38 protein-coding genes, 2 tRNA genes, 3 rRNA genes and 2 pseudogenes (2 of these 45 only partly in view) are annotated in these 57,671 nt (G+C 60.2%); 21 read left to right on the forward strand and 24 right to left on the reverse strand.

Going from position 1 to position 57,671, the window contains the following annotated elements; genetic code table 11:
* The 6 genes and pseudogenes from ACYZT1_RS17315 to ACYZT1_RS17340 form a co-directional block, all read right to left on the reverse strand.
* Nucleotides 1-6,600, reverse strand: the 5' portion of a protein-coding gene (locus tag ACYZT1_RS17315) for an amino acid adenylation domain-containing protein (RefSeq protein WP_462015901.1). Its footprint begins 5,163 nt before the window's first position; 6,600 of the gene's 11,763 nt are visible here — the first part of the coding sequence; the start codon lies at nucleotides 6,598-6,600; the stop codon falls past the left edge of the window.
* Entirely contained in the window at nucleotides 6,600-6,989 is a 390-nt protein-coding gene (locus ACYZT1_RS17320) for a phosphopantetheine-binding protein (RefSeq protein ID WP_462019271.1), read from the reverse strand. The genes ACYZT1_RS17315 and ACYZT1_RS17320 overlap by 1 nt, the downstream gene beginning before the upstream one ends.
* Nucleotides 6,963-8,477: pseudogene (locus ACYZT1_RS17325) on the reverse strand (amino acid adenylation domain-containing protein); the annotation flags it as partial. The pseudogene ACYZT1_RS17325 and the gene ACYZT1_RS17320, both read right to left, overlap by 27 nt.
* 6 nt (nucleotides 8,478-8,483) lie before the next feature.
* Nucleotides 8,484-17,570 (reverse strand): annotated as a pseudogene (locus tag ACYZT1_RS17330) (amino acid adenylation domain-containing protein); the annotation flags it as partial.
* Nucleotides 17,571-17,720: 150 nt separating this feature from the next.
* The gene (locus ACYZT1_RS17335; RefSeq protein WP_462015902.1) at nucleotides 17,721-18,455 is read right to left on the reverse strand and encodes a thioesterase II family protein; all 735 of its coding nucleotides are present in this window, start codon (nucleotides 18,453-18,455) and stop codon (nucleotides 17,721-17,723) included.
* An 89-nt stretch (nucleotides 18,456-18,544) separates the two neighbouring features.
* The gene (locus tag ACYZT1_RS17340) at nucleotides 18,545-19,717 is read right to left on the reverse strand and encodes an MFS transporter (RefSeq protein ID WP_462015903.1); all 1,173 of its coding nucleotides are present in this window, start codon (nucleotides 19,715-19,717) and stop codon (nucleotides 18,545-18,547) included.
* A 167-nt stretch (nucleotides 19,718-19,884) separates the two neighbouring features.
* On the opposite strand from ACYZT1_RS17340, the gene ACYZT1_RS17345 reads away from it, so the two are divergent.
* From ACYZT1_RS17345 to ACYZT1_RS17355, 3 genes are read left to right on the forward strand one after another with little or no spacing between them, the layout of a single operon-like run.
* Complete coding sequence (locus ACYZT1_RS17345) at nucleotides 19,885-20,673, forward strand: SDR family oxidoreductase (protein ID WP_462015904.1); 789 nt, start codon at nucleotides 19,885-19,887, stop codon at nucleotides 20,671-20,673.
* Entirely contained in the window at nucleotides 20,666-22,492 is a 1,827-nt protein-coding gene (locus ACYZT1_RS17350) for a glycoside hydrolase family 15 protein (protein ID WP_462015905.1), read from the forward strand. Before ACYZT1_RS17345 ends, ACYZT1_RS17350 begins: the two co-directional genes overlap by 8 nt.
* Nucleotides 22,493-22,520: 28 nt before the next feature.
* Entirely contained in the window at nucleotides 22,521-23,423 is a 903-nt protein-coding gene (locus ACYZT1_RS17355; protein ID WP_462015906.1) for an alpha/beta fold hydrolase, read from the forward strand.
* Here the strand turns inward: ACYZT1_RS17355 and ACYZT1_RS17360 are convergent.
* Nucleotides 23,392-24,375: a GlxA family transcriptional regulator gene (locus ACYZT1_RS17360; RefSeq protein ID WP_462015907.1), complete on the reverse strand. Its 984-nt coding sequence runs from the start codon at nucleotides 24,373-24,375 to the stop codon at nucleotides 23,392-23,394. The genes ACYZT1_RS17355 and ACYZT1_RS17360 overlap by 32 nt on opposite strands.
* Before the next feature lie 88 nt (nucleotides 24,376-24,463).
* Here ACYZT1_RS17360 and inhA point away from each other — a divergent pair, with 88 nt between their 5' ends.
* Entirely contained in the window at nucleotides 24,464-25,147 is a 684-nt protein-coding gene (gene inhA / locus ACYZT1_RS17365) for an isonitrile hydratase (protein WP_462015908.1), read from the forward strand.
* A gap of 322 nt (nucleotides 25,148-25,469) precedes the next feature.
* On the opposite strand, the gene ACYZT1_RS17370 is transcribed toward inhA, so the two are convergent.
* Nucleotides 25,470-25,961, reverse strand: a complete 492-nt coding sequence (locus ACYZT1_RS17370) for an SRPBCC family protein (RefSeq protein ID WP_462015909.1) — start codon at nucleotides 25,959-25,961, stop codon at nucleotides 25,470-25,472.
* Nucleotides 25,962-26,166: 205 nt separating this feature from the next.
* Between ACYZT1_RS17370 and ACYZT1_RS17375 the strand changes: the two genes are divergently transcribed.
* A complete protein-coding gene (locus ACYZT1_RS17375) occupies nucleotides 26,167-26,568 on the forward strand; it encodes a lysozyme inhibitor LprI family protein (RefSeq protein WP_462015910.1) in 402 nt (133 codons plus the stop codon).
* 195 nt (nucleotides 26,569-26,763) lie between these two features.
* Here the strand turns inward: ACYZT1_RS17375 and rrf are convergent.
* The 5 genes from rrf to ACYZT1_RS17400 all read right to left on the reverse strand — a co-directional run bounded on the left by rrf (nucleotide 26,764) and on the right by ACYZT1_RS17400 (nucleotide 32,010).
* Nucleotides 26,764-26,879: ribosomal RNA gene (gene rrf, locus ACYZT1_RS17380) — 5S ribosomal RNA — on the reverse strand.
* A 180-nt stretch (nucleotides 26,880-27,059) separates the two neighbouring features.
* Nucleotides 27,060-29,951: ribosomal RNA gene (locus ACYZT1_RS17385) — 23S ribosomal RNA — on the reverse strand.
* Nucleotides 29,952-30,187: 236 nt separating this feature from the next.
* Nucleotides 30,188-30,263, reverse strand: a tRNA-Ala gene (locus ACYZT1_RS17390).
* Nucleotides 30,264-30,273: 10 nt separating this feature from the next.
* Nucleotides 30,274-30,350 (reverse strand) — tRNA-Ile (locus tag ACYZT1_RS17395).
* A 123-nt stretch (nucleotides 30,351-30,473) separates the two neighbouring features.
* A 16S ribosomal RNA gene (locus ACYZT1_RS17400) occupies nucleotides 30,474-32,010 on the reverse strand.
* The 16S, 23S and 5S rRNA genes sit together here with 2 tRNA genes alongside, the layout of an rRNA operon.
* A gap of 681 nt (nucleotides 32,011-32,691) precedes the next feature.
* On the opposite strand from ACYZT1_RS17400, the gene rhtA reads away from it, so the two are divergent.
* Together rhtA and ACYZT1_RS17410 are read left to right on the forward strand one after the other, a co-directional pair.
* A complete protein-coding gene (gene rhtA / locus ACYZT1_RS17405) occupies nucleotides 32,692-33,579 on the forward strand; it encodes a threonine/homoserine exporter RhtA (protein ID WP_462015911.1) in 888 nt (295 codons plus the stop codon).
* A gap of 168 nt (nucleotides 33,580-33,747) precedes the next feature.
* Nucleotides 33,748-34,029: a hypothetical protein gene (locus ACYZT1_RS17410; protein WP_462015912.1), complete on the forward strand. Its 282-nt coding sequence runs from the start codon at nucleotides 33,748-33,750 to the stop codon at nucleotides 34,027-34,029.
* A gap of 1 nt (nucleotide 34,030) precedes the next feature.
* Here the strand turns inward: ACYZT1_RS17410 and ACYZT1_RS17415 are convergent, their stop codons facing one another.
* The gene (locus ACYZT1_RS17415; protein ID WP_462015913.1) at nucleotides 34,031-34,594 is read right to left on the reverse strand and encodes a TetR/AcrR family transcriptional regulator; all 564 of its coding nucleotides are present in this window, start codon (nucleotides 34,592-34,594) and stop codon (nucleotides 34,031-34,033) included.
* Nucleotides 34,595-34,685: 91 nt separating this feature from the next.
* Here ACYZT1_RS17415 and ACYZT1_RS17420 point away from each other — a divergent pair, with 91 nt between their 5' ends.
* Both ACYZT1_RS17420 and ACYZT1_RS17425 read left to right on the forward strand, forming a co-directional pair.
* Nucleotides 34,686-35,414: an SDR family oxidoreductase gene (locus ACYZT1_RS17420; protein ID WP_462015914.1), complete on the forward strand. Its 729-nt coding sequence runs from the start codon at nucleotides 34,686-34,688 to the stop codon at nucleotides 35,412-35,414.
* Nucleotides 35,415-35,449: 35 nt separating this feature from the next.
* Entirely contained in the window at nucleotides 35,450-36,040 is a 591-nt protein-coding gene (locus ACYZT1_RS17425; protein WP_462019272.1) for a 2-hydroxychromene-2-carboxylate isomerase, read from the forward strand.
* 58 nt (nucleotides 36,041-36,098) lie between these two features.
* On the opposite strand, the gene ACYZT1_RS17430 is transcribed toward ACYZT1_RS17425, so the two are convergent.
* The 4 genes from ACYZT1_RS17430 to ACYZT1_RS17445 all read right to left on the reverse strand — a co-directional run bounded on the left by ACYZT1_RS17430 (nucleotide 36,099) and on the right by ACYZT1_RS17445 (nucleotide 40,272).
* Entirely contained in the window at nucleotides 36,099-37,907 is a 1,809-nt protein-coding gene (locus tag ACYZT1_RS17430) for a M24 family metallopeptidase (protein WP_462015915.1), read from the reverse strand.
* Between the two features lie 57 nt (nucleotides 37,908-37,964).
* Complete coding sequence (locus tag ACYZT1_RS17435; protein ID WP_462015916.1) at nucleotides 37,965-39,131, reverse strand: aminotransferase class V-fold PLP-dependent enzyme; 1,167 nt, start codon at nucleotides 39,129-39,131, stop codon at nucleotides 37,965-37,967.
* 158 nt (nucleotides 39,132-39,289) lie between these two features.
* On the reverse strand, nucleotides 39,290-39,904 hold the full coding sequence (locus ACYZT1_RS17440; RefSeq protein WP_462015917.1) for a LysE family translocator: 615 nt from the start codon (nucleotides 39,902-39,904) through the stop codon (nucleotides 39,290-39,292).
* A gap of 98 nt (nucleotides 39,905-40,002) precedes the next feature.
* Nucleotides 40,003-40,272 (reverse strand): hypothetical protein, encoded by a 270-nt coding sequence (locus ACYZT1_RS17445; RefSeq protein WP_462015918.1) that lies wholly within the window; start codon nucleotides 40,270-40,272, stop codon nucleotides 40,003-40,005.
* A gap of 228 nt (nucleotides 40,273-40,500) precedes the next feature.
* On the opposite strand from ACYZT1_RS17445, the gene ACYZT1_RS17450 reads away from it, so the two are divergent.
* From ACYZT1_RS17450 to ACYZT1_RS17490, 9 genes are all read left to right on the forward strand, one after another.
* The gene (locus ACYZT1_RS17450; protein ID WP_462015919.1) at nucleotides 40,501-40,959 is read left to right on the forward strand and encodes a VOC family protein; all 459 of its coding nucleotides are present in this window, start codon (nucleotides 40,501-40,503) and stop codon (nucleotides 40,957-40,959) included.
* A gap of 279 nt (nucleotides 40,960-41,238) precedes the next feature.
* Nucleotides 41,239-42,438: a PepSY-associated TM helix domain-containing protein gene (locus ACYZT1_RS17455; RefSeq protein WP_462015920.1), complete on the forward strand. Its 1,200-nt coding sequence runs from the start codon at nucleotides 41,239-41,241 to the stop codon at nucleotides 42,436-42,438.
* Nucleotides 42,435-42,977, forward strand: coding sequence for a thiamine pyrophosphate-binding protein (locus ACYZT1_RS17460; protein ID WP_462015921.1), 543 nt, complete (start codon nucleotides 42,435-42,437; stop codon nucleotides 42,975-42,977). The genes ACYZT1_RS17455 and ACYZT1_RS17460 overlap by 4 nt, the downstream gene beginning before the upstream one ends.
* Complete coding sequence (locus ACYZT1_RS17465) at nucleotides 42,974-43,303, forward strand: hypothetical protein (protein ID WP_462015922.1); 330 nt, start codon at nucleotides 42,974-42,976, stop codon at nucleotides 43,301-43,303. The genes ACYZT1_RS17460 and ACYZT1_RS17465 overlap by 4 nt, the downstream gene beginning before the upstream one ends.
* The gene (locus tag ACYZT1_RS17470; RefSeq protein ID WP_462015923.1) at nucleotides 43,300-43,872 is read left to right on the forward strand and encodes a DUF6162 family protein; all 573 of its coding nucleotides are present in this window, start codon (nucleotides 43,300-43,302) and stop codon (nucleotides 43,870-43,872) included. The genes ACYZT1_RS17465 and ACYZT1_RS17470 overlap by 4 nt, the downstream gene beginning before the upstream one ends.
* A 35-nt stretch (nucleotides 43,873-43,907) precedes the next feature.
* Nucleotides 43,908-44,834: a metal ABC transporter substrate-binding protein gene (locus ACYZT1_RS17475; RefSeq protein ID WP_462015924.1), complete on the forward strand. Its 927-nt coding sequence runs from the start codon at nucleotides 43,908-43,910 to the stop codon at nucleotides 44,832-44,834.
* Nucleotides 44,831-45,574: a metal ABC transporter ATP-binding protein gene (locus ACYZT1_RS17480; protein WP_462015925.1), complete on the forward strand. Its 744-nt coding sequence runs from the start codon at nucleotides 44,831-44,833 to the stop codon at nucleotides 45,572-45,574. Before ACYZT1_RS17475 ends, ACYZT1_RS17480 begins: the two co-directional genes overlap by 4 nt.
* Nucleotides 45,574-46,473, forward strand: a complete 900-nt coding sequence (locus tag ACYZT1_RS17485) for a metal ABC transporter permease (RefSeq protein ID WP_462015926.1) — start codon at nucleotides 45,574-45,576, stop codon at nucleotides 46,471-46,473. The genes ACYZT1_RS17480 and ACYZT1_RS17485 overlap by 1 nt, the downstream gene beginning before the upstream one ends.
* Nucleotides 46,474-47,376, forward strand: a complete 903-nt coding sequence (locus tag ACYZT1_RS17490) for a metal ABC transporter substrate-binding protein (RefSeq protein WP_462015927.1) — start codon at nucleotides 46,474-46,476, stop codon at nucleotides 47,374-47,376.
* 99 nt (nucleotides 47,377-47,475) lie between these two features.
* Here ACYZT1_RS17490 and ACYZT1_RS17495 read toward each other — a convergent pair whose 3' ends face one another.
* From ACYZT1_RS17495 to ACYZT1_RS17510, 4 genes are all read right to left on the reverse strand, one after another.
* Nucleotides 47,476-47,703, reverse strand: coding sequence for an MbtH family protein (locus tag ACYZT1_RS17495; RefSeq protein ID WP_462015928.1), 228 nt, complete (start codon nucleotides 47,701-47,703; stop codon nucleotides 47,476-47,478).
* 80 nt (nucleotides 47,704-47,783) lie between these two features.
* Nucleotides 47,784-49,196, reverse strand: coding sequence for a diaminobutyrate--2-oxoglutarate transaminase (locus ACYZT1_RS17500; protein WP_462015929.1), 1,413 nt, complete (start codon nucleotides 49,194-49,196; stop codon nucleotides 47,784-47,786).
* A 197-nt stretch (nucleotides 49,197-49,393) separates the two neighbouring features.
* Nucleotides 49,394-50,719, reverse strand: coding sequence for an ATP-binding protein (locus tag ACYZT1_RS17505; RefSeq protein WP_462015930.1), 1,326 nt, complete (start codon nucleotides 50,717-50,719; stop codon nucleotides 49,394-49,396).
* On the reverse strand, nucleotides 50,716-51,396 hold the full coding sequence (locus ACYZT1_RS17510; protein ID WP_462015931.1) for a response regulator: 681 nt from the start codon (nucleotides 51,394-51,396) through the stop codon (nucleotides 50,716-50,718). The genes ACYZT1_RS17505 and ACYZT1_RS17510 overlap by 4 nt, the downstream gene beginning before the upstream one ends.
* Before the next feature lie 203 nt (nucleotides 51,397-51,599).
* Here ACYZT1_RS17510 and dsbD point away from each other — a divergent pair, with 203 nt between their 5' ends.
* Genes dsbD through dsbG form a run of 3 tightly spaced genes read left to right on the forward strand, consistent with a single transcriptional unit; the run spans nucleotide 51,600 to nucleotide 54,948 of the window.
* Entirely contained in the window at nucleotides 51,600-53,336 is a 1,737-nt protein-coding gene (dsbD, locus tag ACYZT1_RS17515; RefSeq protein ID WP_462015932.1) for a protein-disulfide reductase DsbD, read from the forward strand.
* On the forward strand, nucleotides 53,336-54,202 hold the full coding sequence (locus ACYZT1_RS17520; protein WP_462015933.1) for a TlpA family protein disulfide reductase: 867 nt from the start codon (nucleotides 53,336-53,338) through the stop codon (nucleotides 54,200-54,202). Before dsbD ends, ACYZT1_RS17520 begins: the two co-directional genes overlap by 1 nt.
* Nucleotides 54,178-54,948 (forward strand): thiol:disulfide interchange protein DsbG, encoded by a 771-nt coding sequence (gene dsbG / locus ACYZT1_RS17525; protein ID WP_462015934.1) that lies wholly within the window; start codon nucleotides 54,178-54,180, stop codon nucleotides 54,946-54,948. Before ACYZT1_RS17520 ends, dsbG begins: the two co-directional genes overlap by 25 nt.
* A 94-nt stretch (nucleotides 54,949-55,042) precedes the next feature.
* Here the strand turns inward: dsbG and ACYZT1_RS17530 are convergent, their stop codons facing one another.
* Nucleotides 55,043-55,855 (reverse strand): alpha/beta fold hydrolase, encoded by an 813-nt coding sequence (locus ACYZT1_RS17530; RefSeq protein WP_462015935.1) that lies wholly within the window; start codon nucleotides 55,853-55,855, stop codon nucleotides 55,043-55,045.
* Nucleotides 55,856-55,975: 120 nt separating this feature from the next.
* A protein-coding gene (locus tag ACYZT1_RS17535) for a non-ribosomal peptide synthetase (protein WP_462015936.1) crosses the window boundary here: on the reverse strand, nucleotides 55,976-57,671 show its 3' portion. 11,285 nt of this gene lie beyond the right edge of the window; 1,696 of the gene's 12,981 nt are visible here — the last part of the coding sequence; its start codon lies off the right edge, out of view — the gene reads right to left on this strand; the stop codon is at nucleotides 55,976-55,978.

Below are 57,671 nucleotides of genomic sequence, written 5' to 3' on the forward strand. Positions count from 1 at the left end.
CATGCCGTACAACTCGCCAATCGACAGGCAATGCATGGCCAGCGGACCGTGGGCCACGCTGACGCCTTTCGGCCGGCCCGTGGAGCCCGAGGTGTAAATCAGATACGCCAGGTTTTCGCCGCAGGTCAGGTTGACCGGGTTAGTGTCCACCATGAGTTCCAGCGGCTCGCGGTCGATTTCCAGTACCGGCAGGCCTTCGGGCAACGGCAGTTTTTCACGTAACCACGATTGGCTGACCATCAGCGAAATGCCGCTGTCTTGCATCAGGTAGCGCAGGCGTTCCGTCGGGTAAGCCGGGTCCAGTGGCACGTAAGCTCCGCCAGCCTTGAGGATCGCCAGCAAGCCAACGATCATGTCCGGCGAACGCTGCATGGCCAGACCAACCCTCACTTCCGGGCCAATGCCCAGCGCGCGAAGACGATGGGCCAGTTGATTGGCGCGGCGGTTGAGCTGGTCGAAGCTCAGTTGCAGATCGTTGAAGATGAGCGCGGTGGCGGCCGGTCGGACGAGCGCCTGGGCCTCGATCAACTGATGCACGCAGAGCGGATTTTCTGCCGCGGTAAACGCCGGATTCCAATCGATCAACTGTTGTGTGCGTTCCGTCGCAGTCAGCAGGTCCAGTTCACTCAATGCAGCCTGTGGCGCGGCGACCATCGCCGCCAGTAACGCGGCCAGATGCTCGCTCATGCGAACGATGGCTTCGTTGCTGAAATGCCCACACTGGTAGCTCCAGCTCAGGCTGAGTTGCCTTTCGGCAGTGGCCGCCAGGGTCAGCGGGAAGTTGGTGCGCTCATGGTTCTGTGGAATCGAAAAGCTCAAACCCGCCGGCGCGCCCTGTTGCAGCGCTTCGGCCAGCGGGAAGTTTTCGAACACCAACAGGCTGTCGAACAGTGGCTCGCCGGCACGCCCGGCCCAGCGCTGAATGTCACTCAATGCGGTGAACTCATGCTCACGCAGTGCCAGGTTCTGCGCCTGTAAACGGGTCAGCCACTGGGCGACGCTTTCCACCGCGTCCGGGCTGCTGATCACCGGCAAGGTGTTGATGAACAGGCCGAGCTGGCTTTCAGCCCCCGGCAAATCTACCGGACGTCCTGCCACGGTCGCGCCGAACGCGACACTGCGTTGGCCGCTATAGCGCTGCAACAGCAGTGCCCAGGCCCCTTGCACCAGCGTGTTGAGCGTGACTTTGTGCCGACGGGCAAATTCGCTGAAGCGCTGGCTGGCAGCGACATCGAAGGTCTGGCGATGGTCGGCAAATTCCGTTGCCGACAGGTTTTTGCGGTCGCCATGGGCCAGGCTCTGCGCCAGCAAAGTCGGGTTGTCGAGGGACGCCAGTTGCTCACGCCAGAAGATCTCGTCCGCCTGGGCATCCTGACGTTGCAGCCAGCCGATGTAATCGGCAAAACGCCCGGTCGGCGCCTGCACCTCTTGCCCGGCATAACGCTGCAAGACTTCGCCCAACAGCAGTGAATTACTCCACCCATCGAGCAACAGGTGATGGTGGGTATAGATCAGTTGCTGACGCTCATCGTCGAGGCGCACCAGAGTCAGGCGCATCAGCGGTGCCCGGGTGGGATCGAGTTGCAGGCGTTCGCTGTCGATCAACTGCGTCAGCGCTGCAGCCTGACCGCTGCGGCTGCGCCAGTCGAGGCAGGTCAACGGCAATTGCAGATGACGATGGACCACTTGCACCGGCGCTTCGAAGCCGTCCGGAAAGTGGAAGCTGCTGCGCAGGATCGGATGAGTGTCGAGCACCGCTTGCCACGCGCGGCCGAGACGCCCGGCATCGAGCCCCCGGACTTCGACACTGAGTTGATTGACGTAGGCGCCGGGCGCCGACTCGTACACGCTGTGGAACAGCAAACCGGCCTGCATCGGCGACAGCGGATACAGGTCTTCGATTTGCGCCGGCGACACCGGCAAGCCATCGAGTTGTGCCTGGCTTAGACGGGCCAACGGGAAGTCCGCCGGGGTCACGCCGCCCGCACTTTCGCCCAGGCAATGGGCGATCAGCGCCAACAACTCGCGTTGATAATCCGCAGCCAGCGCTTCGATTTCACTTAGGTCGAAGCATTCGCGGCTAAAGGTCCAGTCGAGCTTGAGTTCACCGCCATAGACCTGACCGTCCACCGACAGCCAGTTAGGCAACGGTGCGTCCGCCGACTGCGCAGCGCCGCTGGACTGCGTGGCAGGTTTGAACAGTGCGTTTTCGGCGAAGCTCTGATCGAACTGGCCGAGGTAGTTGAACGTCACCCGCGCTTGCGGCAGAGCGGCCAACGCCGATTGGCTCGAGGCATCGCCCATGTAGCGCAGCAGGCCGTAGCCCATGCCTTTGCCTGGGATTTCGCGCAGTTGCTGCTTGATGGCCTTGATTGAACCGCCAAGGTCAACGGTCGGCGTCAGGCGCACCGGGAACAGGCTGGAGAACCAGCCGACGGTGCGGGTCAGGTCGATATCGTCGAACAGTTCTTCGCGGCCGTGCCCCTCGAGCTGAATCAGCACTGAGGCGTCGCCGGTCCAGCGGCTGAGGGTGCGGGCGAGCGCGGTCAGCAGCAGATCGTTGACCTGCGTGCGATAGATCGCTGGCGCCTGTTGCAGTAACTGGCGAGTCTGTTCGCGGTCCAGGCCAATGCTGACGCCCTGTCGCAAGTACCCGGCCTGGCTGGCCTGGGCCTTGGCGGCTGGCAGCGAATCATTCGCCCCGCTCAGCTGCGCCCGCCACCAGCCCAGTTCGGCGGCAGCGGCTTGGGAACGCGCGTAGGCGTCGAGTTTTTCGGCCCAGACCTGGAAGGCGCTGGTTTTTGGCGGCAGGTCTTGTCCCTGGTAAGCCGCCTGCAAATCTTCCAGCAACACCCGCCACGACACACCGTCAACGGCCAGGTGATGGATCACCAGCAGCAAACGCTGGGAACCATCGGCCTGAGCAATCAGCGCCACGCGCAGCAACGGCCCGTCCTGCAGACTGAGGCTGCGCTGCGCTTCGTCGCACACCGACTCCAGCGATTCATTGCTGGCGACCCGGGCGGTCCAGAGCATGTCGATGACATCGCAACTGTCGGCCCCGACGTAGCGTGCCGACCATTGGCCGTCGAGCTGGCTGAAGCGCAAACGCAACGCATCGTGTTGCCTGAGCAGGCGTTGCAACGCCGCTTGCAGACGCGGCAATTCAACGGTTTCACGCGGCGTCAGCAGCACCGCCTGGTTCCAGTGCGCGCGTTGCGGGATCGGCTCGTCGAAGAACCAGCGCTGGATCGGCGTGAGTTTTTGCAGGCCTTCCACCGGCCCCTGCGGTGCCAGCGCAGCGGCCTGTTCCTTGACCACGGCGGCCAGCGCTTGCAAAGTTTGCTGCTGGAACAGATCACGGGGTTGCAGGCTCAGACCGGCACGGCGCGCGCGGCTGACCACCTGGATCGAAATAATCGAGTCGCCGCCCAGTTCGAAGAAATTGTCCTGACGCCCGACTTGCTCCACGCCCAACACGTCCCGCCAGATCTGCGCCAGCACCTGCTCGTGTTCACTGCGCGGTGGTTCGAAGGCGCGCAGGCTGACTTGCGCGGTCGGCGCCGGCAGGCGATTGCGGTCAAGTTTGCCGTTGGGGCTCAGGGGCATTTGCTCGATCAGCACCGTCTGCGCCGGCACCATGTAATCCGGCAGGCTAGCGAGCAGATAGGTTTTCAGGGCTTCACGCCAAACGCCTTGCAGCTCGGCATCGACGCTGACCAATGCACGGTCACGCGGCACGATGTACGCCACCAGTTGCTTGCCGCTCGGGCCATCGAGCGCAATCACCACGGCTTCCTGCACATCGGCATGTTCTTGCAGGCGCGCTTCGATTTCACCCAGCTCGATGCGCAACCCGCGAATCTTCACCTGGTGGTCGATACGTCCGCAGTAGTCGATGGCGCCGTCGGCGCGATAACGCGCCAAATCACCGGTGCGGTACAGACGCTCGCCGCTGCCAAACGGGTCGAGCACGAAACGCTCGGCGGTCAGCGCACCACGACGGTGGTAACCGCGCGCCAGACCAACGCCGCCCAGGTACAACTCGCCCACCGCGCCCAGCGGCAACGGTTGCAGTTCGCTGTCGAGGATGCACGTGCGCAGGTTGGCGATCGGTCGGCCGATCGGCACGCTGTCGCGGCCCTCTTCCACGCACGTCCAGTGGGTCACGTCGATGGCCGCTTCGGTCGGTCCGTAGAGGTTGTACAGATGGGCTTGCGGCAAGCTGCGCAGGGTCTGGCGTTGCAGTTCCACCGGCAGCGCTTCACCACTGCAGATGATCCGTTGCAGTGAGGTACAGGCCAGCGCCTCGTCGGCACCGATAAACGCCGAGAGCATCGACGGCACGAAGTGCAGCGTGGTAATCCCCTGCTCGACGATCAATGCGGCGAGACGTTGCGGATCACGATGCTCGTCGGGCGCGGCGATGACCAGGGTGGCGCCCTTCATCAGCGGCCAGAAAAACTCCCACACCGACACGTCGAAACTGAACGGGGTTTTTTGCAGCACCCGGTCACTTGGCAGCAAGTTGTAGGCTTGCTGCATCCACTCCAGACGATTATGCAGCGCCACATGACGGTTGCCCGCGCCCTTGGGTTTGCCGGTGGAGCCGGAGGTATAGATCACATAGGCGAGGTTTTCTGCGATGGCAAGGTTGGGCAGATCAGTGCCCGGCAAGTCGTTCAGCCAATCGGCCTCGGCATGCAGGCACAGGGTGCGCACGTGGTCCGGCGTCGGCAGTTGCGCCAGCAAATGTGCCTGGGTCAGCAGCAACGAAATACCGCTGTCTTCGATCATGTAACTCAAGCGATCAAGCGGGTATTGCGGGTCCAGCGGCACATAGGCGCCACCGGCCTTGAGAATCGCCAGCAGACCCACGACCATTTCAAACGAACGGTCGCAGGCAATGCCCACCAGCACTTCCGGGCCGACACCCTGTGCGCGCAAGTGATGGGCCAGGCGATTGGCGCGCAGGTTCAGCTCGGCGTAACTCAGGGACTGGCCTTGAAACACCAGCGCTGTCGCCGCTGCGTTTTCAGCCACACGTTCTTCGAAATGCCGATGCACGCAGACTTCGCCCGGATAGGCCTGAGCGGTGTTGTTGAGGTTGTCGAGGATGCGCAGACGCTCGTCGGCCTCCAGCAACGGCAACTCGGCGAGCGGGCATTGCGGGTTCGCCAACACCCCGGCCAACAGGTTTCGCCAGTGACGTGCGAGGTGCTCGATGCGTTCAGCGTCGAACAAATCGGTGGCATAGGTCAGGCTGGCGAATAACTTGTCGCCCTCCTCCTGTGTGTCCAGTTGCAGGTCGAATTGCGTGGTGTGCGCCGTGGCATTCAGCGCCTCGACACGCAGGCCGACGAGCAAGCCGGTGACCGCCGCCGGTTTGGCTTGCTGGTGGTTGAACATCACCTGGAACAGCGGGCTGTGGCTCAGGCTGCGTTCACCTTGCAACGCTTGCACCAGCCGCTCGAAGGGCAACTCCTGATAACCCTGAGCATCGAGCGATGCCGCGCGAGTCTGGTCGAGCAACTGGCTGAACGGCAGACGTCCATGGAGCTCGGCACGCATCACCTGGGTATTGACGAAGAAGCCGATCAGGCCACGGGTTTCTCCACGATTACGGTTGGCAATCGGTACGCCGATGCGCAGATCGGACTGGCCACTGTAGCGATAGAGCAGCGCCTGAAAACTCGCCAGCAACAACATGAACGGCGTGACGCCACGCTGTTTGGCCAGGGCCATCAGGGCGCTGGCCAGCTGGGCATCGAGGGCGAAATCCAGACGCGCACCGCGCTGGCTCGGCTGCGCCGGACGTGGACGGTCGCTGGGCAATTCGAGCAACGGTTGCTCATTGCCCAGCGTGTCGCGCCACCAGTTGAGTTGACGCTCCAGCTCGCCAGCTTCCATCCAGCGACGTTGCCACATCGCGTAGTCCGAATATTGAATCGGCAATGCTTCAAGCGCAGTGTTCCGGCCTTGGCAATACGCGGTGTACAGCCGAGAAAACTCCTCAACCAACACGCCCATCGACCAGCCATCGGTGACGATGTGATGCAGAGTCAGTAACAGCACGTGTTCTTCGGTGTCGAGCTGCAACAAAGTGACCCGCAACAGCGGACCGTGCTGAAGATCAAACGGTCGGGCGATTTCCTGCTCGACGATTTTCATCGCCTGATCGAAACGCTGCTCTTGAGGTGCGCCGCGCAAGTCGAGTTGCTCGATGGGCAGCGAGGTGAACCCGGCCAGTGTTTGCACCACCTGCCCGTCGTCCTCGACAAAACGGCTGCGCAGGCTCTGATGCCGTTCCAGCAACAGGTCGAAACTCTGTTGCAGTGCCACGACATTTAACAGCCCGTGCAAACGCAACACAGCCGGAATGTTGTACGCCGGGCTCTGCGGATCAAGCTGCCAGAGGAACCATTGACGCTGCTGCGCGTACGACAGTTCGAACGTCGTTTGCGGCTCGGTAGCAGGTGGAATCGGCAGTTGTCCGAAGCTCACGCCCTGCTCTTGCATGCGTTGCAAAAACTCGCGACGTTTGTCGGCGGGCAAGCTGGCGAAGCGCGCGGCGATGCGCTGGGCAGTGGTGTGTTCCATCAGTTGATCTCCATCTCGTCGAGAAGCGACTCAAGCGCATCAAGACGTGCATCGTTGTCAGCCGGGGCTTGTTGTCCGGCCAGGGCGGCATAAGCCTGAAGGTCGGGGGATTCGAACAGCGCGCGCAGCGGCAGCTCGATGCCCAGCTCCAGTTCCACACGGGCGCTGGCCTGGGCGGCGAGCAGTGAATGCCCGCCCAATTCAAAGAAGTTGTCGCATCGCCCGATCTGCGCCACGCCCAGCACATCGGCCCAGATGGCGGCCAGTTGCTGCTCAAGCTCGCCCTCGGGGGCTTCGAACGGACGCAGCCATTGCCGGGCATCCGGCCGCGGCAGCGCTTTACGGTCAAGCTTGCCGTTGGCGGTCAGTGGCAAGGTATCCAGCAGCATCCAGTGGCTGGGTACCATGTAGTCCGGCAGATCGACCTTGAGCGCGGCGCGCAGGTTGTCGCGCCAGGCGATCGGGTCGTGCGGCGTTTGCTCGGCCACGACATAGGCGCAGAGTTGCGGGTCGCCGTCGCCGGCTTGCACGCTCAACACCGCTTGGCACACGCCCGGTTGGGCGAGCAATGCAGCCTCGATTTCGCCCAGCTCGATACGGAAACCACGGATCTTCACTTGCTGGTCGATGCGGCCGAGGTAATCGATGCTGCCGTCGGCACGCTGACGCGCCAGGTCGCCGCTGCGATAGAGCCGCTGCGAGGCCGCGAACGGGTTCGGCACAAAACGTTCCGCAGTCAGGCCGAAGCGTCCGTGATAACCTCGGGCCAGACCGGCGCCGGCGATGTACAACTCCCCCGCCACACCCACCGGCACTGGCTGCAACTGGCTGTCGAGCAGGTACCAGCGCAGGTCGCGGATTGGCAGGCCGATCGGGCTTTGGGCTTTGCCATCGAGATCCGCCAGGCCTATCGCACGGTAAGTCACGTGCACCGTGGTTTCGGTAATGCCGTACATGTTGACCAATGTTGGCTGGCGGTCGCCGAAGCGTTCGAACCAGGGACGCAGGCTCGCGACGTCGAGCGCTTCACCGCCGAAAATCACCTGGCGCAGCGCCATATCCCGTTCGCTTGCGCAAGCAATCGGCTGCAGTTGGCGGAACGCGGTTGGCGTCTGGTTCAACACCGTCACGCCTTCGTCGCACAGCAAGCGATGAAATTGCTGCGGCTCGCGGCTGATGTAGTACGGCACGATCACCAGACGCCCGCCAGTGCACAGCGAACCAAACAGCTCCCACACCGAGAAGTCGAACGCGTACGAATGGAACAACGTCCAGACATCGTCCGGGCCGAAGTTGAACTCACCCGCGGTGGCCGTAAGCAGGCGCCCGACGTTGCCATGGCTGAGCAATGCACCTTTGGGCCGGCCAGTGGAACCGGAGGTGTAGATCACGTAGGCGAGGTTGTCCGGAGTCGCCAGCGCCGGCAGGTTGCCGTCGCTGACGGCGTCCGGTTGCAGCGATTCCAGGCTCAGCACCTGCACGCCATCGTGGCTGGGCAGACCGTCGATCAAATGTTGTTGAGTGAGCAGCAGGGTGATGCCGCTGTCTTCGATCATGTAACCCAGGCGTTCGGCCGGGTATTGCGGATCGAGCGGCACATAGGCGCCACCAGCCTTGAGAATGGCCAACAAACCGATCACCAGTGGCATCGCCCGCTCGGTCGCGATGCCAACCCGCACTTCAGGGCCGACGCCCAGCTCGCGGAGTTTGCGCGCCAGTTGGTTGGCCCGGGCATTGAGCGCGGCGTAGGTCAGTTGCTCGCCTTCGTGAACCAGCGCGATGGCGTTCGGTTGTTGGGCGACTTGCGCTTCAAATAACTGATGCAGGGTCAGCGACGACGGTTGTGCCTGAAACGCGGGATTCCAGTGCTGCAACAAGGCCTCTTGCTGCGACCGGTGAATGAGAGGCAGTTCGGCGACGCGTTGCTGTGGATCGCTGACCACCGCGCGCAGCAGGTTCAGCCACTGCTCGGCAAAGCGCTGCATCGACGCCTCGTCGTACAGATCGGTGGCGTAGGTCAGGCTGGCATCCAGCGCTTCGCCTTGCTCTTGAGTATCGAGCACCAGATCGAATTGCGTGGTGTGTTGCTGCCAGTGCAGACGCTCGACGTTCAAGTCTGCAACCGTGCGCTCGACACTGGCGCCCAGCCGTTGCTGATGGTTGTAGAGCACCTGGAACAATGGGCTGTGATTCAGGCTGCGGTCCGGCTGCAAGGCCTCGACCAACTGCTCGAACGGCAGGTCCTGATTCGCGTGTGCGCCCAAGGCAATCTGCTTGACCTGTTGCAGCAAAGCACTGAACGGCTGCTGCCCATCGATCTCGGCGCGCAGCACTTGAGTGTTGATAAAGAAGCCGATCAGGCCTTCGGTTTCCAGCCGCGAACGACCGGCGCTCGGTACGCCGATGCTGATGCTCGACCGGCCGCTGTGGCGATGCAACAAGGTCTGGAAACTCGCCAGCAACAGCATGAACAGGGTCACTTGTTGCGCTTGGGCGCATTGACGCAGACCGGCGAGCAAGTCGCGATCCACATTGAGCGTCAGGCTGGCACCGCGTTCGGTGCGACGGGCCGGACGGGTCAGTTCACTCGGCAATTCAAGCGGCGCCTGGCTGCCGGCCAAGTGCTCGCGCCACCATGTCAATTGGCGGGCGCCCTCGCCTGCCTCCAGCCAGTCGCGCTGCCAACGGGCATAGTCGCTGTAGTTCACCGGCAGGCGAGCCAAACCGGCAGCACGCCCTTCAACGCTCGCCTGATACAGCTCGCTGAACTCATCGACCATGACCTGCATCGACCAGCCATCGGCGGCGATGTGGTGCACGGTCAGCACCAGCACGTGTTCGTCGGTGTTCACTTGCAGGACCAACACGCGCCACAGCGGACCGCTGCGCAAATCGAATGGACGGGCGATTTCTTCAGCCACCGCCGTGGCGACCGACACCTGATCGAGCCTGCGCTGCTCCAGATGCAGCGCCATATTGTCGTGCAGCACCGGACGCCCGTGCTGGCCCTCCTGTTCGAACGTCGTGCGCAGGGTCTGGTGACGGGCCTGCAACTGGGCGAAAGCCTCACGCAGGGCTTCGCGATTCAGCGAGCCTTTGAGGCGCAACGCGGCGGGAATGTTGTAGGCCGGGCTTTGCGGAGCCAACTGCCAGAGAATCCATTGGCGCTGTTGCGCGTACGACAGAACTGGCGGCTGATCGGCCGGCGCACGTTGCAGGATCGGTTGTCCGCTGACATGCGCCTGCGCTGCACGCACGGCAAATTGCGCCAGGTTCGCGGCGGAGAAAAGGCTGCTCACCGACAGTTCGAGCTGCAACTGCTGACGCACCCGCGAGATCACTTGCAGCACCAGCAACGAGTGGCCGCCCAGCTCGAAGAAGTTATCGTTGCGCCCGACTCGCTCTACCTGCAACACGTCCTGCCAGATCAGGGCCAGTTGCGTTTCCAGCCCTTCCGCCGGGGCCACGAAGTCACGCCGGGCATCGCTGGCTTCAGCGCGCGGCAAGGCCCGGCGATCCAGTTTGCCGTTGTTGTTGAGGGGCAATTGCGACAGCAGGATCAGGTGATTAGGCACCATGTATTCCGGCAGCGACTGACGCAGGACGGCTTTGAGGCCTTCCAGATAGTCGTTCTCGCAAACCACCCCGCTACCGGCCACGATGTACGCCACCAGTTGCGTGCCGTCCTGAGCAATGACCGCCGCCTCGCGCACGGCTTCGTGGGCTTGCAGGCAGGCTTCGATCTCGCCCGTTTCGATGCGAAAACCGCGAATCTTCACTTGATGGTCGATACGGCCGACGTATTCCAGATGCCCTTCGGCGTTGTAGCGCGCCAAATCGCCGCTGCGGTACAAACGCGCGCCGGGCTCCCGGGCAAACGGGTCTGGCAGGAAACGTTCGGCGGTCAGCGCCGGGCGGTCGCAGTAGCTCTGAGCGAGGCCGGCCGGGGCGCCAATGCACAGTTCGCCAACGCCGCCGGACGGCAGCAATTGACCCGCCGGGTCCAGCACATACAGCGCACGACCGGCGATGGCGCGACCGATCGGAATGCCGTACGCATCGCTGGCGTCTTCGAGACGGCACTCATGCACGCTGGACACCACGCTCGCTTCTGTCGGGCCGTAGGTGTTGAGCAGTCGCACAGGTCTCAAGCCTGCCTGATGCCACAAGCGCAGACCCTCGACTGACATCGCTTCGCCGCCCACGTGAACCTGGCGCAGAGCACCCAGACTGCTGACCACGCCGCTCGCGCATTCACGGGCCAGCAAGTACCAGTACGCCGCCGGCAAGTCCGCCACGGTTACGCCGTGCCGGACGATTTCGGCGCCCAGACGTCCGGCGTCCCATACGTCATCGCCACGCATGATCAACGCTGCGCCGACGCACAGCGCCGGGAAGCACTGTTCGACGAACCCGTCGAAGCTGAAGGTCGCGAACTGCAATACGCGGTCCGACGCCGACAGCACCGAATAGTCGACGGCTACCTGGCAGAACTCGCGCAACGCGGCATGGGTGATGGCCACGCCTTTGGGTTGGCCGGTGGAACCAGAGGTGTAGATGATGTAGGCCAGATCGTCGGCGACCGCGGGGTTTGGCGGATTGGTCTCGCAGTAGCCAGCGCTGTCGTCGAGGCTCAGTCGCAGCACGCCTCGGACATCTTCCAGCAGACCGGTTTCGCACAGCAGCACGTCGAGACGGCTGTCATGGATCATGTAGGTCAGGCGTTCGGTCGGGTATTTCGGATCAAGAGGCACGTACGCAGCACCACTTTTAAGCACCGCCAGCAGGCTGATTATCAGCTGAGGGCCACGCTGCAGCGCCAGACCGACACGCTTGCCCGGACCGGCACCATTGGCAATCAGACGATGGGCCAGGCGGTTGGCCTGGCGGTTCAACTGCGCGTAGCTCAGCGACTGACCGTCAACCTGTAACGCCAGCGCTTGTGGGGTCGCAGCAGCCTGAGCGGCAATTCGTTCGTGGACCGCAGCCGATGTGGATAACGCCATCGTTGGCGCTTGGCAGATCGCGAGCAGCGCGTTTTGACCGTCGACGTCGAGCAGTTCCAGCCCGCCCAGCGCGGCGTCCGGCTGCGCCACCAGTTGCATCAACAGGTGCTGCAAATTAGCCGACAGCTCAGCGACCTGAGCCGCACTGAACCGCGCCGCGTCGTAGCTGAAGTCCAGGCTCAGGCCTTCGCCCAGTTCGATGCCCAGGGTCAACGGATAGTGGGTGCGTTCGTGGTTGTGCAGGTTGGCGAACGACAACCCGGCCGGTGCGCCCTGTTTCAACGCTTCGGCCACCGGGAAGTTTTCGAACACCAGCAGGCTGTCGAACAGCGCCGAACCCTGCTGCCCCGCCCAACCCTGAATGTCGTAAAGCGGCACATGCTCGAACTCACGCATGGCCAGGTTCAACCCTTGCAAGTCGCCCAGCCATTGGCTGACGGTGCAATCGGGCTGTAAGGCGCAAACCAGCGGCAGCGTGTTGATGAACAGCCCCAGTTGCTCTTCGATCCCCGGCAACGGTGCCGAACGACCCGCCACCGTGGCCCCGAACACTACGCAATCCTGGCCAGTGTAGCGATGCAGCAACAGGCTCCACGCGGCTTGCATCACGGTGTTGAGGGTGACTTTCTGTTGACGGGCGAATTCGCAAAGACGCCGGGTTGCGCGGCGGTCGAGGGCCACACGGTATTGCTCGCTGCCTTCGGCGCCCACCGGCGGTCGCAAGGCTTCGGCCAATAACGTCGGCGCTTGCAGCGGTGCCAATGCGGCTTTCCAGAATTGTTCGCCCGCGACGGCCGACTGCTGCTGCAACCACTGCGAATAATCACGGTATTGCCCGGCCGGCGCCGGTAGCGACTGGCCGACGGTGTAGTGCCGGATGACTTCGGCGAGCAACTGCGCGTTGCTCCAGCCGTCCATCACTATGTGATGGCTGGTGTAGATCAGGTGCCAGTCACTGGTGCCGGTGCGCACCAGCTTCAGGCGAAACAGCGGCGCGCAGCCCAATTCAAAACCCCGGGCGCGTTCGGTGCCGGCCAGCGTGTCGGTGTCGGTGGCCTCAAGCACTTCAAGCGGCAGCGCGACCTGCCGGGCGATCGCCTGATGCGCGGTGTCGAGGCCTTGCCAGTGGAAGCCGCTGCGCAGGATGTCGTGACGTTCCAGCGCGGTCTGCCAAGCCTGTGCGAAACGCTGCGGGTCAAGGCCGTGAATGTCCAGGCGCAATTGGCTGATGTAGGCGCCGACTTCGGGTTCGTACAGGGTGTGGAACAGCATGCCCTGCTGCATCGGCGACAGTGGGTAAAGGTCTTCAACTGTTGCGACTGCCACCGGCAATCCATCGAGTTGCGTCTGGCTGATGCGCGCCAGCGGGAAGTCGGAGGGCGTAGCCTGGGCGTGTTCGAGGGCGCAACAATGATCGATCAGCGCGCTCAATTCTTGCGCGTAATCGTCAGCCAGACGCTGGATGGTCGTGGTGTCGAACATCTCGCGACTGAAACCCCAGCTCAGCGCCAACTCACCGCCGTAGACTTGACCTTCGACGGTCAGCCAGTTGGCCAACGGCGCCGCGGCATCCTGGGCCAGGCCGCTGCCTTCGGTGGAGGGCACGAACATCGAGCGCTCATCGAACTGGCGGTCAAACTGCCCAAGGTAATTGAACGTGATGCGCGGTTCAGGCAATGCAGCCAGTTCGGCGCGAATCGCTGGCGTGCCGAAGTAACGCAGCGCGCCAAAACCGATACCCTTATCGGGCACCGCACGCAGTTGTTCCTTGATGGCCTTGATCGACGCGCCGAGGTCAGTGGACGGCATCAGGTTGACCGCAAACAGGCTGGTGAACCACCCGACGGTGCGGGTCAAATCGATGTCGTCGAACAGGTCTTCGCGACCATGCCCTTCGAGCTGAATCAGTGTGCTGCCCTGCCCGCTCCAGCGGCAAACTGCGCGTGCCAGCGCAGTCAGCAGCAGATCGTTGACCCGGGTGCGATAGGCCGCCGGGGCGTGTTGCAGCAGTTTGCGGGTTTGCCCGGCGTCAAGCCTGATTTCGAGTTTGTGTCCGAAGCGGTTTTGCAGTGCGCCGTTCGGACGGTCGCAGGGCAAATCCTTCGGTGCGTCGCGCAGTTGGGTTTTCCAGTGGTGCAAGCTCTTTTCAAACGCTGGAAGATGGTCTTGCAGACGAGCGACCCAGCGTTGATAAGTGCTGGTTTTCGCCATCGCCACGCTGCCGTTGTAGAACTGTTGCAAATCTTCCAGCAGCACACGCCAGGAGACGCCGTCCACCGCCAGGTGATGGATGACCAACAGCAAACGCTGCGTGCCATCGGCCATCGCCACCAGCAGGGCCCGGATCAACGAGCCACTTTGCAGATCGAGGCTGCGTTGGGCCTCGTCGCACACAGCATTGAGTGCCTCGACCGACTGCGCCCGACGCTGCCATAACACCGACTGCGTGGTGGGCGCCGCGTAGGTTTGCTGCCAGCCTTCGGCCGTTTCTTCATAGCGCAGGCGCAAGCTGTCGTGATGGGTCAGCAATCGCTCCAACGCACGGTCCAGCGCCTCGACGTTCAATGCCTCACGCGGCACCAGCAGCAGCGACTGGTTCCAGTGCCGACGCTCGGGAATCGCTTGTTGAAAAAACCACTGTTGCACCGGCGCCAACGCCACCGCTCCGCTCGCCGGACCTTGATCGACCAACGGTTGATCATCACTACGGGCAGCCTGGGCAAGGCTGCGTATGACCTGGTGCTGGAACAGGTCCTTGGGGCTCAAGACGATTCCGGCCTGCCGAGCGCGGCTGACCACTTGCATGGCCACGATGGAATCGCCGCCCAGTTCGAAAAAGTTGTCTTCCAGACCGACGTTGTCGATGGCCAGCACGCCCTGCCAGATGGCAGCGAGGGCTTTTTCCATGGCCGTGCGCGGTGCAACGTGTTCACGTTGTTGCTGCGAACCGTCAATCGCCGGCAAGGCCTTGCGATCCAGTTTGCCGTTGGGGGTCAGCGGCAATTGCGTGAGGAATAACAGCAATGCCGGCACCATGTAGTCCGGCAAATGCTGACGCAGCGCCGCTTTCAGGCATTCACGCAGCGTGGCTTGCGCTTCGCTGTCTTCGACCAGCGCCGGATCGGTCGGCACGATGTACGCGACCAGTTGCTGCCCGTTGACGCCGTCCTGCGCCAACACCGCCAGTTCGCGCACGGGCGCTTGCTGCAACAGCCACGCTTCGATTTCACCCAGCTCGATACGAAAGCCACGGACCTTGACCTGATGGTCGATGCGGCCGACGTATCGCAGCTTGCCGTCGGCCTGATAACGGGTCAGATCGCCGGTGCGATACAGGCGTTCGCCGGTGCTGGCGAAAGGGTTGGGCACGTATTTTTCAGCGGTCATGCCCGGGCGTGCGAGGTACCCGCGGGTGATGCCCGCGCCCGCCAGGTACAACTCGGCGCACACGCCTTGGGGCACTGGTTGCAGGTCGGCATCCAGCAAATAACTGGCGGTGTGCTTGAGCGGGCGGCCGATGTTCGCGCGGCCATCGACCTCGCGGCGGGTCCAGGTCGAATAGGTGGTGTCTTCCGAAGGACCATACAAATCGTAGACGTGCTCGACGGTTGGCTGCTGATACAACGCCTCCACCAGGCTCTGCTTCAGCGGCTCACCAGCGAGGTTGATGATGCGCACGCTCGGCGGGATCTGCCCGGCGCGCTGCAACGCGTTGATTGCCGACGGCACGGTGTTGATCAGGCGCACTTGATCCCGGGCCGGCAACTGCGGCAACTCCAGAGCATTGCGGGCGATGATCACCGAGCCGCCGTTGGCCAGGGTCACAAACAGCTCCCACACCGACAGGTCGAAACAGACCGAAGTGGAGGCCAGCACGCCTTGAATGTCTTCGCGGCGGTAGACCGATTTCGACCAGTCGATCAGCGCTACCACGTTGCGATGGGTGATGGCCACGCCTTTGGGTTTGCCGGTGGAGCCAGAGGTGTAGATCACGTAGGCGAGGTTGCCGGGCGTAACGCGGGTAGTCGGCGCGCTGGCTGGGTAAGCGGTCCACGTCATGTTGTCCAAAAGGAGCACTTGCGTTTCGGCTGCCACGGTCAACGTCGCAGCGACCGCTTGCTCGCTCAGCAGCACCAGGGCGCGGCTGTCTTGCAGCATGTAGGCGATGCGTTCGGCGGGGTAATCCGGGTCCAGCGGCACGTAGGCGCCACCGGCCTTGAGCACGGCGAGCAGCGCGACCAGCAAGTGCTCGGAACGCTGCATGGCCACGCCGACCCGGACTTCTGGGCCGACACCCAACTCAATCAGTTTGTGGGCCAGGCGATTGGCCTGAACATCGAGTTCGGTGTAAGTCAATTGTTGAGTGGCGAAGGTCACCGCCAACGCGTCCGGACGGGTCGCGACTTGCAGGCTGATCAGTTGATGAATGCAATGGTTTTGCGGAAAGCTCCCTTCGGCACGACTCCAGTGATGCACGATGCGCTGATACTCGGCTGTTTCAAGCATCGGCAAATCACCGATGCGTTGCTGCGAATCGCCGACTATTGCGTGCAGCAACTGCGTCCAGTGCTGCGCCATGCGCGCGATGGTCGCGGCCTCGAACAGATCGTTGGCGTAAGTCAGCGCCGCGTGCAACTTGTGGCCTTTTTCATAAGTATCGAGGGTCAGGTCGAACTGCGTGGTGCGCCCCTCCCACTCGATCGCGCCCAATACCAGGCCGGAAGCGGTGCTGATGGCGGACATGTCCGCCACCTGCGGCTGGTGGTTGTACATCACCTGGAACAATGGCGTGTGGCTGAGAGTGCGCTCCAGTTTCAGGGCTTCAACCAGACGCTCGAACGGCAGGTCCTGATGAGCCTGGGCACCGAGGGCAGCGTCCTTGACGGTGCGCAACAAATCGTCGACACGGGTCTGGCCATCGAGCTGTGTGCGCAGCACCTGAGTGTTGACGAAGAAACCGATCAGGCCTTCGACTTCCGCTCGGTTGCGGTTGGCAATCGGCACGCCGACGCGGATGTCGGTTTGCCCAGTGTAGCGATACAGCAACACGTTGAATGCGCCGAGCAACAGCATGAACAGGGTGACGTTGTGCTTCTGCGCAGTGGCACGCAGTTGCCCGGCCAGTTGCGGGTCGATGGCAAATTCGTAGCGGGTGCCCCGATAGCTCGGCATCGCCGGACGCGAGTGGTCGGTGGGCAGTTCGAGCACCGGGTGCTCATCGCCAAGCCGGGCTTGCCAGTAATCGAGTTGACGCGCCTGTTCGCCCGCCTCCAGCCAGCGGCGCTGCCACAACGCGTAGTCGCTGTACTGGATCGGCAATGGAGCCAGTTGCGGTGGCGCACCGGCGTCGAACGCGTCGTAGCAACGGATGAATTCATCGATCAGCACGTTCATCGACCAACCGTCGGACACGATGTGGTGCAGGGTCAGCAGCAGAACGTGTTCCTGATCGGCGAGCTTGAGCAACGTCACGCGCAGCAACGGACCCACGGAGAGATCGAAGGGCAACAGCGATTGCTGTTCTGCCGCCTGGGCCACTGCGCGTTGGCGCTCAGTGCTCGGCCACGCGCTGAAGTCCACCTGCTCGATGACCAACGGCGGGCTGGTCGGCACTTGCCGCAAAGTGTCGTCGGCCTGGCGCTGGAACACCGTGCGCAGGGTTTCGTGACGCTCCACGAGGCTGGCGAAGGCCTGCTCCAGCGCAGACAGATTCAACCGCCCGGTCAGACGCACCGCGCCCGGCAGGTTGTAAGCGCCACTTTGCGTGTCCAGTTGCCAGAGAAACCACATGCGGTGCTGGGCGTACGACAGCGCCTGACGATCCTGGGCTTCGACGCCGGCAGGAATGGGGAACCGGGCAAAATCAATGCCTTCCTTCTGCAACGCCGCAAGGAACATCTGGCGCTTTTCCAGGGGCAACCCGATAAACCGGCGAGCAAGTTTCAAGGAGTCTTCAGCATTCATTTCCAGGCATCCGGATCAGTGGCGGGAAGCACAAAGGCATCGTCGTCCCTATAAAACGAATGCAGACCGGAAAAATTAGCGAATGGGAATAAGTGTCAGCGCAGAAGCGAAACGGGGGATGTCAGGTTGGCGCTCCCACATTTGACAGTGTCAGGCAGTAGCGGACACGGTGTGCCGCCGATGATGCACTTGCAGCTGATCCTTGATCACCCGCAACACTTTGGCTTCGTGCTCATGAATGAAGAAGTGACCGCCCGCCAGCATGTCCACCGAAAAACTGCCGTGGGTTTCCCTGCTCCAGCCGATCAACTGCTCGGTGGTCGCGCGATCGGCCTTGCCGCCGAGCACGTGCACCGGGCATTTCAGCAGCGGACGCCGGGTCGGCTCGAAACGGCCGCACAGCAGGAAATCCGCACGCAGAATCGGCAGCGTCAGGTTCATCAGCTCTTCGTTAGCCAACACTTCTTCGCGGGTGCCATTGAGGGTGCGCAGTTGCTCGATCAGCTCGGCATCGGTTTTAGGATTGGCAAAACCTTGGTCATAATCCGTCCGCATGGTCGGCGCGGCCGTGCCCGAAGCGAACAGCGCGACCGGTTCCGAACAACCCAGCGAGCGAAAGGCATGAGCCATTTCGCAGGCCAGCAAAGCACCGAGACTGTGGCCGAACAGCGCATACGGAGCGTTAAGTGTGGCTTTCTGTTCTTGCGCAAGTTGCATCGCCAGGCGGCGCATATCGGTGTGCAAAGGCTCGCCAAAGCGCGCGCCGCGCCCCGGCAGTTCCACCGGCTGCACGTTGAGCCACTCCGGGACTTTGCGCCGCCAGCGACTGTAGACCATGGCGCTCGCGCCCGAATAGGGCAGGCACAGCAATGTCAGCTGGGTCACCGGGCTTACCTCGAAAAGTTGTCTGTAAAGAAAACGGATGAGCGCCCAAGGGAATTAGTCGACGGTGACGGCGCCTTTGCGGGCAACGCTCATTTGAGATGGCGATAGCTTTGAATGGCCGATACAAGTATCACCAGCCCTGCCGCAATCGCCACCCAGAACCCGCTGCGCGCGCCGTAGGCATCCACCAGCCAACCGGAACTGGCCGCGCCAATCGCCACACCGATACTCAATCCGGTCACCAGCCACGTCAGGCCTTCAGTGAGTTTGGCCGGCGGCACGATCTGCTCGACCAGCGCCATCGCCACAATCAGGGTTGGCGCGAAGAACAGACCCGCAACGAACACTGCCATCGAAAGTCCGAAAATATTGCTCGCCAGCAACAACGGCAACGTGGTGATCGCCGTGCCCACGCCGCCGTAAAGGAATAACCGCGGCAGTGGCACTTTCGAGCGCAGCGCGCCAAACGCCAGCCCGGCCAGGCATGAACCGATGGCGTACACCGACAACACGATACTCGCCGCCGCCGGTTGGCCCTGATGCTGAGCGAACGCCACGCTGACCACGTCGATGACTCCAACAATGGTGCCCAGGGCGACCATCAGAAGCACCAGTAACTGAATCTTGCTGGAGCGGATGATCGAACCCTGGTGGAGTTCTTCATGGGGATGAATCGCCGGTTCGGTATTACGCTGCAGGACGAACGCCGTGACCCCGATCGCCAGCATCAACAAGGCGGCCAACGGCCCGGCCTCGGGAAACGCCACCACGCACAACCCCACAGACAACGGCGGTCCGATGATGAAACACAGCTCGTCGAGCACCGACTCCAGCGCATAGGCCGTCTGCAATTGCGGCTGGCCCCGATAGATCTCGGTCCAGCGTGCCCGCACCATCGCCGACATGCTCGGCATGCAACCGGCGAGCGCAGCGAACGCGAACAAGGTCCAGTGCGGCGCTTGCAAGCGCGTGCAAATCAGCACCATCAACAACGCCCCACCGCCGACCAGCGCTGCCACCGGTAAAATCCGCCGCTGGCCGAAACGGTCCACCAGACGGGAAACCTGCGGCGCGCAGAAGGCGGTGGCCAAAGCAAAGGTCGCCGCCACCGCACCCGCCAATCCATAGCCACCCTGAAGTTGCGCGAGCATGGTGATCAGGCCGATGCCGGTCATCGAAATCGGCATGCGTGCGATCATGCCGGCCAGCACGAACGCTCGGCTGCCGGGAGCTTTGAATAATTCGCGGTAGGGGTTGGCCATGGTGTGCGGGTCTCGTCAGGGGCCTGCACGTTGCCATAAGGCTCGGGGTCGGGGGAAGGGTCCAATTGTTGGTTGAATGTGAAAGCCCCGGCGCCGATGCCAAGTGAACTCTGCACGGCATCGACCAGTCATCTGATGAGGCCCCAACCTGAAGGCGCAGATCGCTTATGCAGATTTCCCTCGAGCAACAAGTTGCGCTGATCACGGGCGCAAGTTCCGGCATCGGTGCCGGTGTCGCCAAGGCGCTCGCCGCTGCCGGAGCCGCCGTGGTGATCAACTACCATTCCCAGGCCGCTCCCGCTGAAGAACTGACCCGGCAGATCAACGCTGATGGCGGTCGCGCCATCGCCATCGGAGCCGATGTCTCCAGGGAAGATGAGGTCGAGCGGCTGTTCGCTCAGACCCTCGAGGCGTTCGGTTCGCTGGACATTCTGGTGGCCAATTCCGGATTGCAAAAAGATGCCCCGGCCGTGGACATGACGCTCGCTGACTGGAACGCGGTGATCAACGTCAACCTCACCGGCCAGTTTCTCTGCGCCCGCGCCGCGTTACGAATTTTCAATCGGCAAGGGGTGCGTGAAGACGTGTCCCGCGCCGCCGGCAAAATCATCCACATGAGCTCGGTGCATCAGCGCATTCCCTGGGCCGGGCACGTCAACTACGCGGCCTCCAAGGGCGGCGTGGATCTTTTGATGCAGACCCTGGCTCAGGAGGTCAGCCATCAGCGTATCCGCATCAATGGCATAGCACCGGGAGCGATTCGCACGGCCATCAATCGCGACGTCGCTGAAGACGAATTGCTCAAACTCATTCCCTACGGGCGTGTCGGCGACGTCGAGGATGTCGCTAACGCGGTGGTCTTTCTCGCCTCGGACGCCTCCGATTACATCGTCGGCACCACCCTCTTCATCGACGGCGGCATGAGCCTCTATCCGGAGTTTCGCGGCAATGGCTGATCATCATTCCGAACGACAAAGCGCCATTGCTGCCCACGGCATCATCGGCGACATGCGCAGCGCCGCACTGGTCAATGACAGGGGCAGCGTGGATTTTTTCTGTTGGCCGGAATTCGACAGCCCGTCGATCTTCTGCTCGCTGCTCGACACGCCCGAAGCGGGGATTTTCCAGTTGGCACCGGACCTGCCGGATGCCCGTCGCGAGCAGATTTACCTGCCCGATACCAATGTGCTGCAAACCCGTTGGCTGAGTGCGCACGCGGTGGTCGAAGTCACCGACCTGCTGCCGATCGGTGACAGCGAAGACGATCTGCCCGTGCTGATGCGCAAGGTTCGCGTGGTCAGTGGTCGAGCAACGTTTCACATGCGTTGCGCCGTGCGCCTTGATTATGCCCGTGCCGACACCCGTACCCGGGCGGATGCAGAAGACGTGGTGTTCGAGGCCGACGGCCAACCCTCCTTACGCTTGATGTCCGATCAGAGTTTGTCCGTCGACGCCAATTCCGCCATCGCGGAGTTCACCCTGAGCCAGGATCAGACCGCGCAATTCCTGTTGGGCGGTATCGATGACCCACGCTTCCAGGAGGGCGCCGCCGCGCTGTGCATGGAGCGCACGTTGAAGTTCTGGCGCGACTGGGCCGGGCAATCCAACTACCGCGGTCGCTGGCGTGAAATGGTCACCCGCTCGGCCCTTGCCCTGAAGCTGCTGACCTCGCGAAAACACGGTGCGATCCTGGCGGCGGCAACCTTCGGCCTGCCGGAAACGCCAGGCGGTGAACGCAACTGGGATTACCGCTACACCTGGATCCGCGACGCGTCGTTCACGGTTTACGCGTTCATGCGTCTAGGCTTCGTTCAGGAAGCCAACGATTACATGCGCTGGCTGCGCGGGCGGGTGAGCGACTGCCAGGGCAAGCCGGTCAAATTGAATATCCTGTACGCCGTTGACGGGCGGCAGAAGCTTCCGGAAACCGAGCTCTCGCACTTCGCCGGCCATGGCGGGGCAACGCCCGTACGCATCGGCAATGGTGCTTACGATCAGGTGCAGCTGGATATTTTCGGCGAGCTGATGGACGCGGTGTATCTGGTCAATAAATACGGCGATGCCATCTCTCACGAAGGGTGGAAGCATGCCGTGGAAGTGGTTGACGAAGTCTGCCGCACCTGGGATCAGAAGGACGTCGGTATCTGGGAAATGCGCGGCGAGCAGCATCACTTTCTGCATTCGCGACTGATGTGCTGGGTGGCACTGGATCGCGCGATTCGTTTGGCGTCCAAACGCTCCCTGCCCGCCCCTTTTGCGCGCTGGGACGAAACCCGTCAGGCGATCTATGCCGATATCTGGGACAACTTCTGGGACGAGGAGCGCGGGCATTTCGTGCAGCACATCGGCGGCACCGCGCTGGACGGCTCGATGTTGCTGATGCCGCTGGTGCGCTTCGTCAGTGCCAAGGATCCACGCTGGCTCTCGACGCTGGCGGCGATCGAGAAAACCCTGGTGCGCGACGGCATGGTTTACCGCTACCGCAACGAAGACGCCGGTATCGATGGACTCTCCGGCACCGAAGGCGCATTTGCGGCTTGCTCGTTCTGGTACGTGGAATGCCTGGCCCGCGCCGGGCAAGTGGAAAAAGCCCACCTGGAATTTGAACAACTGTTGCGCTATGCAAATCCTCTGGGGCTTTATGCCGAAGAACTCGACAGCCACGCGCGGCACCTGGGCAATACGCCCCAGGCATTGACGCATTTGGCGCTGATCAGCGCGGCGAGTTTCCTCGACAGGAAATTGAGTGGCGAGAAAAATTACTGGCAACCTTGAGACCGGTTTCCAGACATGGGAGTGATCCATGAACGACGACTTGCGGGTCCGCTATGCCCTCACCCCCACGCTGCAAATCGCTTATGCGGAGCACGGCCCGACAACCGGCGATCCGGTGATACTGCTGCACGGTTTTCCGTATTCACCACGCGGCTTTGATGAGGTCGCCCCGCCGCTCGCCGCGCAGGGTTACCGGGTCATCGTGCCGTACCTGCGCGGCTACGGGCCGACCCGTTTCAACAATTGCGAGACCTTGCGTTCCGGCCAGCAAGCCGCTCTGGCGCAGGACTTGCTGGATCTGATGGACGCGCTCGGCATTCAGCAAGCCGCTTTGTGCGGCTACGATTGGGGCGGTCGGGCAGCGTGCATCGTGGCAGCGCTGTGGCCTGAGCGGGTGCGATGCCTGGTCAGCGGCGATGGTTACAACCTGCAGAACATTCCTGAATCGAGCCAGCCGCGCGATCCGGAAACCGAACATCGCCTGTGGTACCAATATTATTTCCATACGCCACGCGGCATCGAAGGCTTGACCGAGAATCGTCGAAGCCTGTGTGAGCTGCTCTGGAAATTGTGGTCGCCGACCTGGGCTGAAGGTCCCGAACTCTATCCGCTCAGCGCTCCCGCTTTCGATAATGCAGATTTCGTCGAGGTGGTGATCCATTCTTATCGCCATCGTTTCATGTATGCCCCCGGCGATCCTGCACTGGAGTGGCTGGAGGAAGCGCTGATGAAACAACCGATGATCAGCGTGCCAACCATTTCACTGTGTGGCGCGGACGATGGCGTGGGCCCGGCAGCCGAAATCGATGAGGACATCGAGCATTTCAGCGGCCCCTACGAGCGTCGCGTGCTACCGGGCGTAGGCCATAACATTCCTGAAGAAGCGCCTGAAGCGACCGTCAAAGCGCTGCTGGACCTGCTGCAGCGCTAACGGAAAATCGCTCGCGATAGGCTTGCGGCGTCACGCCCATGGAGCGCAGAAAACTGCGCCGCAAGGTTTCTTCGCTGCCGAACCCGCATTGCATCGCGACGCGTTTGATTGGCGTAGCCGTGTCGCTGAGCAAGCGCCGCGCAGTCTCGACCCGGATCAGTTCAACTGCCCGCGCCGGCGTCTGTCCGGTATCCGCGCGATAATGGCGGACAAAGCTGCGTTCGCTCATGCCCACCTGCCCGGCGAGTGTCGGGATGCCCAGGTCCATGGCGAGGTTTTCGCTGATCCAGGCGTGCAGTTCATCGAAACGGTTGCCCGCCCTTTGCAAGGACAGGGTCACACTGAACTGCGATTGACCGCCGGGACGTTTGAGGAACACCACCAGCTGCCGCGCAACTTCCAGAGCCATTGCGCGACCGAGGTCCTCTTCCACCATGGCCAGCGCCAGGTCGATGCCGGCGGTGACCCCGGCCGAGGTCCATACCGGCCCGTCATTAATGAAAATAGGGTCGGGCTCTACCCGCAACTGCGGATGCTGCCGCGCCAGCTGTTCACAGCGCGTCCAGTGGGTTACTACACGCCGCCCGTCAAGCCAGCCACTGGCGGCCAGCAGGAATGCCCCAGTGCAGACCGAGGCGATCCGTCGGCAGCTCACCGCATGCTCGCGCAGCCACGTTACCAGCGCCTCGTCTTCTGCCGCCGCGTAGACGCCCCAGCCTCCCGCGACAATCACCGTGTCGCCGCCCTGCTGGGGCAACGGTTCGGCCAGCAGCGCCAGGCCTGCTGAAGACTGCACTGCACCGCCGCCAGCAGCGATCACAGTGGGCGCGTAAGGCGGCGGCAAACCGTTATGCCCGGCAATGTCATTAGCCGAGGCAAACACTTGCAACGGACCGGTGACGTCAAGCAGCTGCACGTTGGTGAAAGCGAGCACGTGAATAGCCTTGGGCATTTGGCGTGATTCGTGGGGTAATTGGCGTATGCGCCAGATCCTACGACGCTATGGTGAAGCCGTCCACCCACCTCATGAGAATTACACCATGACGTTGCAGATCGGTTTCTTACTATTCCCCCAGGTGCAGCAACTTGACCTGACAGGGCCGTTCGATGTGCTGGCTTCATTGCCGGATGTGAAGGTGCATTTGATCTGGAAAGACTTGATGCCGGTCACGGCCAGCACTGGCCTTATGCTGAAACCGACCATCACCTACGCCGAATGCCCTCGGCTGGACGTGATTTGCGTGCCCGGCGGTAGCGGCGTCGGTCCACTGATGGAAGATGACGAGACGCTCGATTTCATCAAGATGGAGGCAGCCAGCGCGCGATATGTCACTTCGGTGTGCACCGGTGCGCTAGTGCTTGGCGCCGCGGGTCTGCTCAAGGGCAAAAGGGCCACCACCCACTGGGCCTATCACCCGTTGCTCGCACCACTGGGAGCGATTCCCGTAATGGAGAGAGTGGTGCGTGACGGTAACCTGTTGACGGGGGGCGGAATCACTGCCGGGATTGATTTCGCCCTGACGCTGGCCGCTGAATTGTTCGACAAGGACACCGCGCAACTGGTGCAGCTGCAACTTGAATATGCACCCGCGCCGCCCTTTAACTCGGGCACACCGCACACGGCTCCAGCCCACATCGTGCAGGAGGCCAATCGGCGTTCGTCGCAATCGCTGCTGCAGCGCACACAGATTACCGAGCGGGTGTCAGCGGCACTGCAATCGTAGCGTTGAAAAGATCGAGAGCGTGAATGTTCAATTTTCGACAGGCGAAAAAAAACCCGCCAGAGGCGGGTTTTTCCAAGACCATTGTCGACTCCCTGTCGATAGCTAATCCTTGCTGATGGTCGATCATCCATGATCCTGAAGCGCTCCCTGTGCTTCAGTTGATGGGGTCAGATTACGCATCGGATCCAATTTGGCATAGAAGACATCGCTACCATCGCGTGTAAGACATTCGCTATACCTGCTGCTGTATTTGTCGATTGAAACGCTGTGCGTGAGTGGCAGTGGGCACTAGCGCCCAGCGGTTCAACCATGATTCAAACATTCAGCGGTCAAATTCCTGCAGCTTTCGAGCGTTGGTTGTTTTGATGAATTCTTCAATGTTGCCCATTTGTTCATCCCAGCCACGACTGTCCATGCGGAAAGCCTTGAGCCGACGCGATTGGGGTATGTGATCGAAACCGGATTCGGTGACTTTCAACAAGGTGCCTTCATCGAGGTCTTCCAGCTCGAATTTGACCAGCGTAGTTGGTTCCTGGGTGTAATCGATATCCGGCTCGACCGCGTACGGGTGCCAGCGAAATGAAAATACCCGCTCCGGCTCGACCCGCTCCACCAGAACATTCCACAGCAAATGCTCATAACCGGGATACGTGATCTGTCCCTGGGTCCAGTCACCGGCAACAAAACGCTTGCCCTCAAGTGCCACGCCAAACCATTGCCCGAATGCTTCTGCATTTGCCAGCACGCGCCAGACGTGTGAGCGCGGGGCTTTGAGCACAATCTTTCTTTCAATTCGATCTGATGCGGGATTCATAACTCACCTCCTGTCATTAACAGTAGGCCTGTAAGACCACAAGACCAACATTAAAGTTGTACAACGGACGTCACAATCGACCGTCCTGCAATATTCGGCTACGCCTGCATCTATAAGTTCTGCTCTCGCGTCAGGTAGCAATGCAACAACTGGATAGCGGTTCGCTACACTGCTTGTCAATTTCCCATGTCATAGCGAGAATCCTATGCAAGCACGTTTTCTCTGGGCATTGACGCCTTGGTTGTTCACACCGCTGGCCTCGGCTGCGGATTGCGACAATGCGACCGATCAGGCAACCATGAATCAGTGCGCGGCCCAGCAGAACAAGGCTGCGGACAGGGAACTGAACGCGCTTTACCAGCAAATCACGGCGCGTTTGAAGGGCAGTCCGGATAACAAGAAGCGCTTGGTAGGCGCACAGCGTGCGTGGATTGCGTTTCGCGACGCCGAGTGCAAGTTCTCCGCCTCAGGCGGGGCCGGTGGCAGTGTGTATCCGCTGATATACAGTAACTGCCTCACTAACCTGACCAAAGCGCGGGTGGAAACCTTCAAGGGTTATCTGAAATGCCCGGAAGGTGATATGAGCTGCCCGGTACCGGGAATTTGACGGTTTTCGCTTATTGAAATCTGCACAATTGCTCTCACGGGATGTCCTGTGGGAGCGGGGGGCTTGAACAGGTTTCGAGCTCGGCGTTTTGTGGACCTGTTGCATATCTGCTGGGGGTATTTTTCGGCAGACAACTTTCCTGCGGACAAAACAAAACCCCTACCTGCATACGCAGATAGGGGTTTCTGAATTTAATCTTGACGATGACCTACTCTCACATGGGGAAACCCCACACTACCATCGGCGATGCATCGTTTCACTGCTGAGTTCGGGATGGGATCAGGTGGTTCCAATGCTCTATGGTCGTCAAGAAATTCGGTAGCCAGGTCGTGGGCCTTTTCAGGTTCACGCTCCAGCGAATGGGTATGCGATAGTTTGTGTGCTGCTGGTGAGTACAACCTGCGAACTTTCGGTTCATGTCGTCTTCACACACCGCAATCTGGTGCCCTTTCGCTTGTTAGCTCAAAGCCTGCAAATTGCTTGGGTGTTATATGGTCAAGCCTCACGGGCAATTAGTATTGGTTAGCTCAACGCCTCACAGCGCTTACACACCCAACCTATCAACGTCGTAGTCTTCGACGGCCCTTCAGGGGACTCAAGGTCCCAGTGAGATCTCATCTTGAGGCTAGTTTCCCGCTTAGATGCTTTCAGCGGTTATCTATTCCGAACATAGCTACCCGGCAATGCCACTGGCGTGACAACCGGAACACCAGAGGTTCGTCCACTCCGGTCCTCTCGTACTAGGAGCAGCCCCTCTCAAATCTCAAACGTCCACGGCAGATAGGGACCGAACTGTCTCACGACGTTCTAAACCCAGCTCGCGTACCACTTTAAATGGCGAACAGCCATACCCTTGGGACCGGCTTCAGCCCCAGGATGTGATGAGCCGACATCGAGGTGCCAAACACCGCCGTCGATATGAACTCTTGGGCGGTATCAGCCTGTTATCCCCGGAGTACCTTTTATCCGTTGAGCGATGGCCCTTCCATACAGAACCACCGGATCACTAAGACCTACTTTCGTACCTGCTCGACGTGTCTGTCTCGCAGTCAAGCGCGCTTTTGCCTTTATACTCTACGACCGATTTCCGACCGGTCTGAGCGCACCTTCGTACTCCTCCGTTACTCTTTAGGAGGAGACCGCCCCAGTCAAACTACCCACCATACACTGTCCTCGATCCGGATAACGGACCTGAGTTAGAACCTCAAAGTTGCCAGGGTGGTATTTCAAGGTTGGCTCCACGCGAACTGGCGTCCACGCTTCAAAGCCTCCCACCTATCCTACACAAGCAAATTCAAAGTCCAGTGCAAAGCTATAGTAAAGGTTCACGGGGTCTTTCCGTCTAGCCGCGGATACACTGCATCTTCACAGCGATTTCAATTTCACTGAGTCTCGGGTGGAGACAGCGCCGCCATCGTTACGCCATTCGTGCAGGTCGGAACTTACCCGACAAGGAATTTCGCTACCTTAGGACCGTTATAGTTACGGCCGCCGTTTACCGGGGCTTCGATCAAGAGCTTCGCGTTAGCTAACCCCATCAATTAACCTTCCGGCACCGGGCAGGCGTCACACCCTATACGTCCACTTTCGTGTTTGCAGAGTGCTGTGTTTTTAATAAACAGTCGCAGCGGCCTGGTATCTTCGACCGGCATGAGCTTACGGAGCAAGTCCTTCACCCTCACCGGCGCACCTTCTCCCGAAGTTACGGTGCCATTTTGCCTAGTTCCTTCACCCGAGTTCTCTCAAGCGCCTTGGTATTCTCTACCCAACCACCTGTGTCGGTTTGGGGTACGGTTCCTGGTTACCTGAAGCTTAGAAGCTTTTCTTGGAAGCATGGCATCAACCACTTCGTGTTCTAAAAGAACACTCGTCATCAGCTCTCGGCCTTAAGATCCCGGATTTACCTAAGATCTCAGCCTACCACCTTAAACTTGGACAACCAACGCCAAGCTGGCCTAGCCTTCTCCGTCCCTCCATCGCAATAACCAGAAGTACAGGAATATTAACCTGTTTTCCATCGACTACGCTTTTCAGCCTCGCCTTAGGGACCGACTAACCCTGCGTCGATTAACGTTGCGCAGGAAACCTTGGTCTTTCGGCGTGGGTGTTTTTCACACCCATTGTCGTTACTCATGTCAGCATTCGCACTTCTGATACCTCCAGCAAGCTTCTCAACTCACCTTCACAGGCTTACAGAACGCTCCTCTACCGCATCACCTAAGTGATACCCGTAGCTTCGGTGTATGGTTTGAGCCCCGTTACATCTTCCGCGCAGGCCGACTCGACTAGTGAGCTATTACGCTTTCTTTAAAGGGTGGCTGCTTCTAAGCCAACCTCCTAGCTGTCTAAGCCTTCCCACATCGTTTCCCACTTAACCATAACTTTGGGACCTTAGCTGACGGTCTGGGTTGTTTCCCTTTTCACGACGGACGTTAGCACCCGCCGTGTGTCTCCCATGCTCGGCACTTGTAGGTATTCGGAGTTTGCATCGGTTTGGTAAGTCGGGATGACCCCCTAGCCGAAACAGTGCTCTACCCCCTACAGTGATACATGAGGCGCTACCTAAATAGCTTTCGAGGAGAACCAGCTATCTCCGAGCTTGATTAGCCTTTCACTCCGATCCACAGGTCATCCGCTAACTTTTCAACGGTAGTCGGTTCGGTCCTCCAGTTAGTGTTACCCAACCTTCAACCTGCCCATGGATAGATCGCCCGGTTTCGGGTCTATTCCCAGCGACTAGACGCCCTATTAAGACTCGCTTTCGCTACGCCTCCCCTATTCGGTTAAGCTCGCCACTGAAAATAAGTCGCTGACCCATTATACAAAAGGTACGCAGTCACCCAACAAAGTGGGCTCCCACTGCTTGTACGCATACGGTTTCAGGATCTATTTCACTCCCCTCTCCGGGGTTCTTTTCGCCTTTCCCTCACGGTACTAGTTCACTATCGGTCAGTCAGTAGTATTTAGCCTTGGAGGATGGTCCCCCCATATTCAGACAAAGTTTCTCGTGCTCCGTCCTACTCGATTTCATGACAATAAGATTTTCGCGTACAGGGCTATCACCCACTATGGCCGCACTTTCCAGAGCGTTCCGCTAATCTTAAAGCCACTTAAGGGCTAGTCCCCGTTCGCTCGCCACTACTAAGGGAATCTCGGTTGATTTCTTTTCCTCAGGGTACTTAGATGTTTCAGTTCCCCTGGTTCGCTTCTTAAGCCTATGTATTCAGCTTAAGATACCTAACTTGTGTTAGGTGGGTTCCCCCATTCAGACATCTCCGGATCAAAGTCTGTTTGCCGACTCCCCGAAGCTTTTCGCAGGCTACCACGTCTTTCATCGCCTCTGACTGCCAAGGCATCCACCGTATGCGCTTCTTCACTTGACCATATAACCCCAAGCAATCTGGTTATACTGTGAAGACGACATTCGCCGAAAATTCGCAATACTCTTAAGAGCAACTCACAAATTTTACCTTAGCCTGAGCCCCACCAGTGAAAGTGGGGGCCAGTCTATCTTTCTATCACATACCCAAATTTTTAAAGAACGATCTAATCAAAGACTAGAAATCAATATTCTCGATGGAATACTCATTTCTAAACTCTAACGGCACAAAGCAGTTTATGGTGGAGCCAAGCGGGATCGAACCGCTGACCTCCTGCGTGCAAGGCAGGCGCTCTCCCAGCTGAGCTATGGCCCCATAACAAAATTGGTGGGTCTGGGCAGATTCGAACTGCCGACCTCACCCTTATCAGGGGTGCGCTCTAACCAACTGAGCTACAGACCCAATTTCGAGCTTGTAACTGTTAGCCATGAGCTATCAGCTTGGAGCTTAAAGCTGCTTCTATCGTCTTCTTCAATGAATCAAGCAATTCGTGTGGGAGCTCATGGAGCAGCTGATGTCGTCGATTAAGGAGGTGATCCAGCCGCAGGTTCCCCTACGGCTACCTTGTTACGACTTCACCCCAGTCATGAATCACACCGTGGTAACCGTCCTCCCGAAGGTTAGACTAGCTACTTCTGGTGCAACCCACTCCCATGGTGTGACGGGCGGTGTGTACAAGGCCCGGGAACGTATTCACCGCGACATTCTGATTCGCGATTACTAGCGATTCCGACTTCACGCAGTCGAGTTGCAGACTGCGATCCGGACTACGATCGGTTTTCTGGGATTAGCTCCACCTCGCGGCTTGGCAACCCTCTGTACCGACCATTGTAGCACGTGTGTAGCCCAGGCCGTAAGGGCCATGATGACTTGACGTCATCCCCACCTTCCTCCGGTTTGTCACCGGCAGTCTCCTTAGAGTGCCCACCATAACGTGCTGGTAACTAAGGACAAGGGTTGCGCTCGTTACGGGACTTAACCCAACATCTCACGACACGAGCTGACGACAGCCATGCAGCACCTGTCTCAATGTTCCCGAAGGCACCAATCCATCTCTGGAAAGTTCATTGGATGTCAAGGCCTGGTAAGGTTCTTCGCGTTGCTTCGAATTAAACCACATGCTCCACCGCTTGTGCGGGCCCCCGTCAATTCATTTGAGTTTTAACCTTGCGGCCGTACTCCCCAGGCGGTCAACTTAATGCGTTAGCTGCGCCACTAAGAGCTCAAGGCTCCCAACGGCTAGTTGACATCGTTTACGGCGTGGACTACCAGGGTATCTAATCCTGTTTGCTCCCCACGCTTTCGCACCTCAGTGTCAGTATCAGTCCAGGTGGTCGCCTTCGCCACTGGTGTTCCTTCCTATATCTACGCATTTCACCGCTACACAGGAAATTCCACCACCCTCTACCATACTCTAGCTTGTCAGTTTTGAATGCAGTTCCCAGGTTGAGCCCGGGGATTTCACATCCAACTTAACAAACCACCTACGCGCGCTTTACGCCCAGTAATTCCGATTAACGCTTGCACCCTCTGTATTACCGCGGCTGCTGGCACAGAGTTAGCCGGTGCTTATTCTGTCGGTAACGTCAAAACAGCAAAGTATTAATTTACTGCCCTTCCTCCCAACTTAAAGTGCTTTACAATCCGAAGACCTTCTTCACACACGCGGCATGGCTGGATCAGGCTTTCGCCCATTGTCCAATATTCCCCACTGCTGCCTCCCGTAGGAGTCTGGACCGTGTCTCAGTTCCAGTGTGACTGATCATCCTCTCAGACCAGTTACGGATCGTCGCCTTGGTGAGCCATTACCTCACCAACTAGCTAATCCGACCTAGGCTCATCTGATAGCGCAAGGCCCGAAGGTCCCCTGCTTTCTCCCGTAGGACGTATGCGGTATTAGCGTCCGTTTCCGAGCGTTATCCCCCACTACCAGGCAGATTCCTAGGCATTACTCACCCGTCCGCCGCTCTCAAGAGAAGCAAGCTTCTCTCTACCGCTCGACTTGCATGTGTTAGGCCTGCCGCCAGCGTTCAATCTGAGCCATGATCAAACTCTTCAGTTCAAACATCTTTGGGTTTTTAAGAAACCCTAAACTTGGCTCAGCAATCGTTGGTTACATCTTTGATTTCTCGCGGAGTAACTTGTGATGCTGATAATCTTGTTGACTATCAGTCTGACTCCACAAGCACCCACACGAATTGCTTGATTCAGTTGTTAAAGAGCGGTTGGTTAAGATCTTTCGTCTCAACCGAGGCGCGCATTTTACAGCGCTCCGTGTATCTGTCAAGCGGTTATTTCAAGAAGTTTTCAAAGTTTCGCTGGGAAATCCTTAACAACTTCAACCACTTGCGCTTCCGATCTCTCGTTAGCGGGAGGCGAATTCTACAGCGTTACTCGCTGCTGTCAACACCTCTTTTTCTCCGCTTTCGACCGAGAAGATCGAATCGTCAAAAGAGCCCAACAACACCGCCCTTTTAACTCCTTCCAGGCTTCGATGACCTGAAGCAAGCTGCTGTCGAAAACTGCGTAACTCTTTGTTTACCAATGAGTTTTCCGTTTCGACTGCGCCGGAAGTGGGGCGAATTATAGACGTCCAGAATTTGCCGTCAACCCCTGATCTCACCTTTCCAGCAACAAACACAAATTCACTGCTTATATATAGATGCAACCCTAGATAATGCGCAGTATATTGCTCAACTCGGAATTCAACCTCTCGCTCTCTGCCCACGGATGATGCTTTGCCATGAACAACCAACCCCGCAGCCTTGGATCTACCCTGTACTCGGTTGGCCTTCTATTGATAGCCATGGCATCTATTCAGTCCGGCGCCTCCCTGGCGAAAAGCATGTTCCCGGTCGTCGGCGCGCAGGGTACGACCACCCTGCGGCTGATTTTCGCCAGCCTGATCATGCTGATATTGCTAAGACCGTGGCGCGCAAAGCTGAACGCTCAGTCGTTACGTACCGTCATCATCTACGGGATGGCACTGGGCGGCATGAACTTCCTCTTCTATATGTCCTTGCGCACCGTTCCGCTAGGTATCGCTGTGGCGCTCGAATTCACCGGGCCTTTGGCCGTAGCGATCTACGCGTCACGGCGGGCAATCGACTTTTTGTGGATAGCCCTGGCCGCCGCCGGGTTGCTACTACTGATACCGACCGGGGCAGCAACCGCCGGTATTGATCTGGTGGGTGCGGGTTATGCGCTAGGCGCGGGTGTCTGTTGGGCCTTGTATATCCTGTTCGGCCAAAAAGCCGGTGCCGATAACGGCGTTCAGACGGCGGCCTTGGGCGTCATGATCGCCGCGTTGTTCGTGGCCCCCATCGGTATCGTCCATGCCGGGGCTGCGCTACTGACGCCTTCGCTCATTCCGGTGGCCATCGGCGTCGCGCTCCTGTCCACCGCCCTGCCCTACACCTTAGAGATGGTCGCTCTCACTCGACTGCCCACGCGGACGTTCGGCACGCTGATGAGCGTCGAACCGGCAATCGGCGCGCTGTCAGGGTTGCTCTTCCTTCAGGAGTACCTGACGTTTTCACAATGGATGGCCATCCTGTGCATCATTCTCGCGTCAGTCGGGGCAACCATGACCATGGCCAGCACCGCAACGCCGGCGGTTGCGGCAGATTGATGTCGAATTTTATGCAGGTCTGGTATTTGCCGAGCAATTAGGCCATGTTTAGAACGCTCACCAGTGTCGAACATGGATTTTTGAAGACAGGGATATCAGAACGCTTCAAGCGCAAGTGAATACGGCCAGACCCGGGCGTGAAGATCCGGGGACGCCTTAAGGATAGTTATGAAACGAATTTTGCTACTGATCGCGGTGCTCGTGATTGCGGGCTGCGCGGCAACATCGGAACCCCAAACCAAACGCGGCAAGAAAGGGTTGCATATCAATTGCTCAGGGCTGTCTTCCGCCTGGAGCAAGTGTCACACCAGCGCAGCCAACTCCTGCGCGCCGAAAGGCTACAAGGTCATTGCCAAATCAGGGGATGGGGTAGAAGAGCCTGGCGATTATCCTTTTGGCCTCAACCCGGCCGGTTACACCAGCCGCAGCATGATCGTAATTTGCAAATAAGTCATACCGTCCGCGGGCTTGCCATCTGGCGCTCGATCTCCTCGTAACTGCACTTCAGCACCGTGCGCTGTACGTCTGGACTGGCCAGCATCCGGGCTACGACCAGCGCACCGATGCACTGCGAGAGGATCGCCCACGCGAGACTGTCGCTCTCCAGTGTTTCAGCCCAACGCTTCTGCAGCAGGCAAATCCAGTGTTCTGCCTGCTGGCGCACTACCACATCGGAGCGGGCGATTTCGGCGCCCAACGCCGGTAATGCGCAGCCGGCTTCCGGGTGCTCGACATGGGCCATGCTCAGATAATGCTTGAGACAGCGCCGAAGCCGCTCGCGATCCTGGTCCGCGCCCAACCGGCCCATGCTTTGGCAGAGTTCACGCTCGACAATCGAAGCGAAGAGCTCATCCTTTGACGAGAAGTGACTGTAAAACGCCCCGCCGCTTAAACCTATTGCCTTCATCAAGCCATCGACACCAACGGTCGAGAAGCCCGACTTCTTGGCCAACACCGCGCTGCTGTCGAGTAACTTCTCTTTGGTTTCCAACTTGTGACTGGCCGAATACCGCATTGCCTTACCCTCAGGATTAATCGCCTTGACGCCTGCCGGATCGTAGCATAACGTTCGTTTAGTTAACGATCGTTTAGCAAAGGGTCTACCCATGAATAACAAGAAGGTCGTACTGGTCGTCGGCGCGGGTGATGCCACAGGCGGCGCCATTGCCAAGCGTTTTGCGCAAGAAGGATTCACCGCCTGCGTAACACGACGTAGCGCTGATAAATTGCAACCGTTAGTGGATTCAATCCACGCCGATGGTGGTGAAGCTCATGGTTTCGCTTGCGATGCGCGCAAGGAAGAGGACGTCATTGCCCTGGTCGAGCAGATTGAGAGCGAGATAGGCCCGATCGAGGCTTTTGTTTTCAACATAGGCGCCAATGTACCCTGCAGTATTCTTGAAGAGACTGCGCGCAAATATTTCAAGATTTGGGAAATGGCCTGTTTCTCCGGGTTTCTCAATGCCCGGGAAGTGGCCAAGCGCATGGCCACACGCCAACGGGGCACGATCCTTTTCACCGGCGCCACTGCCGGCTTGCGTGGTGCCGCCGGTTTCGCAGCCTTCGCCGGTGCCAAGCATGGCATCCGCGCACTGGCTCAGAGCATGGCTCGAGAATTAGGACCGATGAATATCCATGTGGCTCATGTAGTCGTCGATGGTGCCATCGACACTGACTTTATTCGCGAGAGCTTTCCGGAGAAGTACGCAACCAAAGATCAGGACGGCATTCTCGACCCCGAGCACATCGCCGAGAATTACTGGTATCTCCACAGCCAGCCGCGGGACGCGTGGACTTTCGAGCTCGATCTGCGTCCCTGGAACGAACGCTGGTAAATCATCCTGAAAACAATAATGAGTGCGTGATGACCATGAGCAAAACCGTGGAGTTCTACTTCGACCTTGGCAGCCCCGCCACTTATCTGGCCTACACCCAGCTGCCGCAAATCTGCTCACAGGCAGACGCTCGACTGATCTACATTCCGATCCTGCTGGGTGGCGTTTTCAAAGCCACCGGGAATGCGTCTCCGGCGACTATCCCGGCCAAGGGTCGCTATATGTTTCAAGACCTGGGTCGCTTCGCCAAACGCTACGGCGTGCCACTGAAATTCAATCCGCACTTCCCCATCAATACGCTGCTGCTGATGCGCGCCGTCACGGGCATGCAATTGCGCCACCCCGAGCGATTTCAGGCGTTCATTGACTGTCTGTTTGAAGCGCTGTGGGTTGACGGTCTCAGCCTTGACGATCCGTCGACGATTGCCTCAGTACTATCGCGCAACGGGTTCGACCCTGTTGCAGTGCTGGCCCTGACTGCGGACGAGGAAGTCAAAGCCACCCTCAAGGAAAAAACCGGGCAAGCGGTACAGCGCGGCGTTTTTGGCGCGCCGAGCATGTTTGTCGACGATCAGCTGTTCTTCGGCCAGGATCGGCTGGATTTTGTCATCGAAGCTTTGCGTTAAATCTCGATGCTCTACGGGATGAGCCAGGCGCTGCAACAGCGCCTGAAACTCAACTCATTCAAATTGCCGCTGTACGCGTGTTCAACCAGTCAAGCGCTGCACCGTCGAGTAACGGGCTGAGGCGCTGGCGGACTTCGGCGTGGTAGGCGTTGAACCACTCTTTCTCATCCAGCGTCAGCAACGAAGGCTCCAGGCAACGTGTGTCGATCGGGCACAGCGTCAACGTTTCAAATTTGAGGAATTCGCCAAATTCGCTGGTGCCGGCTTCACGGTTCAAAACCAGGTTTTCGATCCGCACACCCCAGCGGCCCGGACGGTAGGTGCCCGGTTCGATAGACGTGATCATCCCCGGTTGCATCGCCGTTTGTGGTGCAGCAGAGGCTTGATAGGCGATGACTTGCGGGCCTTCGTGCACGTTGAGGAAGTAGCCGACGCCATGCCCGGTGCCGTGACCGTAGTCGACGCTTTCTGCCCAGATCGGCGCCCGGGCAATCGCATCCAGCAATGGCGAGAGGATGCCGCGAGGAAATTGTGCCCGGGACAGCGCGATAACGCCTTTCAGCACCCGCGTGCAATCGCGCTTTTGCTCCTCGGTTGGCGTGCCGACCGGGACCATTCGCGTGATGTCGGTGGTGCCACCGAGGTATTGACCGCCTGAGTCGATCAGCAACAGACCGTCACCCTCGATGACTGCATGCTCTTCTTCGGTCGCGTGGTAATGCGGCATCGCTCCATTGGCGTTAAACGCGGCGATGGTATTGAAGCTAAGCGACACATAATCCGGGCGACGCATGCGGGCGGCGGTCAGGTGCTCATCGATGGTCAGTTCAGTGATGCGTTCACGTCCCCACGCCGACTCCAGCCAGGCGAAGAACTCGCAGAGCGCTGCGCCGTCCTGCTCCATGGCTTTACGAATGTGTTCGGCATCGGCCAGACTTTTCTGCGATTTGGCCAATGTGGTCGGGTTCAGGCCTTCAAGCAGTGCGACGCCGCTGTCCAGATTGTCCAGCAGGCCCGCCGTCACACGCGCCGGATCGACCTGCAGGCTCGAGCCACCTGGCACCGCGCGCAAGGCATCGGCCACTTCGTTGTAATCGCGCAGGGTGACGCCGTCCGCTTCAAGGATGGCACGCAATTCACCGCTGACTTTGCTCAAGGCTACAAACAGGGTGGCCTGGTCCTGGCTGATCAGGGCGAACGAAACAAAAACCGGGTTGAACGACACATCGCCGCCGCGCAGGTTGAACAGCCAGGCGATGTCATCCAGGGTCGCAATAAAATGCCAGTCGGCACCGCGCGCTTTCAACGCTTCGCGCAGCTTGCCGAGTTTTTCGACACGGCTGATGGTTGCCTGGGGCGGCAAGTGCTGGTAGATCGGCTCGTTCGGCAGACTCGGGCGATCACGCCAGACTTCGCTCAACAAATCCAGGTCGGTGCGCAGCCGTGCGCCGCGTTGTTCAAGTTTGTCGCCCAGCGTGCGCGCCGACACCAAGGCCATCACCGCGCCATCTACCGCAACGACCCCACCCTCAGGCGTTTGCTCGGCCAGCCAGTCCAGCGGGCCAGGTTGCCCCGGCTGCAACTTCACCAGTTCGATGCCGCTGCCATTGAGTTCTTTGGTGGCCTGCTCCCAATAACGGCTGTCAGCCCAGACGCCGGCGAAGTCCGCTGTAACGATCAAAGTGCCGACCGAGCCGTGGAAACCCGACAGCCATTGTCGCCCTTGCCAGTAGCCGGGCAGGTATTCCGAAAGGTGTGGATCGGCCGACGGCACCAGCAGCGCATGAATGCCCTCCCGGCTCATCAGTTCGCGGGTGTGCGCCAGACGCTCGGGCACCGATCCGTTGATCGAAGGCTGCGTACTCATCGTGTCTCCTGCTAATCACTGCCTATTATTGTTGAGTGCCGATCGATGTCGGCGCGTTCAAGGTCCTGTCGCCCAGAAGGCCGGGGCGCTGACGCAGGCCGCTTTAATCAGTTGAATCGCTTGGTCGATGTCCTGCTCCGTGGTGAAGCGTCCCAGGCTCAAGCGAATGGTGCGACCTGCCGAACGGGCATCATGCCCCATGGCCAGCAACACGTGCGAAGGCGTGTTACTCGCAGAATTGCAGGCCGAGGTCGCGGAAAATGCGATCGAGGTGGCCAATGCGGCGGAACTGAACTCACCTTCGTTGAAGGTCAGGCTCAAGGTGTGAGGAATGCGTCGGGTGGCGCAGCCATTCAGGCGTACGCCCGGAAGGCTCAATAACGGCCCGAGCAAACGCTCGCGCAGACGCTCGATCCCGGCATGCTCTTGCTCGAACACTTGCGCAGCCAGCACGAAGGCGGCGCCCATCCCGGCAATCTGATGAGTCGCCAATGTCCCAGAGCGCAGGCCACCTTCGTGCCCGCCGCCGTGAATCTGCGCCTGCAAGCGCTGCTGCGCACGCGAGCCGACATAAAGCGCGCCGATTCCTTTGGGGCCATAGACCTTGTGCGCCGAAAAGGACATCAGGTCCACCGGCAAACTGGCCAGATCAATGGCCACTTTGCCGGCACCTTGCGCGGCGTCGACATGAAACAGCGCATCACGCGCGCGCACTGCCTCGCCGATCGCCGCAATGTCAGTCACGGTACCCAACTCGTTGTTGACCAGCATCAGTGACACCAGAAACGTGTCCTCACGCAGGGCATCGCTGACCGCTTGCGCAGTGATCAAGCCGTCCGCGTCCGGCATCAGGTAAGTGACCGAAACGCCGGCGTCCTGCAACTGGCTGGCCGTGTCCAGAATGGCCTTGTGTTCGACCTGGCTGGTGATGACGTGACCGCCGCCAGCCGCACGAGCCTGGGCCACGCCCTTGAGTGCAAGATTGTTGGATTCGGTCGCCCCGGACGTCCAGACAATCTGCTGCGCCTGAGCACCGACCAGTGCAGCCACTTGCTGCCGCCCCTGCTCGACCGTTTGCCGGGCCTGCTGGCCGAACGCATGGGAGCTGGACGCCGGATTGCCAAAATTGCCGGAAAAACCCAGACACTCGACCATGACCTGAATGACTCGCTCATCCACCGGAGTGGTGGCGGCGTAGTCGAAATACAACGGACGTTTGTTCATAAAAGACTCGCAGAGCTTTTCCGGGATCAGCGGCTGGAAAGAGCACACAGCAATACCTGATCGGATGCGTTAAAAAAGTACGACTTCAGTAAAAAGTGCGTAGGAACGCTCCTGAAGTCGAGCTTAACAGGCATCGGCCAACCGGTTGAAGCAATGCATCAGCTAAAGCTTTCAAGCAACAACGGATACAGCGAGACCACCAGCAGCGTCGCCATGCCCCAATTGAACAGGCGCAACCAGCGCCGATCCTTCAAGACGTTGCGCAACAGCGTGCCACAAGCGGCCCACACACTCACACTGGGCAGGTTGATCAGCGCGAACACGGCGGCAATCACGATCACGTTGGTGAAATAGCCCTGCATCGGCGTGTAGGTGCTGATTGCTCCGATGGCCATGATCCATGCCTTGGGATTGACCCATTGGAACGCCGCCGCCCCCAGATAGCTGATCGGTGTGGCGTCGCTTCGTTCTGCGTCGGAGACCGGGCCCGAGTGGGCAATTTTCCACGCGAGGTACAACAGATACGCGGCGCCCACATAGCGCAGCACCGTGTAAAGCAACGGATAGGTTTGAAACACCGCTCCCAAACCAAAACCCACAGCGACGACCAACACGAAGAAGCCACAGGTGATACCGAGCATATGGGGAATGGTGCGGTGGAAACCGAAGTTCACGCCCGATGCCAGCAACATGGTGTTATTGGGGCCGGGAGTGATCGAAGTGACCAGGGCAAACAGGGCGAAGCCGAGCAGCATATCGAGCGAGAGCGTCATGGGTGGCAGTCCATCAGGGTCAGTCAGGTAACGACCCTATCGCACGCCCCGGAATAAACCCACGGACAGTTGCGTGAAACTTCGAGCAGTACAGTCGCTCAGCTTGGACGACCGTGAAGTTGCACGGCACGTTCCGCGTTCATTTCGCCTTGTTTATCGAAGCTGAACGATTTTTGTGGCTCGCCCAGCAGTGCGGCTTTTTTCACATGGTACTCGTCGAAGGACAAACCGCGACGGTTCAGCGCCTCGAGCGCCAACTGGCGGGTTTCTTCGGCGGTGTAGGGGCGCAGTTCCGGCGCAACGTGAGTGGCGCATCCACTGAGAACGGAGACGGCAAGCATCAGGCAAGTGGCGAGGAGTGTTTTCATGTCGGGGGTCCTGGAATCTGGGTTCGGGGCAATGAACACAGGCTACCCGGGCATCAGGACGAGCAGAAATCAACGCTCTCGATAGTCGCTATCGAGTTTGGCTAATGCTCCGGAAAATCTGCTGCTCGTCGGCCTGTCAGGCGACCAAAAGGGGCTGACCTATAGTTATCCGACTGGAAGCCGGCACGCCCGGTTTCCCACTGTTCACCATCAACAGGGAGAGCCGTCATGAGCGTCAAACCGATTCCTGAGGGTTATCACAGCATCACCCCCTATCTGGGAATTCACAAAGCCGCAGAAGCCATCGATTTCTATAAAAAAGCCTTTGGCGCCAGCGAGGTCATGCGCCTGGCCATGCCGGATGGCGGCATCGGCCATGCGGAACTGCGTATTGGCGACAGCGCCATCATGCTGGGCACGCCGTGCGATCAAGGGCCGTTGAGCAACCCGGACTCGTCCCCGTCAGTGGGCCTGCATTTATATGTCAGCGATGTCGACACGTCCTGGAAACAGGCTATCGACGCTGGCGCGACCGTGGTGTCCGAGGTGAAGGATCAGTTCTATGGCGACCGGTCGGGAACCTTGAAGGATCCTTATGGGCATCTGTGGTTTCTGGCGACGCACAAGGAGGATTTGACCCAGGAGCAGATCGAGCAGCGCGCGAAGGAGATGTTCCAGCAGGGTTGAAGGCTCGCAAGCACAGTGTTTTTGGGGGCACGCTTGATCGCGATAGCGGTACAGCGCGACAGGGATGCTGGCTGGCCCACCGCTTCAAGCTGTGCTCCTATCGCTATTTAGCGAACAAGAAACATTTTCTTTCATGTTTGCGTTCGGGATTTTTGATTCTCATTCGTCTTATATAGATGCAGGCGGTTCGCGTAGGCAACAGCCACGGCCGTACTTTTTATGGACCCCACGCTGGGAAGCCCGCAGCCAAGGCCCTCTCATCGATACAAGACCTCAATCATGTCGAAGAAATCCCGCTCCAAACTCTGGTTTCTCGTTCATAGCTGGCTGGCGCTGCCGATCTGGTTTTTTGTACTGATCGTCTGTGTCACCGGCACTCTGGCCGTGATCAGTCAGGAAATTGTCTGGCTGGCCAACCCGCAAATGCGCGCAAGCCAGCCCTCCGACGACGCGCCGTTGCTCAACTACGACCAAATCCTCGCAGCGATAAAAAAGGCCGAACCGGACACACTGGTCGAAGGCATCAACCGACCGGACGAGTCACACTTTGCCCTTGACGTGGACGTCAGCTACCCCGATGGCCGCAACGTCACGGTGTACGTCAACCCGTATACCGGGGTTATTCAGGGCGCAGCCCCGCAATTCGATTTCAAGGCATTTACCCGCGCGCTGCACGGTTGGTGGCTGGTGCCGTTCACCAACGGATTCAGCTGGGGCTGGTATCTGGTGTCGTTCCTGAGCCTGCCACTGCTCGCGTCGTTGATTACCGGGCTGGTGGTCTACAAGCGCTTCTGGAAAGGCTTCTTCCGGCCGACCTTGCGGATTCGTCACGGTGCGCGAATTTTCTGGGGAGATTTCCATCGGCTCAGCGGGATCTGGTCGATCTGGTTCATCGCGATCATTTCCATCACCAGCGTCTGGTTCCTGATCCGGGCATTCATGTTCGACAATCAGATCTCGATCTCCACCGCTCCCGTGGCGCTGGTGGTGCCGCGTGAAAGCGTGCCGATGACGGCCGACGGTTCACCTGCGCCGATGATCAGCATGGAAGCGGCAATCCAGCAGGCCAGGCAGCGGATCCCGGGTCTTGAGGACAGTTTTGTCAGCCTTCCCGCCAACGCCTACAGCTATCTCTCGGTGGGTGGCCGCAGTTGGTACCCGCTGATGTACCAGACAGCCGATATCAACCCCTACACCGGTGAAATTGCCGCCACGCGCCTGCTGACCGACCGTTCAGGCCTGGAGCTGGTCACCGAATCCATGCGCCCCCTGCACACCGGCGATTTTGGTGGACTGTGGATCAAGCTGATCTGGTTCTTCTTTGGCCTGATCATGACCATGATGGTGCTCAGCGGTCTGCTGATCTGGACCAAGCGTACTGCCTTGGCCACGGCAAATGCGCTTAAACGCACCAGCAAGCAAACGCGCAACGAGACGGTCTCGACAACCCGTCGCGAGACTACGGAGGTGAGCCAGTGAGCCTGTTCGTCGCAGATAAACCGGCGTCGGCGCTGAGCCGCTTCTGGCACAAATGGCGCTTCCACATCAACATTCTGCTGCTGCTGATTCCGCTGGGTTTCATGCCCAAATACTTTGCTGACGCGGCGCTGTTTCGCGGCGACGCCGGCCTCGGCGAGCGGGAAATCGCTGAGGTCAAAGTGGGACCGTGGAGCGTGCGCCTGGCGGAACTGCGCAACGAAGCGCCGCAACTGGAGGGCCCCGCCGGCTACATGAAAAGCTTCAACGCCGCCTTGTGCGACAGTTGCCGCGACAAAGTCAAAGCCACCTACCTGCGCATCGGCAAACCCCGCAGCCTGCGCGCTGCCGGGGTGATTTTCTTCGGCACCCCGCACCGCATGGGCGCCCTGTTGCCAGTCCCGGAAAAGACCAAGGCTGACGCCGAGCTGTGGATCACGATGGAAGGCTGGGACGGCGCGATGCATCAAGCGTCGATCCCTCTGAGCCAGGCATCCCCCGCCACCCTTGCGTGGCTGAACAAACAAGGAGGCAAACCATGATCAACTTATTTATTCGTCGCAAGGTCGCCCTGTTGATGCTGTGCGCAGGCTTCAGCGCCAGCGCTCTGGCACACAACCCGATGTGTGAATGCAAAGCCATCGACGCCGAGCAGATCGAATGCACCGGCGGCTTCTCCGACGGCAGCGGCGCGCCGGGTGTGACGCTGGACGTGATCGGCTATGACGAAACCATCCTGGTGCCGGGCAAGCTCGGGACGGACTCCAAATTGACCTTCAAGAAACCCGGCGCCGAGTTCTACGTGTTGTTCGATGCGGGCCCGGGTCACGTCGTCGAGATTGACCAGGCGGACATCCAGGCCCCATGAGCAATCCAACCACGCACGTTGTCCGCCCGGCCGGTGCCGGCCATGAAACCCTTTATGTGCTGCTGTTGTGTCTGATGATTCTTGCCGTGGCCGGCACTGTGGTGGCCTGGCGCGGTGAGAAGCAGGAAGTCAGCAGCGTCACCCGCCATCAACTCGATGCGCGCCGCGATCTCAGCGCATCCGAGCAAGGTATCTACGCCGACCTGCGAGTGACACTGGACGAGATCCACTTGCTGCGTCAGGAACAGCAAGCCCTGCCCACGCCGGTAGCGCTCGCGGACGAAGGGTTCGCGCCGTTTGCCCAGGATGCGAGTTCGGTCAGTCGCGGCGCTCACGCCTGGCAATTGCTCGACGCCCACGCCTATTTCGGCCAGAGCCGGACGCCCGACGTGGCAGGCTCGTTTCTGATGCGCCTGAGCGCTGCGGACGATGCGCCGGACATCTGGCTCAATCGCGGCAAAGCCCTTGCAGCGCCGACCGACCTCACTGACGCCGCGCTGCAAAGCGCCGGTTGGCAGCAGATCGTCGCGCAATTCGATGCCGGCGTTACCCGCCAGCATCGGCACTGAACCCTCGCCTTCATCCGAGAGAAGACCGCTTTCCCATGCCTAGTTCATCTCAACGCTCTTTCGTGCGCCTGCTTCTTGCCGGCCTGCTCGCTTGTCTGCTGACACCGATGGCCAGCGCCGACGAGGCCAAACGCCTGCGCATTGGCATCACGCTGCACCCTTATTACAGCTACGTCGCTAATATCGTCGGCGACAAAGCCGAAGTGGTGCCGCTGATTCCGGCCGGTTTCAACCCCCACGCCTACGAACCCCGCGCCGAAGACATCAAGCGCATCAGCGGGCTGGACGTGATTGTGCTCAATGGCGTCGGTCATGACGATTTTGCCGACCGCATGATCGCCGCCAGCGAAACGCCGAACGTGCCGGTCATCGAAGCCAACGAAAACGTGCCGCTGCTGGCGGCCACCGGCGTTGCTGCTCGCGGTGCCGGCAAAGTCGTGAACCCGCACACGTTCCTGTCGATCAGCGCCTCCATCGCCCAGGTCAACAACATTGCCCGGGAACTGGGCAAGCTCGATCCGGCGAATGCCAAGACCTACACCCAGAATGCCCGCGCGTACGGCAAGCGCCTGCGCACGATGCGCGCCGATGCCCTGGCGAAACTGACCGAAGCGCCGAATGCCGAATTGCGCGTGGCCACGGTGCATGCAGCCTATGACTACCTGCTGCGCGAATTCGGCCTCGAAGTGACGGCCGTGGTCGAGCCCGCCCACGGTATTGAACCGAGCCCCAGCCAGTTGAAGAAAACCATTGATCAACTGCGCGAACTGGACGTGAAAGTGATCTTCTCCGAGATGGACTTCCCGTCCAGCTACGTCGACACCATCCAGCGTGAATCCGGGGTGAAGCTGTACCCGCTGTCGCACATTTCCTACGGCGAATACACCGCCGACAAATATGAAAAGGAAATGACCGGCAACCTCAACACCGTGGTTCGCGCGATCCAGGAGTCTGGCGCATGACCGTTCAGGAAACCCTCCTCGTCCAGAGCGCCGGACCCACCCTGAATTTTGCCGATGTGAGCCTGACGCTCGGGCGCACGACGATCCTCGACAAGGTGACTTTCCAGGTTCAGCCCGGCAGCGTGCATGCGTTGGTCGGCCCCAACGGTGGCGGCAAAAGTTCGCTGATCAAGACGTTGCTCGGGCAGATGCCTCATCAAGGGCGCTTGAGCCTGCAATGGCCGGGCGAACCCGGGACGATCGGTTATGTGCCGCAAGCGCTGGAGTTCGATCGCGGCTTGCCGATGACCGTCGACGATTTCATGGCCGCGATGTGCCAGCGGCGCCCGGCGTTCCTTGGGCTGAGCAAGCATTACGCCGCGGCCATTGGCGAAGCGCTGGAGCGCGTCGGCATGCAGGACAAGCGTAAACGACGCATGGGCGCGCTGTCCGGCGGCGAGCGTCAGCGCGTTTTGTTGGCACAAGGCTTGATCCCGGCGCCGCAGTTGCTGGTACTCGATGAACCGATGTCGGCACTCGACGAGGCCGGTATCCGGGTGTTCGAGCGATTGCTCGGCGACTGGCGCCAAAGCGGCATCACCGTGCTGTGGATCGAGCACGATCTGGAAGCCGTCGGGCGGCTGGCCGATCGCGTCACCGGGCTCAATCGCCGGGTATTGTTCGATTCGACGCCGCAACAGGCGCTGACTCCGGAGCGTCTGTTAACGCTGTTTTCGACCCATCCACGGAGCGCTGCCTGATGAGCTATGAAGCCTTTCGTCTGATGGTCCAGGGTTGGGCGTCTTCGGGTTATCTGCCGGAAGCGCTGGCTTACGGATTTGTGGTCAACGCCCTGCTCGCGGGGTTGTTGATCGGCCCGGTGCTCGGTGGGCTCGGCACGCTGGTGGTGGTCAAGCGCTTTGCGTTTTTCTCCGAGGCCGTGGGCCACGCGGCGCTGACCGGCGTGGCCGTGGGCATTCTGCTTGGCGAACCCTACACCGGGCCTTACGGCAGCCTGTTCGGCTACTGCCTGCTGTTCGGGATTCTGCTGAATTACCTGCGCAACCGCACGGGGCTCTCGCCGGATACGTTGATTGGCGTTTTCCTGTCAGTATCGTTGGCGCTGGGCGCCAGTCTGTTGCTGATTCTGGCTGGCAAGATCAATGTGCACATCCTCGAAAACGTTCTGTTCGGCTCGGTGCTCACGGTCAATGGCAATGACCTGCTGGTACTGGCCATCGTCGGTTCGCTGGTGATGGCGCTGGCGCTGCCGTTGTACAACCGCATCATGCTCGCCAGCTTCAATCCGCAACTGGCGGCGGTGCGTGGCGTGGCGGTGAAAACCCTGGACTATCTGTTCGTGATTCTGGTGACGTTGATTACCGTGGCGGCGGTGAAAGTCATCGGTGCGATTCTGGTGGGTGCATTGCTGGTGATTCCGGCCGCGGCAGCGCGGTTACTCAGCCAGTCGCTCAAGGGTTTTTTCTGGTGTTCGGTGTTGATCGCTACGGTCAGCACGCTGTGCGGGATCCTCGCACCGATCGTATTCGACCTGCCAATCCCGTCCGGCGCCGCCATCATCCTGGTCGCCGGTATCGCCTTCGCCCTCGCTGCCATTGCGCGCGGGGTGGTCCCCAGTTTGAAAGGGAATCTCGGATAAATGAATTTTTCAATGCGAAAACTGGCCCTGGCCGTTGCGCTGTGCGGGCTGGTGAATACGTCTTTCGCCGAGCAAGGCGCCAAACCCTTGCATGTGCTCGCGTCACTGCCCATTACCTATGGTCTGGGTGAAGTCCTGCTCAAAGGCACCGACGTCAAACTTGAACGTGCAGCGCCGGCGAATTTACCCGGCAGTCGTCAGACCGCTTATTTCTCTGGCCGTGGTGCGCCAGCGTTGGCGAAATTGGCGACCGATGCCGATGCGGTGATCGGTGTGCGCTCGCTGTGGGCGGATGATCCGCTGTATCCGTTCTCGCGGCGCAGCAACATTCGCATCGTCGAGGTCGACGCCGCACGCCCGGTGGACGGCGCCCTGCCCGGCATTGCCCTGCAACCGGAGAACAAGGTCGATGGCCTGAACAGTCAGCCGTGGTTTTCCAGCAACAACATGGGCCGGATGGCGGATGTGATGTCGGCGGATCTGGTGCGCCTGGCGCCGACGGCCAAAGCTAAAATCGAAGCCAACCTGGCGGCATTGAAGCAGCGCCTGCTCAAGTTCAGCGCCGCCAGCGAAGCGCGGCTCGCCAGCGCTGACAACCTGAGCGTGATGAGCCTCAGTGACCATTTTGGTTATCTGATCGGCGGACTCAATCTGGAACTGGCTGGCCAGGATGCCCGTCCGGATGCCGAATGGACCCCGGAATCACTTAAGCAATTAACCGCGACGCTCAAGGACAATGACGTGGCGGTGGTGTTGCACCATCGGCAGCCGTCGGAGGCGGTGAAAGCGGCGATTGCCGAATCGGGAAGTCGCCTGGTGGTGTTGAGTATCGATGGCGCGGATCCTGTGGCTGAGCTGGAAGAGAACGTGGATCTGGTGATCAAGGGACTGAGTGGGGCATAACGTCGCTGGACCGCGAAGGCGGCCTGACTGGCGACAAAACTTGCGCCCATGAAAAAGCCCGCTGACCTCCTGGGTCCAGCGGGCTTTTTACGCAACAGCTCAGTGAGCCACTGCCGCCTGCTCTTCCATTTTTTGGCGCAGGCTCAATGGACGCATGTCCGTCCAGACTTCTTCGATGTAGGCCAGGCATTCCTTTTTCAGGCCGCTTTTGCCCACGGTGCGCCAGCCCCCGGGCACGGCTTTGTAGTCAGGCCAGATCGAATATTGCTCTTCGTGGTTGACCACCACCTGGAAGAGGATGTCCTCGCGGTCGAATACTGAAGTCATGCTGATTCTCCATCGTTGTCGTTTGGCTGCGAGATGTGCGCAGCGGTTATGTCAAAGGAACGTTGCGCCGGTCGAGAAATTTAGAGGCTGGCGACTGCCGCCACCATCGCCCGACCGAAAATCTCTGCGACATGGTCGATTTGCGCGGCGGTGATGACCAGCGGCGGCAGAAACCGCACCACCCCGCCATGCCGCCCGCCCAGCTCGAGGATCAAGCCGCGCTTGAGGCATTCGCGTTGCACCAGCGGCGCGAGTTGAGCGAAAACCGGTGGATGACCTTGCGCGTCCGGTGCACCGGCTGGATCGACCAGCTCCACGCCGAGCATCAGGCCACGGCCTCGGATATCGCCCAACTGCGGGAAGTCCCGTTGCAGAATGCGCAAGTGTTCGCTCAGACGTTCGCCCATCGCCGCCGCGTGTTCGCAGACCCTGTGTTCAACCAGATAACGCATCACCGCAGAGCCTGCGGCCATGGCCATCTGATTGCCGCGAAAAGTCCCGGCATGGGCGCCCGGCAGCCAGATGTCGAGCCAGTCGCGGTAGACGACCACCGCCAGCGGCAGGCTGCCGCCGATGGCTTTGGACAGCACCACCACGTCCGGAATGATCCCGGCGTGCTCGAAGGCGAACATCTTGCCGGTGCGCGCGAAACCGCTCTGGATCTCGTCGACGATCAACGCTACGCCGGCCTGTTCAGTAATGCGCCGCACACCGCGCAACCAGTCGAGATCAGCCGGAATCACCCCGCCTTCGCCCTGAACGACTTCAACGATCACCGCCGCCGGTAACTGGACGCCGGCCTCGGGATCATTCAGCAGGTTTTCCAGGTAATGCAAATTGACCTGCACACCTTGCGCGCCACCGAGGCCGAACGGGCAGCGGTAATCGTAGGGATACGGCATGAACTGCACGCCATTACTGAGCAAGGCACCCAGCGGCTTCTTCGGGCCCAGGCTGCCCATCAGGCTCAACGCGCCCTGGCTCATGCCGTGGTAACCGCCCTGAAACGACAACACGGTGCTGCGTCCGGTGGCGGTGCGCACCAGTTTCAGCGCGGCTTCCACCGCATCGGTGCCGGTCGGGCCGCAGAACTGGATCTTCGCATCAACCGCCAGCGCCGGCGGCAGCAAACCGAACAGGTCCTGAACAAATTGATCCTTGACCGCAGTGGTCAGATCAAGCGTGTGCAGCGGCAGTTCATCGCTCAACACTTGCTGGATCGCGTCGATCACCACCGGGTGGTTATGCCCCAGTGCCAGCGTGCCCGCCCCGGCCAGGCAGTCGATGAATGTCCGCCCTTCCACGTCTTCGACGTAAATACCTTTGGCTCGCTTGAGTGCCAGGGGAATACGTCGCGGGTAGCTGCGGGCGTTGGACTCCTGGCGGTTCTGGCGCGCCAGCAACGGCGATTCGGTGAAGTGGTAAAGCGTTTCGACCGGCGCCGAAGCGGTTCGGGCCGACTGATCTTCCATAAGGCTGGTAGCGACTGACATCTCTCGACCCCTCGATAAGGTTTTCCTGTTCTGGAAACGCATCAGGGCGTCGGGGATTTAGGCGCTCGGTCGGCTTTGTGCCAAGGCAAGTGACAAAGCCTTGAACATTGGAATCGCCTGGAGCTCGCCCACGAGAAATGCGGGGCAGCGAGATCTGCTGCAGGAGCAAAGCTTGCCCGGCTCCTGCAGGTTTGCGGTCAGACGGGTTGCAGCGGCATGGTCAGCTCGACCCGCAGGCCATCCGGGCGGCTGTCGAAATGCAAGGTGCAGCCGCAGCGCTGGACGATCGCCTGCACAATCGCCAGGCCCAGGCCGCAGCCGGTACTCTGGCCGTTGCGCCAAAAGCGTTGCGTCAGATGCTGCAGATCACCTTCGGCGATCCCCGGCCCATGATCGCGCACCACAAACTGCACCCGGTTTGCGCTGGTTTCCAGGCTGAGTTCTACCGGTTCATCGGCTGGGGTATGCCGAAGTGCGTTGTCCAACAAGTTGCGCAGCGCCGCAATCGACAGCACGGCCGGCATCTGCACCGGGGCGTGCGACAATTTCACCGGCGGCTGGAACCTGATGCGTTGACGATCACCGCTCGAGGCGTCTTGAATTGCCAGTTTCGCCACTTGCTCGGCGCTGCATTGCACACCGTCATCAAACGACAGGCTGCCCTCGACCCGGGCCAGCAGCAACAACTGTTCGAGGGTGCGGTGCAAGCGATCGGCGCCCTCCTCGGCCCGAGCCAGCGACTGATCACGCGCAGCGCCATCGGTCATGCGCGCCACTTGCAGGTGAGTCTTGATTGCCGTCAGAGGGCTGCGTAATTCGTGCGCAGCGTCACCGGTCAAACGGCGCTCGCGCTCGATCGTCTTGCCGATTCGCTGCAACAGCTGGTTCTGGGTGTCCAGCAAAGGCTGCAGTTCGCTGGGCAGCGGCTGGATCTGCAGCGGCTCCAGCGAGTCCGCACTTCGGCGCATCAAGGCGTCGCGCATGCGATTCAGAGGGGCCAGTCCCTGACCGATCCCCAGCCACAGCAGGCACAGACACCCCAGTAACGCGACGCCAACCGGTACCGACGCGGCCAGCAGGATCGACATGTTAAGGGCTTCGCGTTCAATTTGCCGATCGGCGGTGGTGATGCGCAAATCGCCACGGGCCAGGGTGAAACTGCGCCACGGCGCGCCATCGATCATCTGGTCGTGAAAGCCCATTTTCTCGGCTTCCAGAGTTTGCTGTGGATCGGTGTGACTGCGGGCCAGGATCTCGCCTCGCAGCGAACTCACCTGGCAGGCCATGCCGCCCGGAATATTCAGTTGTTCAGCGCTGAAGTGCGTGCCCTCCCCTTTGCTCGGCAAGGGCGGCAGTTGCTCCATCAACCCGGCGACCATGCGCGCCGAAGCGACCAGCCGCTGGTCGAGGGAAAACATCATTTGATTGCGCAAATCGCTGAGCATCCAGGCGGCCGCCAGCGCCCAGATCAGCGCGAAAGCGGCGCCGAGGGTCAGGCTCAGGCGCAAACGCAGGCTCATCACTTCGATTCTTCTCCGCTATCGGCAGGCCCAAGGCGATAACCCAGGCCGCGCACCGTTTCAACGATACCGTTACCGAGTTTGCGCCGCAGGTGATGGATATGCACGTTGAGCGCGTTGCTCTCAAGCTCGTCGTTGAACCCGTAGACGCTGTCTTTGAGCTGCTCGGTGGACAGGACCCGACCGCGATTGTGCAGCAGTGCCTGCAACAACGCCTGCTCACGTCGCGAAAGGTCCACCGGTTGGCCACCCAGCAGGGTTTCCCGGCTGCTCGGGTTGTACGTCAGACGACCATGCTCGATCAGGTTGACGCTGCGCCCGGCCACCCGCCGCAACAAGGTATGCAGACGAGCGGCGAGCTCGCGCAGGTCGAACGGCTTGAGTAGGTAATCATCGGCACCGGCCTGCAAGCCGTCGACACGGTCAGTGACCGAATCTCGTGCAGTCAGAATCAGCACCGGGATTTCCAGGCCGTTATGACGTAACTGCTGCAGCAACTTGAGACCGTCTTCATCGGGCAAGCCCAGATCAAGCACCATGACGTCGAATTCGGCCACCTTGAGGATCGCCCGCGCCGCTGATGCAGTGGCGACATGTTCCACCGTCAGGCCTTGAGCGGAGAGGCCGGCGACGATGCCGCTGGCGATCAGTTCGTCGTCTTCGCAAACCAGTACGTGCATTGGGGGTTCCTACGAAAAGAGGCGAGTGAAGCAAGCGGGTATTAAGCCGCGATTATGGCAAGGATGTCAGTTGGCCGGGGCTCTTGCGCGATTGATCCGCGGCCTGCTTGTCAGCGACAACGTTCGCAGGTTAGCAAAGTTAATCAATGGTTAATCGCGCCCCCCCATTGTGCACCCACTTGCACAGGGACAAGGCTTCCACAATGCGTCGAATTTTTTTGATTTTTGCTCTTCTGGTGTCCGGCCTGGTGCAGGCCGGGACCAATCCGTTTGAGACCAGGCCCGATTTTCTCCCGGTAGATAAAGCGTTCACCTTTACCTCTCAACGCCTGGAATCCGGCGAGACCCAGCTGTATTGGCAGATCGCCGACGGCTATTACCTTTACCAGCAACGGCTCAAATTCGACGGGCTGGCAAACGAACATACCCCCGCACTGCCGGCTGGCGAATCGCACAGCGACGAGTTTTTCGGTGAACAGCAAGTCTATCGTCAAGGACTGGAGCTGAAGATCCCGGCCGGTGCTACCGGGCAGATCAAGGCGGGATTCCAGGGCTGTGCCGATGCAGGCCTGTGTTATCCGCCGCAAACCAAGGTCGTGGACCTGGGGGAAGCGTCGCCAGTCTCTGCAGTTGAACAGGCCCCTGACCAGGCTTTGGCCAGTGGTCTGCAACAACGCGCACTGGGCTGGAGTTTGCTGGTGTTCTTCGGTCTGGGGCTGTTGCTGGCGTTCACCCCCTGTACCTTGCCGATGTTGCCTATCCTCGCCGGCCTCGTCGTTGGCAGTGGTGCGACGCCCCGGCGCGGTTTCGCCCTCGCTTGCAGCTACGTCGTCAGCATGGCGCTGGTGTATGCGGCGATGGGCGTGCTCGCGGCGTTGCTCGGGGCCAATTTGCAGGCGCTGTTGCAGAACCCGTGGCTGCTGGGCACGTTCGCGGCGGTGTTTGTTGTGCTGGCATTGCCGATGTTCGGTTTTTTCGAGCTGCAGTTGCCGGTCGCCGTGAGGGATCGTCTGGAAAATGTCTCGCGCGGTCAGCGCGGCGGCAGCCTGATGGGTGCGGGCATCCTCGGCGCCGTCTCCGGTTTGCTGGTCGGACCGTGCATGACCGCCCCGCTGGCGGGCGCTCTGCTGTACATCGCGCAAAGCGGCAACGCGTTGCATGGCGGCTTGATTCTGTTCGCCATGGGCATCGGCATGGGCATTCCGCTGCTGTTGCTGGTGACCGTGGGCAATCGCTTCCTGCCCAAACCCGGCGCCTGGATGAACCTGCTCAAAGGTGTGTTCGGCTTCGTGTTTCTGGCGACGGCCCTGTTGATGGTGCGCCCGGTGCTGGATGACTCACTGTGGATTGGCTTGTGCGGTGGCTTGCTGCTGATCGCCGCGTACAGTGCCTGGAAACAGTCAGAAGGATTTGGTCGCGTCGCTCATTTGTTCGGCGCCAGCGCTTTATTACTGGGGCTGTGGGGCAGTTTGCTAATGATCGGCGCTGCGGGCGGCAGTGGCGATCTCTTTAAGCCGCTGCAGGTTTTCAACACGACCAATGCAAGCACGCTTGCACGCCCGGTCGGTCATGATGCGTTTGTCACCATCAAGGATCCGGCAACGCTGCAGAAGGAACTCGACGGCGCCCGGGCGCAAGGTCAGTGGGTGCTGCTGGACTATTACGCGGACTGGTGCGTGTCATGCAAGATCATGGAAAAAAAGGTCTTCGGCCAACCCCATGTTCTCGATGCCCTCAGCGATGTGCGCTTGTTACGCCTGGACGTCACCGCGGATAATGCCGCCAGCCGCGAATTGCTCGGCCGCTATAAAGTGCCGGGGCCACCCAGCCTGTTGTGGATCGGTGCCGACGGCGCAGAACGACGCAGCCAGCGCATCACCGGCGAAGTCGATGCGGATACTTTCCTGCAACGCTGGAACACGACCCGAGACGCCCGTTAATGCTGACTTTGACCCTTGGCACCTTCGCCATTGCACTTAATCATCTGTTGCTGATCAGTGCGCTGGCACTGGCGACTTTTGTCGGCTGGCGAACGGCCAAACGCGGCGGGGAAAATCCCGAGTCGGCGCTGTTCAGCCTTTTTCTGTTCGGCATGCTGGCGGCGCGGATTGGTTTTGTGGCCGTTTACTGGACGCATTACCGTGATGATCCGTGGCAGATGATCGACCTGCGCGACGGTGGTTTCCTCACCTGGCCGGGCGTGATCGCGATGCTGCTCGCCGCCTTGTATTGCGGCTGGCGTCGGCCGGGCCTGCGTCGCCCCCTGGGTTTCGGGGTGGCCAGCGGCCTCTCCTTCTGGTTGCTCGCCTCGTTTTCCCTGACGATTTACGAACGAGGCACCCGCCTGCCGGACATCACCCTACGCAATGCCGCCGGCGAAACCGTGCAATTGGCGGACTACAAGGGCGGGCCGCTGGTCATCAATCTCTGGGCCACCTGGTGTCCGCCCTGTCGCCGGGAAATGCCCGTGCTGGAAAACGCCCAGATGCAGCGTCCGGACCTGACTTTTCTGTTCGTCAACCAGGCGGAAAGCATGCACAGCGTCGCCACCTACCTGGAAACTCAAGGCTTGAGCCTGACCAACGTGTTGTTCGATGGCAGTGGCCGATTGGGTCAGGCCGTCGGCTCGATGGCATTGCCGACTACGCTGTTCTATAGCCCTGAGGGTCGCCTGTTGGGCAGCCATCTGGGCGAATTGTCGGAAGCCAGTCTGGCCCGCGCACTGGAAAACTTCGACAGCCCCCCTTCTGCCGCACCGGCCACCTCTTCAAGGAAATTGCCATGCCCCGCTTCCGCCACCTGCTGACGCTGACCCTCGGCGCTGCGTTGCTTCATTTGCCGTCGCTGCAGGCAGCCGAGGAACTGCCCGCCGCGATCAGGAAAATCGAAGCCAAGGGCGCCAAAATCGTCGGCCAGTTCGACGCCCCCGACGGTCTGCGCGGTTATGCGGCGCAGTACCAGAACCGTGGCATGGCGCTGTACCTGACACCCGATGGCAAACACGTTTTGCTGGGCAATCTGTATGACGCCGATGGCAACGACCTGAGCAGCGAGCCGCTGCAAAAACTGGTCTACGCGCCAATGTCGAAAGAAGTCTGGAGCAAGATGGAAGCCAGCAGCTGGATCGCAGATGGCAACAAGGACGCGCCGCGCGTCGTTTACCTGTTCAGCGATCCGAACTGCCCTTACTGCAACATGTTCTGGGAACAGGCCAGGCCTTGGGTGAAGGCGGGCAAAGTACAGTTGCGGCACATCATGGTCGGCATTATTCGTGAAGACAGCCCGGGTAAATCCGCTGCATTGCTGGCCGCCAAGGACCCGCAGAAAGCCTTGCAAGAGCACGAAGGTGCCGGCAAGGCCAGTTCGCTCAAAGCATTGAAAGAAGTGCCACCGGCGATTCAGGCAAAACTGGCGGCGAACATGCAGTTGATGGAAGAGCTGGAATTGTCAGCCACGCCTGCCATTTTCTACATGGACGACAAGGGCGAGTTGCAACAGCAGCAAGGCGCACCCTCGCCGGATAAACTGGTGAAGATTCTCGGGCCGAAGTGAATCCGCAGCACGTCGCTGGCACGCCCGCTCCCACAGGTCATTGCAGTAATTGCTGTGGAAGCAGGCTTGCTCGCGATAGCGTCGGCAAGACCGACTAATTCCTCCCGGCCAGATACTTCAGCAATGCCTCTGTCACAAACTCCGGATTCTCCAGGCTGGGAATGTGTCCCGCGTCCGGCACCAGCACGCACGGGCAGCCGATCAACTCAGCCATTTCCTTAGCCTCCGCCGGCGGCCGCGGCTTGTCCTGATCACCACACATCACCAAGGTGGTCGCAGCCTCCAATTCGCTCAGGCGATGCATGAGATCCCCGCGGCCAAAGATCATCCGCCCCATCGGCACAATGCTTTCACGCAGGCGATCAGCTGGCAGCGCCGCCAGCGATGCACGGAACGTCTGATACAGCGGCGACTGTGGATCGATGCCCGGACGGAAGAAAATCGGCACTATAATATCCAGCAGTTGCTCGGTTATCTCGCCGGCGTCTTCGATCTGTTTCAACAACGCGAAATAATACTCGCGGGTCGGGTCGGGCTCGCTGCCGGCATAGGTGTCCATCATTACCAGACCGCTGACGCGTGCGGCTTGCGACAGTGCCAGGCGAAGGCCCCACATGCCACCTACCGACAACCCGACCAGGGTCACCCGATCAATCTGCAAATGGTCGAGCAGGGCCAGCATCTGACGTGCAATATCGTCCAGTGACGTCGTGCCGTCGGGTAGCCGCCCGGACTGGCCATGCCCCCAAATCTCGGGAACGATCACCCGGTAATGCTGCGACAGCGCCGCGGTCTGCGGCGCCCACATGCTTAGATCCCACAAGTAACTGCCGGCCAACAGCACCGCCGGCCCGGTACCTTGATCGATGTAATGCAGCGGTTGTCCGTCAACTGTAAAGAAAGGCATCGAGGTGTCCTCGGCAAAAAAACTGAACACAAAGATTAGCCGGCGCGGCCTGAGCGTCAATTGCACGAGTGTATGGTTTGTGCAACCAGGCGTTGCAACCTTCGACAGGCCACCTGGCCATCAAAACCCCTCGAGTTCCGCCATCAAATCATTCAACCGATCCACCTTCTCCCCGGTCAGGTCGTTCGCCGCCAGGCCCTCGATGTACCCCGCCAGTTCCGCCACCGTGCTGCACTCGAACATCGCCCGCAGCGGTACATCGCGTTGCAGGGTTTGCTGCACCCGCGATGCAATCTGCGTTGCCAGCAAGGAATGACCACCGAGCTCGAAAAAGTTGTCCTGCACGCCCACCCTCTCGACTTTCAACACCTGCGCCCAGATGTCCGCCAGCGTCTGCTCCAATTCACTGCGCGGCGCCTGATAATCGTGGCTCTGCAACTGGCCGATCTCCAGCGTCGGCAGCCTTTTGCGATCCAGCTTGCCATTGGCGTTCAGCGGCATCCGTTCCAGCCACAACCAATGCAGCGGCACCATGTATTCCGGCAACTCGGCGCGCAGCCGCTGCTTGATGCGCTCCAGATGTTCGCTGGAATTCGAAGCCGAATCTGCCGCCACCAGAAAACCCACCAGATGCTTGCCGTTGCCGCCGTCCTGCACACCCACCGCGGCCTCGCGTACCTCTGGTTGCTCGTGCAGACGCGCTTCGATTTCACCCAGTTCAATGCGGTAGCCGCGGATTTTCACCTGATGATCGATCCGCCCGACGTATTCCAGCAGGCCGTCGCTGCGCCGCCGCGCCAGGTCGCCGGTGCGATACAAGCGATCGCCCGGTGCGCCGAACGGGTTGGGCACAAACACCTGTGCCGTGCGCAATGGATCGCTGACATAACCGCGGCCGACACCGGTACCGGCGACACACAGCTCGCCCACTGTCCCCAGCGGCACGAGGTCGAGCGCGCCATCGAGCAGGTACAAACGGTTGTTGTCGGTCGGCGCACCAATCGGCAAATAACTACCGCGGGTCGAGGCCAGGTCGACGCGGAAGAACGCCACATCGTCGGAACATTCCGCCGGGCCATAGGCGTTTACCAGCCCGATGTCCGGGTAACGCAGCAGCCATTGATGGGCCAGCTCCGGCGGCATCGCTTCACCGGTCGGCAGCATCCAGCGCAGACCGTCAAGGCCCATGCGTTCCTGTGCGAGCATGCCCTGAATCAGCGACGGCACGCTCTCCAGCACGCTGATGCCTTGCGCCGAGACATGCGCCAGCAAGCCCTGCGGATCGTGGGCGATGGTAGTCGGCACGATGTCCACCCGCGCACCGAACAACGGCGCGGCGAGGAACTGCCAGACCGAAATATCGAAGCTTTGCGACGCTGTCTGCGCGATCACATCAACTTCGCTGAGCTTGAGATAGGGCACCTTGCTCAACTGGTTATTGAGCATGCCGCGTTGCTCGACCATCACCCCTTTTGGCAGGCCGGTGGAGCCCGAGGTGTAGATGACATAGGCGAGGTTATCCGGACCGCTGTAGACGCCTGGATTATCCAGCGCGACCTGGCTCGCTTGTACCTGTTCCCAGACCAGCAACTTCGGTCGATTGGCGCAGGCGAATTCGTCCAGCAGCGCGACGGCCTGATCGTGACAGGCTTGAGTGCAGACCAGTAACGGCGTGCGGCTCAAGTCGATGATCCGGCCCAGCCGCTGGCTCGGCAGGCCCGGGTCGAGCGGCAGATAACCGGCGCCCGCCTTGAAGCTGCCAATGATCATGCCGAGCAGATCGAGGTTGCGCTCAGCGAGCAACGCCACCGGTTGA

The sequence above is a fragment of the Pseudomonas sp. PB3P13 genome, assembly GCF_054897735.1.

Coding starts and splice junctions, on each gene's coding strand:
- ACYZT1_RS17360 (WP_462015907.1), bottom strand. CDS start 24,375: ATGCCCAAGGCTATTCACGTGCTCGCTTTCACCAACGTGCAGCTGCTT.
- dsbG (WP_462015934.1), top strand. CDS start 54,178: ATGCCCCGCTTCCGCCACCTGCTGACGCTGACCCTCGGCGCTGCGTTG.
- ACYZT1_RS17480 (WP_462015925.1), top strand. CDS start 44,831: ATGACCGTTCAGGAAACCCTCCTCGTCCAGAGCGCCGGACCCACCCTG.
- ACYZT1_RS17415 (WP_462015913.1), bottom strand. CDS start 34,594: ATGCGGTATTCGGCCAGTCACAAGTTGGAAACCAAAGAGAAGTTACTC.
- ACYZT1_RS17375 (WP_462015910.1), top strand. CDS start 26,167: ATGCAAGCACGTTTTCTCTGGGCATTGACGCCTTGGTTGTTCACACCG.
- ACYZT1_RS17495 (WP_462015928.1), bottom strand. CDS start 47,703: ATGACTTCAGTATTCGACCGCGAGGACATCCTCTTCCAGGTGGTGGTC.
- ACYZT1_RS17465 (WP_462015922.1), top strand. CDS start 42,974: ATGATCAACTTATTTATTCGTCGCAAGGTCGCCCTGTTGATGCTGTGC.
- ACYZT1_RS17440 (WP_462015917.1), bottom strand. CDS start 39,904: ATGACGCTCTCGCTCGATATGCTGCTCGGCTTCGCCCTGTTTGCCCTG.
- ACYZT1_RS17510 (WP_462015931.1), bottom strand. CDS start 51,396: ATGCACGTACTGGTTTGCGAAGACGACGAACTGATCGCCAGCGGCATC.
- ACYZT1_RS17370 (WP_462015909.1), bottom strand. CDS start 25,961: ATGAATCCCGCATCAGATCGAATTGAAAGAAAGATTGTGCTCAAAGCC.
- ACYZT1_RS17345 (WP_462015904.1), top strand. CDS start 19,885: ATGCAGATTTCCCTCGAGCAACAAGTTGCGCTGATCACGGGCGCAAGT.
- ACYZT1_RS17410 (WP_462015912.1), top strand. CDS start 33,748: ATGAAACGAATTTTGCTACTGATCGCGGTGCTCGTGATTGCGGGCTGC.
- ACYZT1_RS17490 (WP_462015927.1), top strand. CDS start 46,474: ATGAATTTTTCAATGCGAAAACTGGCCCTGGCCGTTGCGCTGTGCGGG.
- inhA (WP_462015908.1), top strand. CDS start 24,464: ATGACGTTGCAGATCGGTTTCTTACTATTCCCCCAGGTGCAGCAACTT.
- ACYZT1_RS17530 (WP_462015935.1), bottom strand. CDS start 55,855: ATGCCTTTCTTTACAGTTGACGGACAACCGCTGCATTACATCGATCAA.
- ACYZT1_RS17485 (WP_462015926.1), top strand. CDS start 45,574: ATGAGCTATGAAGCCTTTCGTCTGATGGTCCAGGGTTGGGCGTCTTCG.
- ACYZT1_RS17340 (WP_462015903.1), bottom strand. CDS start 19,717: ATGGCCAACCCCTACCGCGAATTATTCAAAGCTCCCGGCAGCCGAGCG.
- ACYZT1_RS17500 (WP_462015929.1), bottom strand. CDS start 49,196: ATGTCAGTCGCTACCAGCCTTATGGAAGATCAGTCGGCCCGAACCGCT.
- dsbD (WP_462015932.1), top strand. CDS start 51,600: ATGCGTCGAATTTTTTTGATTTTTGCTCTTCTGGTGTCCGGCCTGGTG.
- ACYZT1_RS17355 (WP_462015906.1), top strand. CDS start 22,521: ATGAACGACGACTTGCGGGTCCGCTATGCCCTCACCCCCACGCTGCAA.
- ACYZT1_RS17520 (WP_462015933.1), top strand. CDS start 53,336: ATGCTGACTTTGACCCTTGGCACCTTCGCCATTGCACTTAATCATCTG.
- ACYZT1_RS17350 (WP_462015905.1), top strand. CDS start 20,666: ATGGCTGATCATCATTCCGAACGACAAAGCGCCATTGCTGCCCACGGC.
- rhtA (WP_462015911.1), top strand. CDS start 32,692: ATGAACAACCAACCCCGCAGCCTTGGATCTACCCTGTACTCGGTTGGC.
- ACYZT1_RS17470 (WP_462015923.1), top strand. CDS start 43,300: ATGAGCAATCCAACCACGCACGTTGTCCGCCCGGCCGGTGCCGGCCAT.
- ACYZT1_RS17435 (WP_462015916.1), bottom strand. CDS start 39,131: ATGAACAAACGTCCGTTGTATTTCGACTACGCCGCCACCACTCCGGTG.
- ACYZT1_RS17430 (WP_462015915.1), bottom strand. CDS start 37,907: ATGAGTACGCAGCCTTCGATCAACGGATCGGTGCCCGAGCGTCTGGCG.
- ACYZT1_RS17320 (WP_462019271.1), bottom strand. CDS start 6,989: ATGCTGCTGGATACCTTGCCACTGACCGCCAACGGCAAGCTTGACCGT.
- ACYZT1_RS17420 (WP_462015914.1), top strand. CDS start 34,686: ATGAATAACAAGAAGGTCGTACTGGTCGTCGGCGCGGGTGATGCCACA.
- ACYZT1_RS17450 (WP_462015919.1), top strand. CDS start 40,501: ATGAGCGTCAAACCGATTCCTGAGGGTTATCACAGCATCACCCCCTAT.
- ACYZT1_RS17475 (WP_462015924.1), top strand. CDS start 43,908: ATGCCTAGTTCATCTCAACGCTCTTTCGTGCGCCTGCTTCTTGCCGGC.
- ACYZT1_RS17425 (WP_462019272.1), top strand. CDS start 35,450: ATGAGCAAAACCGTGGAGTTCTACTTCGACCTTGGCAGCCCCGCCACT.
- ACYZT1_RS17455 (WP_462015920.1), top strand. CDS start 41,239: ATGTCGAAGAAATCCCGCTCCAAACTCTGGTTTCTCGTTCATAGCTGG.
- ACYZT1_RS17445 (WP_462015918.1), bottom strand. CDS start 40,272: ATGAAAACACTCCTCGCCACTTGCCTGATGCTTGCCGTCTCCGTTCTC.